The 55,945-nt window shown below is 63.4% G+C and carries 54 protein-coding genes and 1 tRNA gene; 13 read left to right on the top strand and 42 right to left on the bottom strand.

What is annotated here, in order from left to right; genetic code table 11:
* Positions 1 to 21: 21 nt before the first annotated feature.
* From proS to AC0L21_RS07955, 8 genes are all read right to left on the bottom strand, one after another.
* Positions 22 to 1,341, bottom strand: a complete 1,320-nt coding sequence (gene proS, locus AC0L21_RS07990) for a proline--tRNA ligase (RefSeq protein WP_007610920.1) — start codon at positions 1,339 to 1,341, stop codon at positions 22 to 24.
* A gap of 153 nt (positions 1,342 to 1,494) precedes the next feature.
* Entirely contained in the window at positions 1,495 to 3,057 is a 1,563-nt protein-coding gene (locus tag AC0L21_RS07985) for a copper resistance CopC/CopD family protein (RefSeq protein ID WP_473259929.1), read from the bottom strand.
* On the bottom strand, positions 3,057 to 3,572 hold the full coding sequence (locus AC0L21_RS07980; RefSeq protein WP_473260114.1) for a YcnI family copper-binding membrane protein: 516 nt from the start codon (positions 3,570 to 3,572) through the stop codon (positions 3,057 to 3,059). Before AC0L21_RS07980 ends, AC0L21_RS07985 begins: the two co-directional genes overlap by 1 nt.
* 26 nt (positions 3,573 to 3,598) lie before the next feature.
* Positions 3,599 to 4,120: a copper chaperone PCu(A)C gene (locus tag AC0L21_RS07975; protein ID WP_473259927.1), complete on the bottom strand. Its 522-nt coding sequence runs from the start codon at positions 4,118 to 4,120 to the stop codon at positions 3,599 to 3,601.
* Between the two features lie 28 nt (positions 4,121 to 4,148).
* On the bottom strand, positions 4,149 to 4,646 hold the full coding sequence (locus AC0L21_RS07970) for a TlpA disulfide reductase family protein (RefSeq protein WP_473259924.1): 498 nt from the start codon (positions 4,644 to 4,646) through the stop codon (positions 4,149 to 4,151).
* Positions 4,643 to 5,854: a sialidase family protein gene (locus AC0L21_RS07965; RefSeq protein ID WP_473259922.1), complete on the bottom strand. Its 1,212-nt coding sequence runs from the start codon at positions 5,852 to 5,854 to the stop codon at positions 4,643 to 4,645. Before AC0L21_RS07965 ends, AC0L21_RS07970 begins: the two co-directional genes overlap by 4 nt.
* A 26-nt stretch (positions 5,855 to 5,880) precedes the next feature.
* Positions 5,881 to 8,307, bottom strand: coding sequence for a TonB-dependent receptor family protein (locus tag AC0L21_RS07960; protein ID WP_473260112.1), 2,427 nt, complete (start codon positions 8,305 to 8,307; stop codon positions 5,881 to 5,883).
* Between the two features lie 84 nt (positions 8,308 to 8,391).
* Positions 8,392 to 8,766, bottom strand: coding sequence for a DUF2946 family protein (locus AC0L21_RS07955; protein WP_473259920.1), 375 nt, complete (start codon positions 8,764 to 8,766; stop codon positions 8,392 to 8,394).
* Between the two features lie 477 nt (positions 8,767 to 9,243).
* On the opposite strand from AC0L21_RS07955, the gene AC0L21_RS07950 reads away from it, so the two are divergent.
* The 4 genes from AC0L21_RS07950 to AC0L21_RS07935 all read left to right on the top strand — a co-directional run bounded on the left by AC0L21_RS07950 (position 9,244) and on the right by AC0L21_RS07935 (position 13,377).
* On the top strand, positions 9,244 to 9,648 hold the full coding sequence (locus AC0L21_RS07950) for a globin (RefSeq protein WP_473259918.1): 405 nt from the start codon (positions 9,244 to 9,246) through the stop codon (positions 9,646 to 9,648).
* Between the two features lie 142 nt (positions 9,649 to 9,790).
* On the top strand, positions 9,791 to 10,813 hold the full coding sequence (locus tag AC0L21_RS07945) for a sugar ABC transporter substrate-binding protein (protein WP_199198585.1): 1,023 nt from the start codon (positions 9,791 to 9,793) through the stop codon (positions 10,811 to 10,813).
* Positions 10,814 to 10,834: 21 nt separating this feature from the next.
* The gene (locus AC0L21_RS07940) at positions 10,835 to 12,337 is read left to right on the top strand and encodes a sugar ABC transporter ATP-binding protein (protein ID WP_473259915.1); all 1,503 of its coding nucleotides are present in this window, start codon (positions 10,835 to 10,837) and stop codon (positions 12,335 to 12,337) included.
* A gap of 11 nt (positions 12,338 to 12,348) precedes the next feature.
* Positions 12,349 to 13,377: an ABC transporter permease gene (locus tag AC0L21_RS07935; RefSeq protein WP_473259913.1), complete on the top strand. Its 1,029-nt coding sequence runs from the start codon at positions 12,349 to 12,351 to the stop codon at positions 13,375 to 13,377.
* A gap of 282 nt (positions 13,378 to 13,659) precedes the next feature.
* Here the strand turns inward: AC0L21_RS07935 and AC0L21_RS07930 are convergent, their stop codons facing one another.
* Together AC0L21_RS07930 and AC0L21_RS07925 are read right to left on the bottom strand one after the other, a co-directional pair.
* Positions 13,660 to 14,364, bottom strand: a complete 705-nt coding sequence (locus AC0L21_RS07930) for an L-2-amino-thiazoline-4-carboxylic acid hydrolase (protein ID WP_473259911.1) — start codon at positions 14,362 to 14,364, stop codon at positions 13,660 to 13,662.
* Between the two features lie 42 nt (positions 14,365 to 14,406).
* Positions 14,407 to 14,799 carry a RidA family protein gene (locus tag AC0L21_RS07925; RefSeq protein WP_473259909.1) on the bottom strand — a complete coding sequence of 131 codons (393 nt, stop codon included), beginning with the start codon at positions 14,797 to 14,799 and terminating at the stop codon, positions 14,407 to 14,409.
* A gap of 127 nt (positions 14,800 to 14,926) precedes the next feature.
* On the opposite strand from AC0L21_RS07925, the gene AC0L21_RS07920 reads away from it, so the two are divergent.
* From AC0L21_RS07920 to AC0L21_RS07910, 3 genes are all read left to right on the top strand, one after another.
* The gene (locus AC0L21_RS07920; protein WP_473259907.1) at positions 14,927 to 15,553 is read left to right on the top strand and encodes a LysR family transcriptional regulator; all 627 of its coding nucleotides are present in this window, start codon (positions 14,927 to 14,929) and stop codon (positions 15,551 to 15,553) included.
* Positions 15,554 to 15,622: 69 nt separating this feature from the next.
* Entirely contained in the window at positions 15,623 to 16,612 is a 990-nt protein-coding gene (locus tag AC0L21_RS07915) for an alpha/beta hydrolase family protein (protein ID WP_473259905.1), read from the top strand.
* 340 nt (positions 16,613 to 16,952) lie between these two features.
* Positions 16,953 to 18,212 (top strand): lipoprotein-releasing ABC transporter permease subunit, encoded by a 1,260-nt coding sequence (locus tag AC0L21_RS07910; RefSeq protein ID WP_473259903.1) that lies wholly within the window; start codon positions 16,953 to 16,955, stop codon positions 18,210 to 18,212.
* Positions 18,213 to 18,299: 87 nt separating this feature from the next.
* On the opposite strand, the gene AC0L21_RS07905 is transcribed toward AC0L21_RS07910, so the two are convergent.
* The 29 genes from AC0L21_RS07905 to AC0L21_RS07765 all read right to left on the bottom strand — a co-directional run bounded on the left by AC0L21_RS07905 (position 18,300) and on the right by AC0L21_RS07765 (position 47,957).
* Positions 18,300 to 19,352 (bottom strand): ABC transporter ATP-binding protein, encoded by a 1,053-nt coding sequence (locus AC0L21_RS07905; protein WP_473259901.1) that lies wholly within the window; start codon positions 19,350 to 19,352, stop codon positions 18,300 to 18,302.
* Positions 19,345 to 20,325 carry an ABC transporter ATP-binding protein gene (locus tag AC0L21_RS07900; RefSeq protein WP_473259899.1) on the bottom strand — a complete coding sequence of 327 codons (981 nt, stop codon included), beginning with the start codon at positions 20,323 to 20,325 and terminating at the stop codon, positions 19,345 to 19,347. The genes AC0L21_RS07905 and AC0L21_RS07900 overlap by 8 nt, the downstream gene beginning before the upstream one ends.
* Entirely contained in the window at positions 20,322 to 21,143 is an 822-nt protein-coding gene (locus tag AC0L21_RS07895) for an ABC transporter permease (RefSeq protein ID WP_027518234.1), read from the bottom strand. The genes AC0L21_RS07900 and AC0L21_RS07895 overlap by 4 nt, the downstream gene beginning before the upstream one ends.
* Positions 21,140 to 22,063 (bottom strand): ABC transporter permease, encoded by a 924-nt coding sequence (locus tag AC0L21_RS07890; protein WP_473260110.1) that lies wholly within the window; start codon positions 22,061 to 22,063, stop codon positions 21,140 to 21,142. Before AC0L21_RS07890 ends, AC0L21_RS07895 begins: the two co-directional genes overlap by 4 nt.
* 60 nt (positions 22,064 to 22,123) lie before the next feature.
* Entirely contained in the window at positions 22,124 to 23,713 is a 1,590-nt protein-coding gene (locus AC0L21_RS07885) for an ABC transporter substrate-binding protein (protein WP_473259896.1), read from the bottom strand.
* Between the two features lie 133 nt (positions 23,714 to 23,846).
* On the bottom strand, positions 23,847 to 25,130 hold the full coding sequence (gene mtnK, locus AC0L21_RS07880) for an S-methyl-5-thioribose kinase (protein WP_473259893.1): 1,284 nt from the start codon (positions 25,128 to 25,130) through the stop codon (positions 23,847 to 23,849).
* Between the two features lie 90 nt (positions 25,131 to 25,220).
* Positions 25,221 to 25,568: a hypothetical protein gene (locus tag AC0L21_RS07875; RefSeq protein WP_275171304.1), complete on the bottom strand. Its 348-nt coding sequence runs from the start codon at positions 25,566 to 25,568 to the stop codon at positions 25,221 to 25,223.
* A 29-nt stretch (positions 25,569 to 25,597) separates the two neighbouring features.
* Positions 25,598 to 25,873 (bottom strand): DUF1467 family protein, encoded by a 276-nt coding sequence (locus AC0L21_RS07870; RefSeq protein WP_473259891.1) that lies wholly within the window; start codon positions 25,871 to 25,873, stop codon positions 25,598 to 25,600.
* Between the two features lie 9 nt (positions 25,874 to 25,882).
* Positions 25,883 to 26,287, bottom strand: coding sequence for a methylmalonyl-CoA epimerase (gene mce, locus AC0L21_RS07865; protein ID WP_106944962.1), 405 nt, complete (start codon positions 26,285 to 26,287; stop codon positions 25,883 to 25,885).
* 13 nt (positions 26,288 to 26,300) lie between these two features.
* The gene (locus AC0L21_RS07860; RefSeq protein ID WP_473259886.1) at positions 26,301 to 27,971 is read right to left on the bottom strand and encodes a ribonuclease J; all 1,671 of its coding nucleotides are present in this window, start codon (positions 27,969 to 27,971) and stop codon (positions 26,301 to 26,303) included.
* Positions 27,971 to 28,777, bottom strand: coding sequence for a biotin--[acetyl-CoA-carboxylase] ligase (locus tag AC0L21_RS07855; protein ID WP_473259884.1), 807 nt, complete (start codon positions 28,775 to 28,777; stop codon positions 27,971 to 27,973). The genes AC0L21_RS07860 and AC0L21_RS07855 overlap by 1 nt, the downstream gene beginning before the upstream one ends.
* A gap of 1 nt (position 28,778) precedes the next feature.
* The gene (gene nuoN / locus AC0L21_RS07850) at positions 28,779 to 30,215 is read right to left on the bottom strand and encodes an NADH-quinone oxidoreductase subunit NuoN (RefSeq protein ID WP_007603562.1); all 1,437 of its coding nucleotides are present in this window, start codon (positions 30,213 to 30,215) and stop codon (positions 28,779 to 28,781) included.
* Between the two features lie 22 nt (positions 30,216 to 30,237).
* Positions 30,238 to 31,746: an NADH-quinone oxidoreductase subunit M gene (locus tag AC0L21_RS07845; RefSeq protein WP_473259882.1), complete on the bottom strand. Its 1,509-nt coding sequence runs from the start codon at positions 31,744 to 31,746 to the stop codon at positions 30,238 to 30,240.
* 1 nt (position 31,747) lies between these two features.
* Entirely contained in the window at positions 31,748 to 33,847 is a 2,100-nt protein-coding gene (gene nuoL, locus AC0L21_RS07840; protein ID WP_473259880.1) for an NADH-quinone oxidoreductase subunit L, read from the bottom strand.
* A 61-nt stretch (positions 33,848 to 33,908) separates the two neighbouring features.
* A complete protein-coding gene (nuoK, locus tag AC0L21_RS07835) occupies positions 33,909 to 34,217 on the bottom strand; it encodes an NADH-quinone oxidoreductase subunit NuoK (protein ID WP_015685769.1) in 309 nt (102 codons plus the stop codon).
* Positions 34,214 to 34,852: an NADH-quinone oxidoreductase subunit J gene (locus AC0L21_RS07830; RefSeq protein WP_473259877.1), complete on the bottom strand. Its 639-nt coding sequence runs from the start codon at positions 34,850 to 34,852 to the stop codon at positions 34,214 to 34,216. Before AC0L21_RS07830 ends, nuoK begins: the two co-directional genes overlap by 4 nt.
* A 9-nt stretch (positions 34,853 to 34,861) precedes the next feature.
* Positions 34,862 to 35,350, bottom strand: a complete 489-nt coding sequence (gene nuoI / locus AC0L21_RS07825; protein WP_026232873.1) for an NADH-quinone oxidoreductase subunit NuoI — start codon at positions 35,348 to 35,350, stop codon at positions 34,862 to 34,864.
* A gap of 14 nt (positions 35,351 to 35,364) precedes the next feature.
* Positions 35,365 to 36,432 (bottom strand): NADH-quinone oxidoreductase subunit NuoH, encoded by a 1,068-nt coding sequence (gene nuoH, locus AC0L21_RS07820; protein ID WP_007603555.1) that lies wholly within the window; start codon positions 36,430 to 36,432, stop codon positions 35,365 to 35,367.
* A 4-nt stretch (positions 36,433 to 36,436) separates the two neighbouring features.
* Positions 36,437 to 38,512, bottom strand: coding sequence for an NADH-quinone oxidoreductase subunit NuoG (gene nuoG, locus AC0L21_RS07815; RefSeq protein ID WP_473259875.1), 2,076 nt, complete (start codon positions 38,510 to 38,512; stop codon positions 36,437 to 36,439).
* Positions 38,513 to 38,517: 5 nt separating this feature from the next.
* Positions 38,518 to 39,843 carry an NADH-quinone oxidoreductase subunit NuoF gene (gene nuoF, locus AC0L21_RS07810; protein ID WP_027518249.1) on the bottom strand — a complete coding sequence of 442 codons (1,326 nt, stop codon included), beginning with the start codon at positions 39,841 to 39,843 and terminating at the stop codon, positions 38,518 to 38,520.
* A 15-nt stretch (positions 39,844 to 39,858) separates the two neighbouring features.
* A complete protein-coding gene (locus AC0L21_RS07805) occupies positions 39,859 to 40,062 on the bottom strand; it encodes a hypothetical protein (RefSeq protein WP_026232874.1) in 204 nt (67 codons plus the stop codon).
* Positions 40,062 to 40,673 (bottom strand): NADH-quinone oxidoreductase subunit NuoE, encoded by a 612-nt coding sequence (gene nuoE, locus AC0L21_RS07800; protein ID WP_007610983.1) that lies wholly within the window; start codon positions 40,671 to 40,673, stop codon positions 40,062 to 40,064. The genes AC0L21_RS07805 and nuoE overlap by 1 nt, the downstream gene beginning before the upstream one ends.
* A gap of 12 nt (positions 40,674 to 40,685) precedes the next feature.
* Positions 40,686 to 41,648, bottom strand: coding sequence for an FkbM family methyltransferase (locus AC0L21_RS07795; protein WP_473259868.1), 963 nt, complete (start codon positions 41,646 to 41,648; stop codon positions 40,686 to 40,688).
* The gene (locus tag AC0L21_RS07790; RefSeq protein WP_354058961.1) at positions 41,648 to 42,844 is read right to left on the bottom strand and encodes an NADH-quinone oxidoreductase subunit D; all 1,197 of its coding nucleotides are present in this window, start codon (positions 42,842 to 42,844) and stop codon (positions 41,648 to 41,650) included. The genes AC0L21_RS07795 and AC0L21_RS07790 overlap by 1 nt, the downstream gene beginning before the upstream one ends.
* A 2-nt stretch (positions 42,845 to 42,846) precedes the next feature.
* Positions 42,847 to 43,461 (bottom strand): NADH-quinone oxidoreductase subunit C, encoded by a 615-nt coding sequence (locus AC0L21_RS07785; protein ID WP_473259866.1) that lies wholly within the window; start codon positions 43,459 to 43,461, stop codon positions 42,847 to 42,849.
* 11 nt (positions 43,462 to 43,472) lie between these two features.
* On the bottom strand, positions 43,473 to 44,060 hold the full coding sequence (locus tag AC0L21_RS07780) for a NuoB/complex I 20 kDa subunit family protein (protein ID WP_007603537.1): 588 nt from the start codon (positions 44,058 to 44,060) through the stop codon (positions 43,473 to 43,475).
* Positions 44,051 to 44,416, bottom strand: a complete 366-nt coding sequence (locus AC0L21_RS07775) for an NADH-quinone oxidoreductase subunit A (protein WP_007603535.1) — start codon at positions 44,414 to 44,416, stop codon at positions 44,051 to 44,053. The genes AC0L21_RS07780 and AC0L21_RS07775 overlap by 10 nt, the downstream gene beginning before the upstream one ends.
* A 574-nt stretch (positions 44,417 to 44,990) precedes the next feature.
* Positions 44,991 to 47,240 (bottom strand): TonB-dependent siderophore receptor, encoded by a 2,250-nt coding sequence (locus tag AC0L21_RS07770; RefSeq protein WP_473259864.1) that lies wholly within the window; start codon positions 47,238 to 47,240, stop codon positions 44,991 to 44,993.
* A 201-nt stretch (positions 47,241 to 47,441) separates the two neighbouring features.
* Positions 47,442 to 47,957, bottom strand: a complete 516-nt coding sequence (locus AC0L21_RS07765) for a MarR family winged helix-turn-helix transcriptional regulator (protein ID WP_473259862.1) — start codon at positions 47,955 to 47,957, stop codon at positions 47,442 to 47,444.
* Positions 47,958 to 48,136: 179 nt separating this feature from the next.
* On the opposite strand from AC0L21_RS07765, the gene AC0L21_RS07760 reads away from it, so the two are divergent.
* From AC0L21_RS07760 to AC0L21_RS07750, 3 genes are all read left to right on the top strand, one after another.
* Positions 48,137 to 49,327, top strand: coding sequence for a Rieske 2Fe-2S domain-containing protein (locus tag AC0L21_RS07760; protein ID WP_473259860.1), 1,191 nt, complete (start codon positions 48,137 to 48,139; stop codon positions 49,325 to 49,327).
* A 62-nt stretch (positions 49,328 to 49,389) separates the two neighbouring features.
* On the top strand, positions 49,390 to 50,685 hold the full coding sequence (locus AC0L21_RS07755) for a spinster family MFS transporter (RefSeq protein WP_473259858.1): 1,296 nt from the start codon (positions 49,390 to 49,392) through the stop codon (positions 50,683 to 50,685).
* Between the two features lie 142 nt (positions 50,686 to 50,827).
* The gene (locus AC0L21_RS07750; RefSeq protein WP_026232877.1) at positions 50,828 to 51,031 is read left to right on the top strand and encodes a hypothetical protein; all 204 of its coding nucleotides are present in this window, start codon (positions 50,828 to 50,830) and stop codon (positions 51,029 to 51,031) included.
* Positions 51,032 to 51,122: 91 nt separating this feature from the next.
* Here AC0L21_RS07750 and AC0L21_RS07745 read toward each other — a convergent pair whose 3' ends face one another.
* Together AC0L21_RS07745 and AC0L21_RS07740 are read right to left on the bottom strand one after the other, a co-directional pair.
* A complete protein-coding gene (locus tag AC0L21_RS07745) occupies positions 51,123 to 51,956 on the bottom strand; it encodes an FkbM family methyltransferase (protein ID WP_473259856.1) in 834 nt (277 codons plus the stop codon).
* A 202-nt stretch (positions 51,957 to 52,158) separates the two neighbouring features.
* Positions 52,159 to 52,235: transfer RNA gene (locus tag AC0L21_RS07740), tRNA-Asp, on the bottom strand.
* Between the two features lie 235 nt (positions 52,236 to 52,470).
* Between AC0L21_RS07740 and AC0L21_RS07735 the strand changes: the two genes are divergently transcribed.
* Positions 52,471 to 52,800 (top strand): HU family DNA-binding protein, encoded by a 330-nt coding sequence (locus AC0L21_RS07735; protein WP_473259853.1) that lies wholly within the window; start codon positions 52,471 to 52,473, stop codon positions 52,798 to 52,800.
* Positions 52,801 to 52,902: 102 nt separating this feature from the next.
* A complete protein-coding gene (pepT, locus tag AC0L21_RS07730; protein ID WP_473259851.1) occupies positions 52,903 to 54,153 on the top strand; it encodes a peptidase T in 1,251 nt (416 codons plus the stop codon).
* Between the two features lie 48 nt (positions 54,154 to 54,201).
* Here the strand turns inward: pepT and AC0L21_RS07725 are convergent, their stop codons facing one another.
* Positions 54,202 to 55,095 (bottom strand): hypothetical protein, encoded by an 894-nt coding sequence (locus AC0L21_RS07725; protein ID WP_473259849.1) that lies wholly within the window; start codon positions 55,093 to 55,095, stop codon positions 54,202 to 54,204.
* Between the two features lie 353 nt (positions 55,096 to 55,448).
* On the opposite strand from AC0L21_RS07725, the gene AC0L21_RS07720 reads away from it, so the two are divergent.
* Positions 55,449 to 55,682, top strand: coding sequence for a hypothetical protein (locus tag AC0L21_RS07720; protein ID WP_473259847.1), 234 nt, complete (start codon positions 55,449 to 55,451; stop codon positions 55,680 to 55,682).
* The last annotated feature ends 263 nt before the right edge of the window (positions 55,683 to 55,945 follow it).

Raw genomic sequence — 55,945 nt, 5'->3', positions numbered from 1 at the left:
ATATTCAGCCGACCAGCCTTATCAGCCCACAAGTCTTGCGACCGCGTCCGCAGGCGACATGGTCTCGCGGGCGCCGTCACTTCGCCGCTTGAGCTCGACCTTGCCGTCGGCGAGCCCTTTCGGCCCGATCATGATCTGCCAGGGGATCCCGATCAGGTCGGCGGCGGCGAATTTGGCTCCGGCGCGCTGGTCGGTGTCGTCGTAGAGCACGTCGACGCCCTTGGCGGACAGCTCCGCATAGAGCTTCTCGCAGGCCGCATCGACCGCGGCATCGCCCTGCTTGAGGTTGAGAATCGACACGCGGAACGGGGCAACGGCCTCCGGCCATTTGATGCCGGCATCGTCATGGCAGGCCTCGATGATGGCGCCGAGCAGGCGCGAGACGCCGACGCCGTAGGAGCCGCCGTGGATCGGCACGTCGACACCGTCGGGTCCCGCGACCAGCGCCTTCATCGCGTCGGAATATTTCGTGCCGAAATAGAAGATCTGCCCGACCTCGATACCGCGGGTGTTCACCCGCTTGTCGGCGGGCACTTCCTGCTCGAAGCGCGCGGCGTCGTGAACGTCTTCCGTCGCCGCATAGACCGAAGTCCATTGCTTGATGATCGGCGTCAAGTCGCTCTCATAGTCGACGTCCTCGCCCGGCACCGGCAGGTCCAGCACGTCGCGATTGATGAAAACGCCGGATTCGCCGGTCTCGGCGAGCACGATGAACTCGTGGCTGAGATCGCCGCCGATCGGGCCGGTCTCGGCGCGCATCGGGATCGCCTTCAGCCCCATCCGCGCGAAGGTGCGCAAATACGCCACGAACATCTTGTTGTAGGCGACGCGTGCCGCGGCCTCGTTGAGGTCGAACGAATAGGCGTCCTTCATCAGGAACTCGCGGCCGCGCATCACGCCGAAGCGCGGGCGCTGCTCGTCGCGGAATTTCCATTGAATATGATAGAGATTCAGCGGCAGGCTCTTGTAGGACTTCACATAGGCGCGGAAGATCTCGGTGATCATTTCCTCGTTCGTCGGCCCGTACAGCAGCTCGCGCTTGTGCCGGTCGGCGATGCGCAGCATCTCGGGACCATAGGCATCGTAGCGGCCGCTCTCGCGCCAGAGGTCGGCAAGCTGCAGCGTCGGCATCAACAGTTCCAGCGCGCCGGAGCGGTCCTGCTCCTCGCGCACGATCTGCTCGATCTTCTTCAGGACGCGGAAGCCGAGCGGCAGCCAGGCATAGATGCCGGCGGCCTCCTGCCGGATCATGCCGGCACGCAGCATCAGCCGATGCGAGACGATCTCCGCCTCTTTCGGATTTTCCTTCAGGATGGGCAGAAAGAACCGCGACAACCGCATGGCAATACTCGAGGAATCAGTGATGGCCTGCAGTGAAACCGGATTGGGAGCCAAAACACAAGACCGGGAACGAGGAAAAGCCGCTAACACAGCGGAATTCCTGTCATTTTTCCGTCGACTTCAGGTTCGACGCGAGGTGCCGAAGAGCCGGGTTCAGGGCGCCGACACCTCGAGCTCGTCCTCCAGCGTGATCTTCTCGAAATCGCTCACCAGAGCGTCGATCCGCACATGCCAGCGGCCGGCAAAGGGCAGCTCGACCTTGCGCACGTGCCAATAGCTGTCCGGCCCCAGCAAGGCGTTCCGCTCCATCGGCTCAATGCCGCGTTCGGGCAGGCTCAGCGTCAGCGTCACCTCCTTGGCCTCGAGCACCGCCCCCTCGCCGGTCATGAGCTGCAGCACGAAATCGTCGATACCCACCTTACCCGGCGAGACCAGGACCTGGAACATTGCCCGGTCGGTGTGGATGTGGATCGCCAGCGGCGTCTCCGGAACGATGGTTCGCGGCGGCGGCGTGAAGCGCCAGCCGGCCATGACGCCGAAGATGCCGAGCGCGATGACGCATTCGAGCACAATCGAGCGCTTCAGGCTCTGCGCGGTCTTGTGATCCCCCGCCAGCGCCGGGGTCAGGCGAAAGCGGTTGAGCGCGGCAAGCGCCAGCAGCATGAGGACCAGCGCAAGCTTGATCGAGAGGATCAGTCCGTAGCGGGTCTCGACCAATGCGGACGGCTTTTCAAGCTGGACGAAGGCGAGCGCGAGGCCGGTCAATGCGAGAACGCCAACGATCGGCGCGGCGATGCGAGAAAAGCGGTTCACGACAGGCAATGCCGCGGCAGCCCGCTTCGACAACAGGGCGCCCAGCGGCGCGAGGGCACCAATCCAGAACGCGACACCGAGACCATGGAGAAAGATTGCCGGCCGGGTCAATAGTTCAGGCGATGCCGTAGCGGCGTGCCCGGTCATGGCCAGCGACAAGCCGACTCCGACGAAGGCAATGATCGCCAGAGCGCGCGCGCACCACGCGTTGCCTAGCGCCAGCAACGCGAACAGCATCGCGACGATGGCCACGAGCAAGGCTGGGCCCGCGCTCGTCCCGGATGCAACTTTCCAGGGAGCTATCGTCGCGAGACCCGATAGCGGTAGCCCGAGGAGATCCAGCCCCAACACACCAAGGGACACCACCGCGCTCGGGACGCCGATAGCGAGCGCCACGCACGGCACGGTTATGCCGGTCATCGACCACGCAACCCAGCGCGCAAAGAACACGCCGCCGACGCCGACGAAGAGGCCAAGGTAGAGACCGACCCGCGCCAGCCAGATCAGTACGTTCAATCCGGCATCGGTGGTTGCGAGAGGTTGCGTCCCCGTCGGCATGCCGATCGAGAAGATCACCGATCCCGCGACGGGATGGCCATCCTGCGAGATCACGCGATAGCTGACGACGGCCGTGCCCTGCGGCAGGTCCGCCGGCATCGCGACCGAGATGGTCTCGCCCGATGCGTCGACGCGCACATCATCCCGCGCCCTGCCCGCCCCGTCGATCAATTGGATGGCGCCCGGCGTGACCGCCTCGTTGAAGTGCAGCTCCACGGCCTTCGGCGCGCTCGCGAGCATGCTGCCGCTCGCCGGCTCGACCGCGACCAGCGCCGCGTGCCCCGAGGCGCCGGTCGCGAAACCGACAAAGAGGAGCAGCGTCGCGAACGCGGCGAGCAGGCGCATCAGGGCTTTGGCAGGAGTTGCAGGCCAGGCGCCGGAGAACTGCCCTCGTGCGAATGCTTCGCCCCCTCCGCGGGGATCTCGATCCAGCGGCTGACGCCCGTCTCGCATTCCTGGACGACAGGGAAATACAGCGTCGTGTTCGGCTTCAGGCTCGTGGTGAGGAAGCTGCTGACGACGAACTCATCGTAATTGTGGTCCGGCAGCTTGCCGCCGGACCAGGCCACCTCCTTGACGCCGGAGGAAAGCTTGTTGCCGTGATAGTCGTACTCGTTCGCGTATTTGCCCTCGAAGATATCGACGGTCCAGCCCGCCTTCGGCATCGGCTTCACAGCGATCACGCCTTCCGGAATCTGCACCCGGATCTTCACCGTGGGCGAGCCCTTGCAACCGTGCGGCACGGCGAAGACGGCCTTGTAGTAGGAGCCGACCGCCGCCTGTTTGGTCTCTAGCGTGATATGCGCCGCCGCGGGCGACGCTGCGAGCGCGGCGATCAGACTCGCAAGGATTCGATGCATTGTCATGGAAGGGTTGATCTGTTTCATCACATCTTCATTCCCGAATGATCAGGCATTTTCTTCATCATGTGCCCACTGTCGCCGGGCGCCTGCGCGCCGACGCCCTGGACATCGAGGGAGACGGCGACCTTGCCCGCCTTCTCGAACTGAAGCGTCACCGGCACCTTGTCGCCCTGCTTGAAGGGGCCCTTCAGCTCTTGCAGCATCAGGTGGTAGCCGCCGGGGGCGAACTTCACTGTCTTTCCGGGATCGATCACGAGACCCTTGTCGAGCAGGCGCATCTTCATCACGCCGTTCTCCATCGCCATCTCGTGAACCTCGGCCTTCCCCGCGATGTCGGCGGAAACGCCGACCAGCTTGTCGGCCACTGTGCCCTTGTTCTCGATGGTCAGATAGCCGCCGGCGACCTTGGCGCCGCCCGGTGTCGCCCGGCTCCACGCCTGCGAGATGACGAGATCGCCGGCCTTGACGTCGTCGGCCGCCGCTGGTGCCGTGCAGAGCGCGAGAGCGAACGCTGCGATCAACACATCTTTCAACATCGTCTTCATATCGGTCTTCCCGTTTGCAGATTGACTTTCAGTGGTTGGTGAGTTGTTGCGCAGACCATTTTTCGAAGTCGGCTAGCTCGGCCGAGCCTTCAATCGTCGTGATGACTCCATCGCGCGATATGAGCATTGTCCGGGGAATGTCGCCCTGCCAGCCGGGGTCGATCTCGAACCTCAAACGCTCGACAAAACCGTCGTTGAAGATGAAGTTTTCGGTCGTCGACAGCCCCGCTTTATCGAGCATCGATTGCGTCGCCGCCGGTAGGTTCGGCACGAGATCCGCGCTGATCGTGACGACGTCGATCCCGGGATGATCCTTCGCAAATTGCCCGAGCAGCGGCAGCTCGACCTTGCAGGGCCCGCAGGTTACGCCCCAAAAATGCACGAGCGTCGGGCGACCCGCATGCCCCCTCAGCACGCTTTGCCACGTGCCGCGCTCGAAGGGCTTAAGGGCTGGCGCCGCTCCTAGCGCTGACGCTGATGCGATTAAGATACCGAGGCCCAGAAGGCCCACAAACCGACGTTTCATGGTTGGTCCTCGATTGCCGTGAAACGATAGCCGTCCGCCTTCGTCATCCATGACAGGTAGGTCTGTCGGCCATTGGAAACGAGCAAGGGATGATCGGATGTATCGGTCGTGCTCGATATCGTCTTCGGCAGCGACCACGTCTCGCCATCGTCGCGGGAGATCGTCATCTGGACCGAGGTCTTCTCACCATCGAACTCTTTCCAGACCATCAGGGTTCCCGCCGGGCCTGCGAGCAAGAACGGGCGCGTCGGGTTGCGCCCCGGCTGCCCCAGCGCCATCGGCGTGGAAAAGGTGCGGCCTTCGTCGCGCGAGTGGGCGTAGAACAGTCCTTTCCGCACCTTTCCGTTCGTGTACCAGGCAACGTGATAGGTCCCGTTCGGCGCAACCGTGAGGCTCGGCCCGTGATGCGGACAGGCGTTGATCTGCCAGTCGTCGTTGCTGACGCGATGGATCTCGCCTGGTGTCGAGATGTCGGCAAAGGTCATGACTGCGTGATCGCGCACGCCGCCCTCGAAGATGTTTCTGAAGATCACGGCCGGCCGGCCTGCCGCTGCGAATGTCAGCCCCAATCGGCAACATTCGCAGGTGTTGTCACGCGCGAGACCAGCATCCCCGAAAGTGGTGCCCCCATCGCGCGACGAAGCAAAGAACAACCCTGCCCCCTCGTATTTTCGCCCCGCCTCCTTTGCAGGAACACGATTGCGCTTATCGAGCCAGGCCGCAAACACCGTTCCATCCTGATCGAGCGCGAGCGCCTCAAAACGCTGGCTCTCGTTGTTTGCGGTGATGGGCTTCAGCTCCGCAAAGTGCTTTCCGCCGTCGGACGAGCGGGTGTAGAGCACCTGGCCGTTGAAAGCTTCATCCCTGAAGATCGAGAACGCCAGCGCGATGCCCCCATTTCGATCGACCACGATCTTCGGCCGGGCATCCGGCCCCCAATCAAGGTTGAGCCGCTTTGTCGTGACTTGGGTGGGAGGCGAAAAACTCCGCCCTGCATCCTGCGAACTCGCAACTGAAACCTGCCCGCCCGCCATCCAGGCGAGCCACAGCGTTCCATCCGGACCGAATGCAGGCGTCGTCTTGGTCGCGCAACGCAGCGTCGGCTCGTCACAAGCGGCCTCCGACACATGCTGCGCGTGCATCTGTCCAAGTGCCGCGCCTTGCAAGAAGGCGAGAGCGAGTATCGCCAACAAGCCACTTCGGATCACAGCCGCACTTCCTTTGAGAGCCCGTATCATTTGAACGCCACCTTCATACCCGCAACGAACGTGCGCGGCGAGCCCGCGTAAATCGATCCCGTCGTGTTCGCCAGCACGCTGGCAAGATTTGGAAGTCCGGCTGTGGTCACCGTATTGGTGATGTTGTTTGCCGACGCAACATAAGTGCGATCAAATACGTTCCTGACTTCGAGAAACAGGTTGAGGGATCTGAAGGTGTCTGACACCAGGTCCGTCTTGTAGTGGACGTTCACGTTGATCAGCTCATAGCCCGGCGCTTTCAGCAGATTTGCATTGTCCATGTAAAAGGAGTCCTTCCACTGGACTTCGACAAAACCCCCGAGCCCCGCCAGCGACCCCGCGAATTCGTCGTAGCCGATCCTGGCCGTCAGCTCGTTCGGCGAGATTCCGGGGATCTTGTTGCCTGCCCGGTTGAAGCTGAACACTGCGACATTGGTGATGTTCTCCACATACTCGGTGTAGACCTCGTCGAGATAGGTATACGCCGCCATGAACCGCCAGCCCGGATGGAACTTCCAATCGGCAGCAAGTTCGACGCCCCGATGCTCGGATCGCGGTGCGTTGAACATGTAAGTCGCGTTGCTCGCGCTCGGGTTACTGACGGCCTGACTCACCAATTCATTTCGAAAAAACTCGTAAAAGGCCGTCGCGCTCAGTTTGACCGCACTGCTCGGCGTCCAGTCGAAGCCCAGATCGTATCCGACATTGGTTTGCGTCTGGAGCTGCGTGTTGTTGCCAAAATCACCGTTCGGAAGAACGAACAGATTCGAGACCTGCGGCGTTCCGTATCCGGTCGCCACACGTCCGCGAAACTGCCATTCTGGATCGAGCCTGTAGAGCAGCGCCAACTCAGGAGCCGTGTTCTCGATCTTGCGATCGGCGGCGGTAGGCACCGGTATCGTCGCTACCGGAACATTGAAGGTGTTGTATTTATAGAGGGTATTGACGCCTCTCAGAATTGTAGTTTCCCAACCGATTCCGGCTATCGCCGTCAAATCAGGAGTGAGCTTCAGTTCCTCCCTCGCCCGTATTCCGTAGTTGGATGTATCGCTGAAGGTGTTGGCCGAGATCAATCCCAGTGTGGCGTTTCCGCCTGGCATGACGTTACGCGTATCGCTCGACGCCACGAGTGTATTGTACCAGGCGCCGACCAATGTGGTGGACTCCATGCCGAAGATTTCGCCACGCTTCGTAATGTCGCTCATGTAGTTGTAGGACGGGAAATCGCCGATGGCGCTGGTCGCGCCAGTCGGCTGGCTGATGTTCCTGTCGTCGAAAACGAACTGGTTTCGCCAACTCGTCGTATTGTCAAAGTCGTGCTCCCACCGTGCTCCTACGATGGTTCGTCTATCGTTTCGCCCGAGACCTGCTTGCGTTGCCGTCTCGGTGTCCCTGTCTCCTGCGACGCCGGTTCTCGCGTTGAAGCCGTTCTTGAAAAGCGACACGGTCGGACATCCGGCGGCGGCCACGGCGCCCGTTGTACAACCCTGCTGGAAAGGGTTGGTGTCGTACTGGCTCAGCGACTGCCGGAGCGGCAACCGCGCACTCAGGTCATTGTTGATGATCTTGACCGTAAAGCGGTCGTCCGGCGTGGCCTTGAGCGTGCCGAGGAAGTTGACGGTCTGCGTGTTGAACCAGCTATTTCCGATATAGCCGTCGCCCCGCGTGTCGCTTGCGAACAGCGATCCCTCGAAATTACCGAACTTCTTTCCGGCCGCCAGGTAGTTGTTGAGATAGCCGTAGCTGCCGCCGTCGACGCCATACTCGACGCCGTCGATCGTGCCACCGGGCCGGGTTCGGAAATTGAGCGCGCCGCCGGTCGCGTAGTTTCCATAGAGAGCCGACGAGGGACCGCGGACCACGTCGATCGCCCCATAGGCATGCGGATCGATCAGATCGCTGCGCGACAGGCCATCCGGCTGCGTTACCGGAAAACCATCGTCGAAGATCACGAGATTGCGGATGCCAAAGCTATTCCGGGCGTTGGATCCACGGATCGAGATGCCGAAATCGCGGGGGCCGTTCCCCTGCTTGATCGAGATGCCCGGACTATCCCGCAGGACGTCGCTGACCGAAAACGACGGGCGGTTGTCGAACTGGCTGCGATCGATGGTCGTCGCGGTCTGACCGGCCGGCGCCTGATTGACGCCGTCGCGGGCAGCGCTGGCCGTCACGGCCCTGTTTTGGGTGGATACGCTGACGCTTGCGCTTGGCGTCACGGGCCTTGCCGCACGGCCCACCGATGCGGAGCGCGGTTTCGACGGTCGGCTTATTGGTTTGGGACGGGCAACCTGCGGGGCCACGACAGTCACCGCGGGAAGCTCGGTATTGCCGCTTTGGGCAAAGGCTCCGCTCGACGATGCAAGCAGCGTGGCCTGAATGGCGACGATGCTCACGCCACGGCGGGCATGACAACGTAACATGGGGCATTCCTGACGCCGGGCTTTCTCTCCGGCCATTCGACAGCATCAATCGCCTGCGGCGGACCGCGGCGATCACGAGAGTCGTCAGGAAAGTTGGGGCGGCGCGCGTGCCTGGGCGTTTGTGCCTTTATGGGCTGCGCCGCCGGAAGCCTCCGCCGCGTGCCACACCACGCGCTCGGAGTGGCGGAAGGGAACGGAGAGCGCGGCGTGCGGCGGCGAATCGAGTGACGCGCCCAATTGCGCAAGGCAACAGAGGGCGCATGCGCCGGCATGTGCAACCGGCGTACCCGCCGGATCGTTCAGGCCGCCCTGCTCGCTCGCGCTGTGACAGATGATGGAGGCAGAAAGCGGATCGGCCACAGCCTGGCCGGCCGCCAGACAGGCGGCAATCGGCGCCAGCACCTGCATCACCAAAGCGAGCAGGACCAGGGGTAGGAATTTTTGCAGCCGTGCGCGCATCCGCCGAACCATTCGTTCGCCTACTAACTAAACACCGCGCTAGGGCCGAGTCGAGCCCGGTTCCGCCACCTCCTTAATCCAGCGCAAATTTCCCGGAAACTGTGGTCCGGCCGTCCCAAGGGAGGGGACCTCCGGCATTTGAGGCAGTCGAGCCCCTGCCCCATCCACAGATTTCTTATATTTGTCATATGCTTACACGGCTGGCCACCCGATCATTTCGTCAAATGCTCGAATTTTGAACATTCGTTGCCGAAAATGATGACAAGTGAGAAAAGTTGATCTAGCATCCGCTTGCTCAGGCTGGCCGCGAGGTCGAAGTCTGGTGGTCCAAGTCTCGGGAGGAGCCCCTGACGCGCAAAATGCAGCGTCGCCCCGCCAATCAAGATCAAATCTTAGAATCGGGGATAATAGGGTCGACACAATTTTTGAGCGGGGCTAGGGCCCCGCTCTTTTTTTGTCTGCGGGGCTCATGCGCCGATGAATCCTTCTCCCAATCTGGTCGAACAGAGCTTTGAACTTGCAGCCTCGCGCTGCACCGATCTCACGCCACACGTCTATCAGCGGCTGTTCGAACAGTATCCCGAAACGCGGGCGATGTTCCGCACGCAAGGCAGCGAGCTCGTGATGGGATCGATGCTCGCACTCACGATCGAGGCGATTCTCGACTTCGCCGGTGATCGCCGTGGGCAATTCCGGCTGATCGCGTGCGAGGTCGTGTCGCACGATGGCTACGGCACGCCGCGCGAGCTGTTCACCGCCTTCTTCGCCGTCATCAGGGATACGTTGCGCGATCTGCTGCGCGATGAATGGTCGCCGGACATCGCGCAGGCGTGGGACCGACTGCTCATCGAGATCGAAGGGTTCGCCGCCGTTCAGGCCTGACGCTTTGCGCTGCACCAACACGGGCTCGCGGCAATCCCGCCGTTGATTGCGGATTGAGTGGCACCAACTCTTGTGAGACACTTTCGGACATCGGTCGCGCGATCAATGACGCGCCGAAGATAAAATTGCATGGGAGCGAGCGATGTCCGGGACGAAAGATTTCTCGACGACGAGGCGCGATCTTCTTCAGGCGGCAGCAACCGCCGGCGCCGCGACTGCCATCCTCGGCAGCATGGGCATTAACCCCGCCCTTGCAGCCGAAGTCGGACGCAGCGAGAAGCCGCTGAAGGCGGCGTTCTCCAACGCAGGCCTCCAGGCGACCTGGTGCGCGCAGGGCAAGCAGGCCGCGGAATTCTGGGGCAAGCTGTTCAACGTCGAGGTCACCTGGTTCGACGGCCAGCTCGATGCGGTGAAGCAGCGCGCGGCGATCGACAACATGGCTTCGCAAAAATGGGACTTCGTCGCGATCCAGGCTTTCGGCATCGGCACCCTCACCCAGCCGGTGCAGAAGATGATCGACGCCGGCACGCCCGTGATCGACATGGACACGCTGATTGCGCCGCTGGACCAGATCAACGTCCACTCCTTTCTCGCCCCCGACAACGAGTTCATGGGCGCCTCGGTGACGCAGGCGCTGTGCAATGCCATGGGCGGCAAGGGCAAGATCATCATGACGCAAGGAGCCCTCGGCCACACGGGCGCGCAGGGCCGCGCCAAGGGCTTCAACAATGTCGTGAAGCAATTCCCCGGGATCGAGGTGCTCGACACCCAGCCGGCCGACTGGGATGTGTCGAAGACCGCGCGTCTCTGGGAAACCTACCTGACGAAGTATCCGCAGATCGACGCGGCGTTCTTCCACAATGACGACATGGCGCTCGCCGCCGCCAACATCATGAAGGCGCGGGGCCGCACCAACATCCTGATCGGCGGTGTCGACGCGATGCCGCCGGCGATCCAGGCGGTCAGCGAAGGCCGCATGTTCGCGACCGTCCGCAATCCGTCCTGCCGCATCCACGGCGGCGCCGTCATCGCGGGCGTTTCCGCCGTGGTCGGGGGCGAAAAGAGCGGACAGGGCATCCCCAAGAACGTCGTCACCGACGGACCGGTCGTCACCAAGGCCAACGCCGCAGGCATGCAGTGGATGCAGGATCACTTCCTGATCTGAGCCTCCAAGATCTGAAATTCCATGCGAGAGGATCGTTCGCCCATCCTGGAACTGCAGGGTATCACGAAGAGCTTCGGCGGCGTCGAGGCGCTTCGTGGTGTCGACTTCGCGCTCCACGCGAGCGAGATCCACGGTCTCGTCGGCGAGAACGGCGCGGGAAAAAGCACGCTGATGAAGATTATCGCCGGCGTGCACACCGAATTCTCGGGCCGCTTCCTGATCGACGGACAGGAGACGCATTTCCGCTCGGCCCGCGACGCCCACAGCGCCGGGATCGCCATGGTGCACCAGGAGCTGTCCGTCGCGCCCGACCTCACGGTGGCGGAGAACGTGTTTCTGGGCAACCAGCCGACCAACCGGCTCGGCTTGGTGCAATGGCGGCGGATGGCGCGCGAGGCGGGCGAGCAGCTCGCCCGCTTCGGCATCGACGTCGATCCGATGAGCAGGCTGGGCGATCTCCCGATCGGACTCCAGCAGCTGATCGAGATCGCGCGCGTGCTGTTCTCCGGCGCGCGCATCGTCATCCTGGACGAGCCGACCTCCGCCCTCTCCCCACCCGAGGTCGAGCGACTGTTCGCAACGCTGCGGCGCCTGCGCGAGGAAGGCACGGCGATCGTTTTCATCTCGCATTTCATCGAGGACATCTTGCGCGTCTCCGACACGGTGACCGTGTTCCGCAACGGACGGAAGGTCGCGGAAACGGCAAGTGCTGCGACCAGCAAAGGCGCGCTGATCGAGGCCATGATCGGCCGCGCCGGCGAAGCGCTCGAGCACAGCTACAGCGACGATCTGATGCTGCCCCAACCGAGCGATAGCTCGGTGGTCCTCAAGGTCGACCAATTGTCGCTGGCCCGCAGCCTGAAGGACATCTCCTTCGAGGCGCGCGCCGGCGAAGTGCTGGGCATCTACGGGTTCATGGGCTGCGGCCAGCAGGAGCTGTCGCGCATCCTGTTCGGCAAGCTGAAGCCGGACGGCGGCACGCTCGCGGTCGAGGGCAAGCCCAAGACCTTCGCCAGCACGGCAGCGGCGCGGCGCGCCGGCGTGGCGCTGGTGCCGGAGAGCCGGCGCGCGATGCTGTTTCACCAGGAGCCGGTCTACAAGAACATCTCGATCAGCATTCTCGATCGCATCTCGGCGCTGCTGCTCAAGCCGGCGCAGGAGCGCGACATCGCAAAGCGGCAGGTCGAGCAGTTGCAGATCAGGCCGCCGGTGGTCGGCCTCGATCTCGGCATGCTCTCCGGCGGCAACCAGCAGAAAGTCGCGCTGGCGAAATGGCTGACCTATCCGCCCAAACTCCTGGTGCTGTGCGAGCCCACCCGCGGCATGGATGTCGGCGCCAAGAACGACGTCATCAACATCGTCCGCGATCTCCGCGCCAAAGGGCTCGCGATTATCGTGCTGTCGACCGAGCCGGAAACGGTGCTGTCGCTGGCCGATCGCATCCTCGTGCTCAAGCGCGGCGCATTGGTGCGTGAATTCACGAACGAGCCGGTCAGCAAGGACCGCCTGCTGGAAGCGGCGTGACGGAGAAGCACATGGCGAGCAGTGACACGGCTTTGGCGGCGGGGCAGCGGGCGCGCGGCTTAGCGCCGTTCCTGCGCTCGCAGATGCGCAACATCGCCCCGTTCCTGACGCTGATCTTCCTGTCCGGCTTCTTTGCGCTGGCCAGCCCCTCCTTCGCGACGCTGGACAATCTCGGCAACATCCTGACGCAGGTGTCGGTCACGGGCATCATCGCCGTCGGCCTCACCTTCGTGATCCTCTGCGCGGAGATCGACCTCTCGATCGCCAGCATCGCCAACGTCACGGGCATCGCGGTCGCCTACTTCACGCTCCAGGAATCCTACGTCAACATTCCCAACATTCCCCTGCCCGGCGCCGCGGCGATCCTGCTGGCCATTTTGCTCTGCGCGTTGCTCGGCCTCGTCAATGCGCTGGGGCTGACCGTGATCGGCATCCCCTCCTTCATCATGACCTTGGCGATGATGCAGATCGCTGCCGGCATCTCGGCGCTGCTGGTGCGCGGCCAGATCGCCTACAAGGTCCCCGGCGTGATCACCACGCTCGGCTCCGGATCGATCGGCGGCATCCCATGGATCGTCATCGTCGCCGCGATCATGCTGCTCGGCGGACACCTGGTGCTGACCTACACGCGCTTCGGCCGCTACGTCTACATGGTCGGCGGCAACCGCGAGGCGGCCGAATATTCCGGCCTTAACGTCAAGCTCATCCTCGGCGCGGTCATGGTGATCTCGGCGGTGTGCTCCGGTATCGGCGGCATGCTCGGCGTCGCTCATTTCGGCAGCGCGCAGCAGAACGAGTTCGACACCTATTTGCTCGACTCCATCGCCGCCGTCGTGGTCGGCGGCACCAGCCTGTTCGGCGGCCGCGGCGGCATCGGCAACACCATCGTCGGTCTCTTCGTTCTCGGTGTTCTCAATAACGGCCTCGACCACGTCAACATCGACAGCTTCCTGAAGATCCTGATCCGCGGCCTGATCCTGCTGGCGGCGCTGGTCATCAACGTCTATGCGCAGCGGCTGAGGGAGAAAGCGGCGGAATAGCCGCCCCTCAAAACCAAAAGCGCGAAAACAACCCCATGCACAGTAGAGACTGTGAGGGAATTCAACGACTTACAAAAACCCGAAATTGCGATGGTGCGACCGCAGCGGCGGTTTGATTCGTCGGGCAAAACAGGAGCATGATGTCATCATGGCGGTGTGCGCGGGTGGACTCCGGACAGCGCCCCAAATTCCGTCATTGCGAGCGCAGCGAAGCAATCCAGACTGCCGCCGCGGAAAGATTCTGCAATCCATCACCTCGATCGCGGAGGATGAGAACGCGGCCTAACTCGCCGCTTTCTCATCCGACCCAAGCCGCGAGAACCGGAAGTTACAATGGCTCGCACCGCCCGCGAGCGTCTGTGTCCTCTCCAGGCGGATGCCGCGCGCCGCGTAGGCGACGAAATCGAGCCCGCAAATATTCGGCAGGATGTCCTTGTCTCCATGGCGCGCCGCGCGTTTGCAGAAGCCGCAAGCCTTGTAGTTGATACCGAATTCAAAACTGTCACCCGTATCGGGCTCGACGAAATCATAGATGAAGTCTTCCGGAAATTCGGTCTGATGGCTTTCGGTCATGCTTCTCGCCGCCTGCTCGCGCAGTAAGGCCTGGTTCTGCGGCGACATGAACTGGCGACCCGCGGCGAGACGTTCCGATTCCGATGCGGTGAGCAATTGCGCCTTGTAGGCTTCCCGCTCGATCTCGCCGATCACAGGCACCGGCACTCCGCGGCGCCGCAGCACCCGACTGATGGCCATGAAACCCATGAGGCGCATGAAGAAATCGCTCATGCGGCTCGCCGCGCCACCGACATAGGGCATCTGGGTGAGCACGATTTCGAATTCGTCGATCACCTCCTGCCTGATCCCATCGATCTCGGAAAGCTGCGCGCGTTCACGCAGCATCGCTTCGGCCAAATCGAGCCGCTCGCGCATGGCGGCCTCCATCGCACCGCGATGCGCTTCGTAGAACGGATGGATGATCTCAGCCATGGGACACCTGATATGATCGGCTCATTGAAAAGTCGGCTTGTTTCATTCGGCGGCGATCGCCTCGATCTCCAGCAGCCATTGGCTGTCGACGATCTCGACGATCACGACCGTCAGCGCGGGCTGGTGTTCGCCCAGCATCGCGCGACGATTGGAGCGGTTGGTCACGAGCTGATTGCGGTCGGTCAGGAACGTGTTGACCTTGACCAGATGCGCGACGCCGAGGCCCGCGGCGGCGAGCACCTCGATCAAATTGCGCCAGGCCTGCTCGCATTGCGCCTCAAAACCTTCGGGCACGGTGCCGTCGGATCTCTGGGGCACCTGGCCGCTGATGAACAACAGGCGGCGATGCTGCGTCACTTCAAGTCCCATGCAGTAGCCGCCGGCGGGAGCATGGACCGTTGCGGGATTGTGGCTGACGATGTGAGCTGGCGGCATGGGGTTTCTCCGGATTACGGATCGACCGTATCCGGCGCCACCGCCGCTTCGCAAAGCATCATTGCTGCGGCTCAGCGCAAGAAAATCTATTGCAAGGCCATGGCCCATCAGTGTCAAAATGAGCGCGATGACCTACGCCCTTCCCCCACTCAACGCGCTCCGCGCGTTCGAAGCCGCCGCGCGGCATCTCAGCTTCAAGCTCGCCGCGCACGAGCTGCACGTGACGCCGGCCGCCGTGGGGCAGCAGGTGAAGGCACTGGAGGCGCGCCTCGGCGTGCAGCTGTTCGAGCGGTTGCACAAGCAGCTCATCCTCACCACGGCCGGTCAGGCCTATCTGCCCGGGGTCTCCGAAGGCTTTCGCCACATCGCGGAGGCGACCTCGCAATTGAGACCGGCCGGTGCGGTGCTGCTGCAATTGGGCGTCCATGGCAGCTTCGACCTCCGCCGCCTCGATCTAGCTGAGTTTCGCTGCACGCATGCAGAGATCGGCTTGCGGGTGCTGCATCCGGCCGGCCTGCACGAACTGGTCGAGGGCAAGGTCGACCTGCTGATCGCCCGCGGCCATAGCCACCATCCGGGCTATCGCTGCGACCGGATCGATGAGGGATCGGGTTTGGGCGATTGGCTCGTTGCGCCCGAAGGCACCGCGGATTGCCCCGAGATCGTCAGTTTTCGCGATTGGCTGCGCGCGCTGCAGGCTGAGACCGCGCTCGGAAATCGTCGCCCTCGACTGGTCGGTGGCGCCGGGAGCTGAAAATGACCCAAAGGCGACATAATCGCTTGATCCAAATTGTCTTTTTGTGAGGTGAAGCTACCGGGGCAAATGATAGGTCGCGCCAAGCTCGTTCTCGCTATTTGTTTCTTCTTCTTTGGGCTGACCGCGGCGAACGCTGCGGGGGTCAGAAATTTCGACATTCCCGCTGCCGCGGCCGGGCCGGCGATCAGGCTGCTGGTCTGGACACCATGCGCCGAGCCTCCAAAAGAGATGGACGCACGTGGTGCCATTTTCTTCGCCGTACCCGGATGCTCGGTGACTGGCGAAAAGCTTCCTCTTATCGTGATATCGCATGGCAGGAGAGGATGGTTCGGTGGTCACCACGACACGGCCGCGGCGCTGGCCGATGCTGGTTTTGTCGTCGCTGCGCTCAATCATCCCGGTGACACCTGGCGCGATGCCAGCCGTACCGACAGCCTTTCCGTGCTCGTCGAACGCCCCGCGGATATCAAGCGACTGATCGACTACATGCTCGAAAGCTGGCCCGATGCATCGCGCATCGACGCCCGGCATATTGGCCTCTACGGCTTCTCGTTTGGCGGCTATACGGGTCTCGCCGTTATCGGCGGCAATCCAGAATTACGAAATGGCTTGTCCAATTGCGCGACATCGAGCCTGTTGGCTTGCAAGCAGCTTGAAAGCGGCGAGGTGCCGGGCCAACCGATCACACCTGACCCCCGCGTCAAAGCCGCAGTAATTGCCGATCCTTATCCGGCTTTTGTTTTCTCCGAGGAGAACCTCAAGAAAATAGCGATACCGGTGCAACTATGGAGTTCCGATCCGGCGCAAAATGCTGACGGACTCTCCGGATGCTGTGCTTCAACGATCAAACAACGGCTCCCGGCGCCGGATTATCACTTCGTGGCCAACGCCAAACACTTCTCTTTTCTTGCCACTTGCATCCCGAAGGAGACGCAATCCAACCCTACCGCTTGCACCGATGCGCCGAATTTCGACCGGGTCGATTTTCATCGGAGTTTCCACACCGACGTCGTGGCGTTTTACCGCAAGCACTTCGCTGACGGTGCTGGCCAATAGCGATACCGCTCTAACTGTTCCGTTTATGGCCTGCACCGACAGCACTGAGCCTCGGGAAACGATGTCTCAAGGCGGGGAGCGCGCGGAATTACGCCGACGAGAGGCATTCGGCTAGTCCGCGACGCGGTGTTGGCTCGACTGAGGTGACGGCGCTCGAAATTTTGCGGTGCTGCCGCTTGATGGCGAAGCTAACTGCTACCGTGCGGTCCGGGAACTGGCTCGAAGTCGGGATCAGGCCGCCTGGATGACAGCCCAAACCAGACAACTTAAGCGTGCGCGGCTAGCCAAGCGCGTCGCCATGGGGCAGAATGACGGTCATTACCGGGCATAAGCTGAGATCATGACAGAGCCGCCGACCGCGCCGTTTGCGACCTTCGAATGGATGCTCTCAGCTCGCTATTTGCGGGCGCGCCGCAAGGACGGCTTTATCTCCGTCATCGCCGGATTTTCGTTTCTCGGCATTATGCTTGGCGTTGCCACGCTAATCATTGTCATGGCCGTCATGAACGGCTTTCGCAAAGAGCTCCTAGACAAGATCCTCGGTCTCAACGGTCACATTCTAGTCCAGCCGCTGGAAACACCTCTAACCGACTGGAAGGATATGGCCGAGCGTCTCAGCCTGGTGCCAGGTATCCGCTTGGCCGCGCCTGTTGTCGACGGCACCGCGCTAGCATCGTCTTCCGGTGCATCCGGAGTTCTGGTGCGTGGCATTCGCGCCGACGATCTTAACAAGATTACCTCTATCGCCAACAACATCAAGCAAGGATCGATCGCAGGGTTTGACGAGAACCAGGGGGTCGCCATCGGGCAGCGCCTTGCCGATCAGCTCTCGCTCCATGCCGGTGACGCCATCACGCTCGTTGCGCAGCACGGCGCGGTCACCCCGATGGGGGTTATGCCGCGGATCAAGAAGTATAAAGTCAGAGCCATATTCGAGATCGGTATGTCTGAATATGATGCGAGCATGGTCTTCATGCCAATCGCAGAAGCTCAGTCGTACTTCAACCGCGACAAGGACGTGACTGCGGTCGAGATCTTTACAGCCGATCCCGCTCGCATCGATCAGTTTCGCAAGGCTGTGACGGAAGCAGCCGGGCGGCCAGTCTTCCTGGTGGACTGGCGGCAGCGGAACTCGACCTTCTTCAATGCGCTTCAGGTCGAGCGCAACGTGATGTTTCTGATTCTGACCATGATTGTGCTGGTAGCTGCGTTGAATATCGTATCTGGGCTCATCATGTTGGTGAAGGATAAGGGCAGCGACATAGCGATCCTCAGGACCATGGGTGCTTCACGAGGCTCGATCATGCGGATATTCCTGATTACGGGTGCTTCGATCGGCGTCGTGGGAACGTTGGTCGGGTTCGTCGTTGGGATTCTCGTCTGTCTTAATATCGATTCGATCCGACAGTTTCTATCCTGGCTGACCAGCGCCGACTTGTTCCCGAGAGAACTCTATTTTCTCTCGAAGCTGCCAGCGGAGATTGATTTCGGGGAGACCAGCGCGGTTTTGATCATGGCGCTAACCCTGTCGCTTCTCGCAACGCTCTACCCATCGTGGCACGCCGCCCGGCTCGATCCCGTGGAAGCGCTTAGGCGGTGAGATCGACAATTGTTGTGGTCCCATGATGCCGAACCTAATTCCATCATGGCGTCGATCGCGCGTCTGGGAAGCGCGGATGGCTCCATCCTAAAGATATCCGCTTTTGCTCGATGCTAACGCCGCCTGCCCCGCAATCTCCTCGCTCCGCCAGCACCTCACCGCGTGCCCGTCCGCCCGCGTCTCCAGCGCCGGCCCCGGCTCGCTCCGACACACGGCCTCTGCATACCGGCATCGCGGGCTGAACGCGCATCCGTTCGGCGGATTGAGCGGATTGGGAAGATCGCCGCCTGTCGTCGCCAGCGGTGCATGACGCAAGGGATCGGGGATGGCGGCAATCAGGGCCTGGGTGTAGGGGTGCGCGGGCCGTTCAAAAATCTCTCGCCAATGGCCGTTCTCGACGATGCGGCCGAGATACATCACGGCGACCTTGTCGCTCATGTGTTCGACGACGCCGAGATCGTGGCTGATCATGATGTAGGAAAGACCGAGCGTTTCCTTCAATTCCAGCAGCAGATTGATGATCTGGGCGCGGATCGAGACGTCGAGCGCCGAGACAGGTTCGTCGCAAATGACGATCTTGGGGTTGAGGATCAGCGCACGCGCGATGCCGATGCGCTGGCGCTGGCCGCCCGAGAATTCATGCGGGTAGCGGTCGGCCTGCTCCGGCCGCAGGCCCACATGCCGCAGCATCTTCGCGACGCGGTCCTCGATCTCGCTCTTGGCCGTGACACCATGCACACGCAGGGGATCTTCCAGCGTGCGGCGAACGGTCTGGCGCGGATTGAGCGAGGCGTAGGGATCCTGAAACACGATCTGCACGATGCGGGCCAGCGCCTTTCGATCGCCGGATGGCCGGTTCGTCACGACCTGTCCGTCCAGCACGATGCGGCCGCGCGTCGGCGTCACGAGGCCAAGGATCGACAACGCGACAGTCGACTTGCCGGAGCCGGACTCGCCGACGAGGCCGAGGCATTCGCCGCGCTTCAGGGTGAGATCGACACCGTCGACGGCACGGAGCAGCCGCCGGTTGCGGCCGAGCAAGCCGCCTCCGAGCGGAAAATGGACCGCGAGATCCCTGACGCTGAGAATGACATCGTCGTCCGGCCGTGTCTCACCCAGCCTGTCTTGCGGCTCATGCATGGTGGTGACACCTGACCAGACCGCCGGCCTCCAACAAATCCGCTCCCGGCGCGGTGGTCCGGCAAATATCGGTCGCCTGCGCGCAACGCGGATTGAACCGGCAGCCGTTCGGGAAATTCGTGATGGCCGGGACCACACCCGCGATCTCCGTCAGCCGGCTGCGGCCAAGCGCTGCGCGACTGCCGAGCCGCGGCAGCGAGGCGACCAGGCCACGCGTATAGGGGTGCGAGGGTGCCCGGAAAATATCGGCCGAGCCGCGCTCCTCGACGATGCGGCCGGCATACATCACGGCCACGCGGCGACAGACATTGGCGACCAGCCCGAGATCGTGGCTGATCATCAGGATGGCGGTTCCTCGCTCGGCGCATAAATTCCGCATCAGCTCGATGATTTCGGCTTGCACGGTGACGTCGAGTGCCGTGGTCGGCTCATCGGCGATCAGGAGATCCGGACCGCAGGCGAGCGCGATGGCGATCATCACGCGCTGGCGCATGCCGCCGGACAGCTGGTGCGGGTAATCCTTCACGCGCCGCTCCGGCGCGGGAACGCGGACGCTCGCCAGCGCCTCGACCGCCAGTCTGTCGGCTTCGCGCCAGCTCTTGCCCTTGTGCAGCACGAACATCTCGGCAATCTGCCGGCCCACGGGCGAGACCGGGTTCAGCGCCGTCATCGGCTCCTGGAAGATCATGGCGATGCGATTGCCGCGCAGCTCCCGTTGCCTTGCGGCTGAAAGATGCTGGATCTCCCGGCCCTCAAACCGGATGGTGCCGCCGCCGATCGACAATGGCTGCCGCAACAGGCCGATCAGGGCGAGCGCCGTGATGCTCTTGCCGCAGCCGGATTCGCCGACGAGGCCGAACGTTTCGCCGCGATCGATGCGGAATGAAATACCCTCGGCTGCCGCAACGCGTCGCGATCCATCGTCGAGATCGATGCTGAGATTCTCAACCTCGATCAGCGGCGCGCCGGTCATGTCCGCCGGCTCCGCGATTGCGGATCGAGAATGTCGCGCAGGCCGTCGCCGAGCAGATTGAGGCCGAGCACTGTGAGAAAGATCGCGAGGCCGGGAAACACCGAGAGCCACGGCGCCGTGGTGATCTGATCGCGGGCATCCGACAACATGCTGCCCCAGCTCGGAAACGGCGGCCGGACGCCGAGGCCGAGGAACGACAACGCGGCTTCGGACAAGACCGCGCTGCCCATGCCGAGCGTGCCGATGACGACGATCGGCCCCAGCATGTTCGGCAGCAGCTGCGTGATCATGATGCGCAAATCGCCGTAGCCGAGCACGGTCGCGGCCTGCACATAGCCCTGGCTCCTCAGCGACAGCGCCGAGGCTCGCGCGATCCGGCACGTGAAGGACCAGTTGGTCAAGCCGAGTGCGATCAGCAGGCTGGTCAGGCCGGGGCCGAGCACCGCCATGATGGCCAACGCGAAGATCAGCGAGGGGATCGCGAGCATGAGATTGGTCAGACCGTTGACGACATCGTCCCACCAGCCGCCCCAATAGCCGGCGCTCAGGCCCAGCGCCACCCCGATGACGCTGTTGATGAGCTGCGAGACGATGCCGACCGTCAGCGAAACCCGCGCGCCGTAGACGACGCGGGAGTAGATGTCGCGGCCCTGGTCGTCGGTACCGAACCACCAGGTCCAGCTCGGAGGCTCTTCCGCGTTGAGCAGATTGGCGTCCAGGACGGGATCGGTATGCGCCAGCCAGGGCGCGAGCAGGCCGACCAGGATCGCAAGCGCGAACAGTGCGCCGCCGATGACGAGATTGGCGCGCAGCTTCATGCGTATCTGATCCTGGGATCGATCACGCCGTAGAGCACGTCGATCAGCAGATTGATCGCGAGAAAGGACAGCACCACGACGAGAATGGAGCCCTGGACGGCCGGAATGTCGCGCTGCAGGACACTGTCGACCAGCAGCGAGCCGATGCCCGGCCAGGAATACAGTTTCTCGACCACGACCGCCTGCCCCATCAGCGCGCCGAACTGCAGGCCGACGGTGGTGAGTATGATGACAAGCGCGTTGCGCATCACATGCCACTTCACGACCCTTGTCTCGCTCATGCCCTTGGAGCGCGCGGTGCGAACGAAATCCGCGGTCATGATCTCGAGGACGGCGGCGCGTGTGGTCCGGGCGAACAGCGCCATCGGCGAGACGCCGAGCGTCACGGCCGGAAGGATCAAATATTTCAGGCCGCCATCGCCATAGCCGAAACTCGGCAGCCAGCCGAGCTTCAACGCAAACAGATACATCAGCACCAGCCCGAGCCAGAATTTCGCGATCGAAAGGCCTGATACCGCGACGACCATGGCCAGCGTGTCGACGATGCCGCCCGGCTTCAGCGCGGCGATGAAACCCAGGGGAACGCCGATCACGACGGAAAACGCCATGGCGGCGAAGATGAGCTGGAGCGTCGGCCAGATCCGTTTGGCGATCATGAACGTCACAGGCTCGCGCGTCCGGAACGACGTCCCGAAATCGCCGGTTGCAAGCTTGGCGATGTAGATGCCGAAGCGGACATAGACGGGATCGTCGAGGCCAAGCTGCTTCTTCATGCGCAGCTCGACCTGCGGATCGGCATCGTCGCTCATGGACGAGACGATGCTGCCGGGAACGACGCTGAACAGCACGAACACCAGAGCCACCACGGCGAGCACGGTCGGAATGATCTGCAGGACGCGGCGGAACAGGAAGGAGAGCATCGGCACTTTTCCTCTCTCCCTCCGTCGTTCATGGCGACGGAGGGAGCGCGAGAGCGTGTGTCACTTCGCGGGCGAGGTCTCGTCGACCCAGAGGTCTTCGACGTTCTGATGGGTCAGTTCCGTCGCGTTCAGCTGAATCCCCTTGAGCCACGGCTGCACCGCCATGACCGCCTTGTTGTAGTTGAAGAACCAGACCGGCGCCTCTTCGTAGAGCAGCGCATTGGCCTTTTGCAGCAGCTGGGTGCGCTTCGCAGCGTCATCGGACTGCCCGGCCTCGTCGACCAGCTTGTCGAACTCGGCATTCTTGAAGTTCATGTAGTTGCAGGCGGGTTGCGGCGTCGCCGAGTGGAAGCATTTGAGGGCGGCCTGCGGATCCGGGCCGCTCGCCTGCGAGTAGATGAAGGCCTGGTAGTCGCCGCTGCGAACCACCTCCGCCAGCACCGCGGTCTCGACCTGCTTGACCTTCGCCTTGATGCCGACCCTGTCCAGCATCGGGATCACGGCCGAGACGATCGGCAAACCCCAGCTCTCGTTCTGGCTGGTGGTCCATTCGAATTCGAAGCCTGAGGGATAGCCGGCGTCGGCGAGCAGCTGCTTGGCCTTGGCGGGATCGAAGGCGTAGGGCTTCATGGCCTTGTCGTAGGCGGGAGAGGTCAGCGGCAGCCAGCTGGTCGCGCGATAGGCCTTGCCCTTGACCAGCTTGTTGATGATCAGGTCGGTGTCGATCGCGTAGTTGATCGCCTGCCGGACCCGCTTGTCGGCGAACGGCTTGAACGTTGGATTCATCCCCATGTAGCGGGTGAAGACCTCGGCGACTTCGACGACGGTGCCCTTGAGATCGGCGTCGTTCTGATAAGCGACATATTGCGCCGGTCCCAGCACCGAGGTGTCGATCTCCTTGTTGCGGAAGGCGACATCGCGGGCCGCGGCCTCGCCCATCACCGACACGATGATCTTGTCAGCGTAGGGCTTGCCGGGCTTGTAGAAGCGGTCCCAGCGTTCCAGGACGATGCGCGATCCCGGCACGTGCTCGACGAATTTGAAGGGGCCAAGACCGATCGGCTTCTGGAGAAAGCTCTCCTTGGCGGCTTCGTCGGCGGGATAGATCGATGTGATCGCGTTCCAGAAATAGAAGCCCGGATCGACTTTCTCGGTCAGCTTCATCTCGATCGTAAAGTCGTCGATTTTCTTGAGGCCGGAGATCTCCTTGGCCTGGCCCTTCTCGACCGCGGCAGCGCCCTCGATCACGCGGACATAGCGCGCGCCGGGATAGGCCTTGGTGCCGTCCATGATGCGGTTGTAGGTCCAGATGACGTCGTCGGCCGTCATCTTGCGGCCATTGTGGAAATAGGCGTCGTCGCGCAGCTTGAAGGTGTGAACGAGGCCGCCGCCCGAGACGACGTCCTCCTTGGCGAGCTCCAGAACCGGCTTGCCTTCCGCGGAATTCCAGATGTAGAGCGACCGGTGCAGGGCCTTGGCGTAGATCTCGTCCTGGGCGCGCTGCGTCGTAAGAATGTCCAGGCTGGTGAAACTCGAGCCATAGGGCGCGGTCATGCGGATGGTTCCGCCCTTGCGCGGGGTCTGGGCCTCTGCTGAGGCGGCGAGTGCCAGTGCCAAACCCGCGACGATCGCCACTATCCTGAACATCATGGTCCCTCCGACAACGCAAGCCGTGCTCTGGTCCGAGAGTTGACCATCCACGGCAGGTCGAGCGCAAGCGCCTTGACGGGGTTGACGTATGCGAGCGTCGCGCGCGGGGCCCGCCGATTTGTGAGGAAGCCCGCTAGAACTCCGGCGGCCAGTCGCGCAATTTTCGCGCTGCGGCGGTGACATCCGCGATGGCCGGAAACGCCCCCGTCTCCAGCATCATCGTCCTTGCCAGCCTCACGGCCCTTGCTTCGCTGATCGCGCGCCGGCGCGGACCCTCGATCAGCTCGAAATCGATATTGTGGGCGAGACCGAAGATACGGCGGATGGTTTTTGCCGCGGCGAAGCCGACCGTGTCCGCGAACAGCCGCTGCATGTAGGCCTGCCGCTCGGCCTCCAGCCGTGCCGCGCCTGTCTCGCCGGCGAAGAGCGAGGCGGGATAGGCATCGCCTGCGGCGCCGGCGCGCCAGAGCTCGAGGAACTTGCGCGCGAACGCGTTCCAGACCTGTTCGACCGTTTCCAGCACCCAATGCTCGAACGCCGTCCGTTCGCCCGGCGAGCGTTCGTGACCGGCGGAAGCAAAGTAAGCCATCAGCAGGTTGGCCAGCACGGCACCGACATCGAAACCCATCGGGCCATAGAATGCGAATTCGGGGTCGATCACTCGCGTCTGGCCGTCCGTGACCATGATCGAGCCGGTGTGCAGGTCGCCGTGAAGCAGCGCCTCGGGGCTTGCCATGAACTTCAGCTTCAGCCGGGAGATCGCGACATGCAGATCCATGTCCTCGCGCAGCTCTGCGGCGAGCGCATCGAGATATGGCGCGGTCCAGCGGTTCTGCTCGGCGATGCGGTAGGGATCGGTGAAGATCAGATCCTCGGTGATCTTGCACAGCGCATGGTTGCCGGCGAAGGCGGCGATGCCCTGCTTCTTCTCGGCCGCCGACAACGCGAGGTCGGAGGTGAAGAACAATGTCCGCGCCATGAAGGTGGTGATGTCATCGACAAAGCGCGGATATCGCGCCCCCGCAACCATCCCCTTGCGCATGATGATATGGGGCTCGAGCAGCTCCATCACCGTCAGCGCCAGGGCATCGTTATGATGCAGCAGCGCCGGCACGAGGCCGGGCGCGAGCTCGGCCTGCCGCGACAAAGCGAGATATTCGTAATGAGCCCGGGACAGCGGCAGCGGCCAGCTCTCGCCGACGAGGCGGACATAGGGCAGCGCCTGCTTGACGGCGACGCCGCCACGGCCGCCCTTGACGATGAAAACGAGATTGAGATTGCCGTCGCCGACTTCGGTGATCGACCAGGAGGCCGGCTCGCCACCGAGCGTCGCTGCGAGGTCCGCCACGCCTGCGAGATAGTCCCGCAACGCCGCCTCATGCAGAATCCGATAATCCCCTGCCCGGTCTCCGGTCATGACGATCCCATCCCATTGTTATTTGAGCATGATCTTGTCGGAAAACCGCTTCACACTTTTCCGGATCATGCTCCTGTATGGGCCGGATCGTTACTCCCGCTCCAGGAAGCTCGAGCCGATCTCGGCCTTTCTTTTGATCGGATCGTAATCACAATAGACGCTGTCCGCCACCAGCGTGTAGCTGGCGCTGACGGTGTATTTGTCTGTCTTGACCGAGTTCAGGCCGATCACCGAAGTGCTCTTGCCGCCGTTCCATTTGAACGGTGTCGAGCTCTTGGCCTGCTCGCAGGCGATGACGGCCTCGTTGAAGACGTAGCCCTCGACGAACGCCTTCAGGGTGCGCACCTGCACGGCCATCTTCCACTCGAAATAGCCGATGGCACCGAGGCCCGCGACGATCAGCACCAGAAGCGCGACGACGATCCGCTGAAAAGTCATTGGTCCCCCAACAAAGCCAACCAAAATTCTTAGAACGGCATGCCCATCAATTTCGACAGGCGTTCGATCGAGAGATAGCCGGCGTGATAGGCGACCATGGCGATGGCGTAGATGATCGCCGAGATGATCGTGGTCCAGATCAGCTTGCTCCTCATTCGCGTCAGGATCGGCGCGCCGGGGTCGCTGCCCGGCACTCCGACGCCGTCCTCGTGCTGGCTGCGCACGCCGAACGGCAGCGTCAGGAACAGCGCGACCCACCAGATGACGAAGTAGATCGCGATTGCGGTTGAGATCTGGATGGCCATGGCTTCGGCCTATGCCTGCTCGATTTCGACCAGCGCGCCGGAAAAATCCTTCGGGTGCAGGAACAGCACCGGCTTGCCGTGGGCGCCGATCTTCGGCACGCCGTCGCCGAGCACCCTTGCGCCCTCCTTCACCAGCGTGTCGCGCGAGGCGATGATGTCGACCACCTCGTAGCAGACGTGGTGGATGCCGCCGTCGGCGTTGCGGTCGAGGAACTTTGCGATCGGCGAGGCCTCGCCGAGCGGTTCGATGAACTCGATCTTGGTGTTGGGCAGCGTCGCGAACACGGTGGTGACGCCATGCTCGGGCAGCGCGACGGCCTCCGAGATCTGGGCCCCGAATGCGGCGCCATAGATCCTGGCGGCCTTGACGGCGTCCTTGGTCGCGATCGCGACATGGTTGAGCCGGCCCAGCATGTTTCTTCTCCCGTTACACTGTCAGGACGTGTACCAGACAGGCGGGCTTTTTACCCCAATGTTCGTTGATCACCGAACGGACAGCGCGTCGCACCGACTCGGCCAGCGCATCCGGGTCGCGACGGCGCGCCTTCGGCAGGCCTTCGACGGTGGAAACCACGGCGTCGAAGACGATGTCGTCGAAGGGCTCGCCCGCTTTGTTCTTCTCGGGGATACCGACGAGTTCGACTGCGGGATCGTCGGCAAGCTCGCCCTGCTCCGTCATGGCGATGGCGACAAAGGCGCAGCCGGAGAAGGCCATCCGGCGCCGCTCGACCACCGCGCGGGACTTGGAGTCCTCCAGAATCGTGCCGTCCTTGTAGAGACGGCCCGCAGGCACCTGCCCAATGATGCCGGGATCGCCCGGGCCGAGCTTGACGAGATCGCCGTTGCGGCAGACCAGCACGCGCGGCACGCCGGCGGCACGCGCGAGCTTGGCGTGCTCGTTGAGGTGCAGGGCCTCGCCATGGACGGGGATCAGGAGCTGCGGCCTGGTCCAGGCGATCATGTCGCGCAATTCGTCGCGTCGGGGGTGGCCGGAGACATGGACCAGCTGGTCGCGGTCGGTGATGACCTCCACGCCCTGCAGAACCAGACCGTTGATAATGGCGCCGACCGCCTTCTCGTTGCCGGGAATGGTGCGCGAAGAGAAGATCACGCTGTCGCCGCGGTTGAGCGTGATCTCGGGATGGTCGTCATTGGCGATGCGCGCCAGCGCGGCCCGCGGCTCGCCCTGGCTGCCGGTGCAGAGCGCCAGCACCTTGTCCTGCGGCAGATGACCATAGACCTCGGCGGAGCGGAAACTCTGCACGCCGTCGAGATAGCCGGTCTCGCGCGCGACCTGCACCACGCGTTCCATGGCACGGCCGACCACGACGACCTCACGGTCGGCGGCCTTCGCGGCGATCGCGACGGCCTTGAGGCGCGCGACATTGGAGGCAAAGGTCGTGACCGCGACACGGCCCTTGGCAGCCTTGACGAGCTCGGTGATGGATCTGGCAACCTCGGCTTCCGAGGGTGAGCGGCCGTCGCGCACGGCATTGGTGGAATCGCCGATCAAGGCGAGCAGGCCCGCATCGCCGAGCTCCCGCAGCCGCTTTTCGTCGGTCGGGCGGCCGATGATCGGGGTCGGATCGATCTTCCAGTCGCCGGTGTGCAGCACCGTGCCGATCTCGGTGTGTATCGCCAGCGCGTGCGACTCCGGAATCGAATGCGCGACCGGAATGAACTCGACGTTGAACGGGCCGATATCGACGCGCCCGCCCGACGGCACCACCGTCACCGGGATCTTGGGCGCATTGCGCTCGGCGGCGCATTTGGCCTCGAACAGCGCGGCGCTGAACTGGGTCGCGTAGATCGGACATTTCAGCTTCGGCCACAGGTCGATGATGGCGCCGAAATGGTCCTCATGGGCGTGGGTCAGCACCAGCCCCATCAGGTTCTTGCGTTCCTTCTCCAGGAAGCTGATGTCGGGCATGATCAGGTCGATGCCCGGCAGATGCTCCTCGTCGCCGAAGGAGACGCCGAGATCGATCGCCAGCCAGGCACGCTGCTGGCGGTTGCCGAGGCCGTAGATCGACAAATTCATGCCGATCTCGCCGACCCCGCCGAGCGGGGCAAATACCAGTTCTTCAGGCTTCGCCATCACGCAGCTCCCACGGAGGCGGCCGTGCCGAAGAACACCTCGCCGGCGGCCACCGGCACGCGCCGGCCCTCCGCGGTGCGGACGATCAGGCAGCCGGTGTCGTCGATCGTGTCAAAAATGCCTTCCAGCGTCATCACTCCCGTGTGGATCGCGACCCGCTCGCCGAGGCCGGCGGCGCGCTCCAGCCACAATTTGCGAATGTCGGCAAAGCCGCGGCCATTGTCCCAGATACCGCGGAATTCCACCCAGGCGTCCGAGAGCGCCGAGAACAACTCCTCCGCGCTGATCTGGACGCCGAGCGCGGCCAGTGACACCGCCGGCGTGGGCGTACCCTCGGGCGCGGCGACGACGTTGGTGCCGATGCCGACAACGATGGCAAGACGCTCGCCGATGGCTTCGGCCTCCAGGCCGATGCCGACCAGCTTCTTGCCGCCGGCCAGCACGTCGTTCGGCCATTTCAGGGTGTAGCGGGGACGGCCCTCGCCGAGGCGCAGTGCAGCCTCCAGGCTGACCTTCTCCAGGGCGGCCTCCTCGGCCAGCCCGGCCGCAAAGCCGATCGTCGCGGCGACGGAAGGGGCGACGTCGAGAACTTCGAGGACGCTGGCTGCAAGGTTACCCTTCGGTGCGATCCAGGCGCGTTGGCGGCGGCCACGGCCGGCGGTCTGCTCCGACGTCACGAACCACATCGGGCCGCGTTCGCCGCGCCTCGCGTGCTCAATCGCCTCGGTATTGGTCGAGCCGGTCCGTTCGAAAGCTGCGAGCTTGTAGCCCGCCGATGCCGCACGAGGACCGAGCGCGAATGCCATCCTAGAACAGCGACTTGGCGGCGGCGGAAGCGACGCTCACCACCGGGCCCGCGAACAGGGCGAAGAGAATGTTGAACAGGCCCGCGACCGCCAGCACCGTCTTGACTTCGACGCGTACCGGATCGACCTGCCCGGCCGGCTCGTCGAAATACATGGTCTTGACGATGCTGAGATAGTAGTAGGCGCCGACCACGCTGGTCAGCACGCCGATCACGGCGAGCGTGAACAAATTCGCCTTGATGGCGGCGACGAAGACGTACCATTTGGCGAAGAAGCCGGCGAGCGGCGGGATGCCGGCAAGCGAGAACAGCAGCATCGCGAACATGAAGGCGAGCAGCGGATTGGTGCGCGAGAGACCCGCGAAATCGCTGATCTGCTCGACCGGCTGGCCGTTGCGCTTCATCGCCAGGATGATGGCGAAGGAGCCCAGCGTCATCGCGACATAGATCACGATATACATCAAGACGCCCTGCGCGCCCTCGACCGTGCCCGCCGCGAGCCCGACCAGGGCAAAGCCCATATGGCCGATCGAGGAATAGGCCATCAGGCGCTTGATGTTGCTCTGGCCGATCGCAGCGAACGAACCAAGCGCCATCGAGGCGATCGACACGAACACCAGGATCTGCTGCCACTGCGAGACGATGCCCGGGAATGCGGTCAGCGTAACGCGGGTGAAGACCGCGAGCGCGGCCACTTTCGGCGCCGAAGCGAAGAAGGCTGTCACGGGCGTCGGTGCGCCCTCGTAGACGTCAGGCGTCCACATGTGGAACGGCACGGCCGAGACCTTGAAGCAGAGGCCGGCCAGCAGGAACACGAGACCGAACACCAGGCCGACATTCGAGATCGTCGCGGCCGCCGCGATGCCGGTGAAGGCGACCGTGCCGGTGAAGCCGTAGATCAGCGAGGAGCCGTAGAGCAGCATGCCCGAGGACAACGCGCCGAGCACGAAGTACTTCAGGCCGGCTTCGGTCGACTTGGCGTTGTCGCGGTTGGAGGCCGCCACGACGTAGAGCGCCAGCGACATCAATTCGAGGCCGAGATAGAGCGAGATCAGATCGCCGGCCGAGATCAGCACCATCATGCCGAGCGTCGAGAGCAGCACCAGGATCGCATATTCGAAGATGCGGCGCGATGGATCCGACAGGAACTCGGTCGACAGCACCAGCGTCACCGCCGAGCCGATCAGGGCCAGGATCTTCATGAAGCGGGCAAAATCATCGACGATGAAGCTGCCGCCGAAGGTCACGTGCTTGCCCGCGGGCAACATGTATTCGAGCACGCCGACCACGATCAGGAGCAGCACCGCGAGCGTCGTGACCGTCTTGGTGGTCTCCTGCCCGCGATAGGCGCCGAGCATCAGGAGTGCCATGGCTCCGACCGCGAGCACGAGCTCGGGCAGCACCGGCGCCAGTTGATAACCTGCAGTCTCAAAGCTCATGGCGATATCCTGACCTGCCCGCTCACTGGAGCAGTGCGGCGGCCTTCACGGCCGTCACAGCGGTGTTGTAATTGTTGACGAGTTGCTGGACCGAGGCCGCCGACATGTCGAGCACCGGCTTCGGGTAGATGCCGAACAGGATCGTCAGCGCGATCAGCGGGAACAGCGTCAGGCCCTCCCGGAAGGTGAGATCCTTCATGCTCATCAGCGAGGGCTTGACCAGCGCCCCGAACACGACCTTGCGGTAGAGCCACAGCGCGTAGCAGGCCGACAGGATCACGCCGAAGGTGGCGAAGAACGCGGTCGGGATCGAGACCTTGAAAGTGCCGAGCAGCGTCATGAACTCGCCGACGAAGCCGGAGGTGCCGGGCAGACCGACATTGGCCATGGTGAAGACCATGAAGGTCAGCGCGTAGAGCGGCATCCGGTTGACGAGGCCGCCATAGGCCGCGATGTCGCGGGTGTGCATGCGGTCGTAGACGATGCCGACACAGAGGAACAGCGCGCCGGAGACGATGCCGTGCGAGATCATCTGAAACACGCCGCCGGCGACGCCCTGCATGGTGCCGGCAAAGATGCCCATGGTGACGAAGCCCATATGCGCCACCGAGGAGTACGCAATCAGCTTCTTCATGTCCTCCTGCATCAGCGCCACCAGCGAGGTGTAGATAATGGCGATGGCCGAGAGCGTGAACATCAATGGCGCGAAGTCATGCGAGGCCAGCGGGAACATCGGCAGCGAGAACCGCAGGAAACCGTAGCCGCCCATCTTCAGCATGATCGCAGCCAGCACCACCGAGCCGGCGGTCGGCGCCTCGACGTGGGCATCGGGGAGCCAGGTGTGTACCGGCCACATCGGCATCTTCACCGCGAACGAGGCGAAGAAGGCAAGCCATGCCCAGGTTTGCAGCGAGCGCGGCACGGCGGTGTGCATCAGGGTCGGGATGTCGGTGGTGCCGCCGTTCCAGTACAGCGCCATGATAGCAAGCAGCATCAGAACCGAGCCGAGCAGCGTGTAGAGGAAGAACTTGAAAGATGCATAGACCCGGCGCGGACCGCCCCAGACGCCGATGATCAGGAACATCGGGATCAGGCCGCCTTCGAAGAACAGGTAGAACAGCACGAGATCGAGCGCCGAAAAGGTGCCGATCATCAGCGTTTCCAGGATCAGGAACGCCATCATGTATTCGCGGACGCGGTTGGTGATCGCCTTCCAGCTCGCGATGATGCAGAACGGCATGATGGCGGTGGTCAGGATCACGAGCGGCAGCGAAATGCCGTCCACGCCCATGTGGTAGGTGATGCCGGTAGCGAGCCAGTTCGCCTTCTCGACGAACTGGAAGTCGGCGCTCGACGCATCGAACCGCATGACCAGGATCACCGACACCGCGAAGGTGATCAGCGTGGTCCACAGCGCGATCCAGCGCGAATTGCGCCTGCTAGCCTCGTCATCGCCGCGGCTGAGATAGACGATCAGCGCGCCGACCAGCGGCAGGAACGTCGTGACGGATAGAATTGGCCAGGTCGTCATTTTACTGGCCCCCAAAGCCGAACATGAACCAGGTGATCAGGCCGGCGGCACCGATCAGCATGGCGAACGCGTAGTGGTAGAGATAGCCGGTCTGGATCTTCACGACGTTGCGGGTGACGTCCAGCACCCGGGCCGAGACGCCGTCGGGGCCAAGGCCGTCGATAATGAAGCCGTCGCCCTTCTTCCAGAGCTGGTAGCCGATCCACTTCGCCGGACGGACGAAGATGATGTCGTAGAGCTCGTCGAAGTACCATTTGTTGAGCAGGAACTTGTACAGCATCGGCTGCGTGTTCGCGAGCTCGACTGGCAGATAGGGCCGCCGGATGTAGAACAGGTACGACACCAGGAAGCCCAGCACCATCATCACCGTCGGCAGGAAGGCGATGGTCTCGGGGATGTGGTGCATCTCCTCGATGATGTGCGGGTTCATCTTCACGGATTCGCGGAAGAACTCCTCGATGCCGTGACCGGCGAACAGCTCCTTGAACGGGAAGCCGGCCAGGATGGAGCCGACCGCGAGCACACCGATCGGGATCAGCATCCAGATCGGCGCTTCATGCGCAGCCTCGTAGTGATGTTCGTCATGCGGCTCGCGGTGGAAGGTCTTGAAGATCAGGCGCCACGAGTAGAACGAGGTCAGGCCGGCCGCGACGACCGTCATCAGGAAGCCGTACATCGCGAACGGATTGTGCGAGGCGTAGGCGGACTCGATGATCGCGTCCTTGGAGAAATAGCCGGCGGTCAGCGGGAAGCCGGTGAGCGCGAGCGTGCCAACCACCATCACCGCGTAGGTGTAGGGGATCTTGCGCCACAGGCCGCCCATGTTGCGGATGTCCTGCTCGTGATGCATCGCGTAGATCACCGAGCCGGAGCCCAAGAACAACAGCGCCTTGAAGAAGGCGTGCGTGAACAGATGGAACATGCCGACCGAATAGGCCCCTGCCCCCATCGCCACGAACATGTAGCCGAGCTGCGAACAGGTCGAGTAGGCGACGATGCGCTTGATGTCGTTCTGGACGAGGCCAATGGTCGCCGCGAAGAACGCCGTGGTGGCGCCGAAGAACATCACGACGGCCTGCGCGTTCGGCGCAAGCTCGAACAGCGGCGACAGGCGCGCCACCATGAAGACGCCGGCGGTGACCATGGTCGCGGCGTGGATCAGCGCCGACACCGGGGTCGGGCCTTCCATCGCGTCCGGCAACCAGGTGTGCAGCAGGAACTGCGCCGATTTGCCCATCGCGCCCATGAACAGCAACAGGCAGGTCAGGGTCAGCGCGTCGGCGTGCCAACCGAGGAAGTTGATGGTCTTGCCGGTGAGACCTGGCGCAGCGTGGAAGATGGTCTCGAAATCGGTCGAGCCGGCCAGCAGGAAGATCGCGAAGATGCCGAGCGCGAAGCCGAAATCGCCGACGCGGTTGACCACGAAGGCCTTGATGGCGGCGGCGTTCGCCGAGGGCTTCTGGTACCAGAAACCGATCAGGAGGTAGCTCGCCAGACCCACGCCTTCCCAGCCGAAGAACAGCTGCACGAGGTTGTCGGCGGTCACCAGCATCAGCATGGCGAAGGTGAACAGCGACAGATAGCCGAAAAAGCGCGGCCGGTTCGGGTCCTCGTCCATGTAGCCGATGGAATAGAGGTGCACGAGCGAGGACACGGTGGTCACGACCACCAGCATCACGGCGGTGAGCGTGTCGATCCGCAGCGTCCAGTAGACCTGAAGATCGCCGGAGAGGATCCACGGCAGCAGCGGAATGCGCATGTCGTGGTGCATGAAGCCGACATCGACCAGCGTCATCCAGGACAGCGCCGCCGACACGAACAGCAACGCCGTGGTGATCAGCTCGGCGCCGCGCGAGCCCGCCGCGGGCGGCTCGGAGACGTGGTGGTCATCGTGGCCGTCGCCGGGCTCGTGATGGGTCTCGTGAATGACCGACGCATCGTCGGTGATCGTGTCGGACGCATGGGCGTGCGCGCCATGACCGTGATCATCGTGATGCTCGACCGTGTCGCCCGAGGGGTTGCGGGCATGCGCGCCGAACAGCGCGATCAGGCCGGCCAGAATAGCGCCCAGCAGAGGCAGAAAGACGATTGCCTGGACCATGATTTAATCTTTCCGCACGATCTGGTCGGAAAACCGGTATCCACTTTTCCGGATCATGCGATCAGCCCTTCATCAGATTGACGTCCTCAACCGCGATCGAGCCGCGGTTGCGGAAATAGACCACCAGGATAGCGAGACCGATCGCGGCTTCAGCGGCCGCGACGGTGAGCACCAGGAGCGCGAAGACCTGCCCGACGATATCGCCGAGGAAGGTCGAGAACGCCACGAGATTGATGTTGACCGCGAGCAGGATCAGCTCGATCGACATCAGGATGACGATGATGTTCTTGCGATTCAGGAAGATGCCGAGGATCCCGAGCGTGAACAGGATCGCGCCGACCGCAAGATAGTGTCCGAGCCCGATCGTCATTTCACCCACTCCGCCGCGTCAGAGTCCTGGAGCCCCTGCCCCGGCGCCACCTTGCATATCGCCATCGCGATTTCGGGCGTGCGCGCGTTCTGAACGTTGATGTCCTGCCGCTTGACGCTCGCCTTGTGCCGCAGCGTCAGCACGATGGCGCCGATCATTGCGACCAGCAGCACCATGCCCGAGAGCTGGAAGTAGTGGATGTATTTGGTATAGAGCACCAGGCCCAGCGCCTCGGTATTGGAGACGTTGGTCGGGATCGCCGCGGTGATCGTCTTGGCGACGCCGGGGTTGATGACCCAGAAGCCGACGGTGAGGAGCAGCTCGAACAGGAAGATGCCGCCGATCACGAGGCCGATCGGGAGGTACTCGATGAAGCCCTCGCGCAGCTCGAGGAAGTCGACGTCGAGCATCATGATCACGAACAGGAACAGCACCGCGACCGCGCCGACATAGACGACGATCAGGATCATCGCCAGGAATTCGGCGCCCATCAGCACGAACAGGCCGGAGGCGTTGACGAAGGCCAGGATCAGGTACAGCACGGAGTGCACGGGATTGCGCGAGACAATCACCATCACCGCCGAGGCGACGCAGACGCCGGCGAACAGATAGAAGAACAGCGCGGGAAGGATCATGCTCTCATCTCACCGGTACGGCGCGTCGAGTTCGATCGCTTTCGCGATCTCGCGTTCCCAGCGGTCGCCATTGGCGAGCAGCTTGGCCTTGTCATAGAACAGTTCCTCGCGGGTCTCGGTCGCGAACTCGAAGTTCGGACCTTCGACGATGGCATCGACCGGACAGGCTTCCTGGCAGAGGCCGCAATAGATGCACTTCACCATGTCGATGTCGTAGCGCACGGTGCGGCGGGTGCCGTCGTTGCGGCGCGGGCCGGCCTCGATGGTGATGGCCTGCGCCGGGCAGACCGCCTCGCACAGCTTGCAGGCGATGCAGCGCTCTTCGCCGTTCGGATAGCGGCGCAGCGCATGCTCGCCGCGGAAGCGCGGCGAGATCGGGCCCTTCTCGAACGGATAGTTCAGCGTCGGCTTCGGCTGGAAGAAATAGCGCATGGCGAGGAAGAACGCCGAGACGAATTCCGACAGCAGGAGCGAGCGTGCAGTGGCGTTGATGTTGATACCCATGACGGCCCTCACTTCGGCGCGATGCCGGCAAAGTGCAGCACACCGGCCACCACGATCACCATCGCCAGCGACAACGGCAGGAACACTTTCCAGCCGAGGCGCATCAGTTGATCGTAGCGGTAGCGCGGCACGATCGCCTTGGCCATCGCGAACAGGAAGAACATGAAGAACAGTTTCAGCGAGAACCAGATGATCCCCGGCACCCAGTTGAAGGGCGGCAGGTCCACCGGCGGCAGCCAGCCTCCGAGGAACAGGATCGTCGCCATCGCGCACATCGTGGCAATCGCGACATACTCGCCGAGCATGAACAGAAGATACGGCGTCGAGCCGTACTCGACCATGAAGCCGGCGACGAGCTCGGATTCCGCTTCGACCAGGTCGAACGGCGGGCGGTTGGTTTCCGCCAGCGCCGAGACGTAGAAGATCACGAACATCGGAAACAGCGGCCAGACGTACCAGTTCAGGATCGTGAGCTGCGGCAACCCGATCAGGCTGGCGAGGCCCCGGACATGCTGCGCCTCGACCACGGCGGAGAGGTTCAACGTGCCGGCGCAGAGCAGCACCGTGATGATGACGAAGCCGATCGAGACTTCGTAAGACACCATCTGCGCCGCCGAGCGCAGCGCCGCCAGGAACGGATATTTCGAGTTCGACGACCAGCCGGCCATGATGATGCCGTAGATCGACAGCGACGAGATCGCGAAGATGAAGAGAACGCCGACATTGATGTCGGAGATCACCCAGCCGAGATTGGTCGGGATCACCGCCCAGGCCGCGAGCGCGAGCACGCATGAGACCAGGGGAGCCAGGAGAAACACGCCCTTATTGGCGCCGGACGGGATGATCGGCTCCTTCAGCACGAACTTCAGGAGGTCGGCGAAGGATTGCAGCAGACCCCAGGGCCCGACCACGTTCGGGCCACGGCGGATCTGCACCGCTGCCCAGATCTTGCGGTCGGCGAGCAGGATGTAGGCGATCGCCACGAGCAGGACGACCAGCACAAGGACGCTCTCCGCGATCATGATGATCAGCGGCCAAAGGAACCCGGTCCAGAATGCGCTTTCGAAGAATTCCATCAGCTCACTCCGCTGCGGTCAGCATCTGCCCGGAGGCAAGCCGCGAACACTCCGCCATCACGGCGGACGCACGCGCGATTGGGTTGGTCAAATAGAAGTCCTCGACGACCGGCTTGAACGGAGCCTTCTCCGTCGTGCCGCCCTTCCCCGCGAGTTTCTTGATCTGGTCGGCCGAGCCGGCCTCGATCTGGTCGAGACGGATCAGATGTGGCACCGCCTTGAAGATCGCCTGGCGCAGGGCCGACAACGAGTCATAGCCGAGCTTCTTGCCGAGCGCCTCCGACAGCGCGCGGACAATCGCCCAGTCCTCGCGAGCCTCGCCCGGCGGGAATGCGGCCCGTCCGGTCATCTGCACGCGACCTTCGGTGTTGACGTAGATCGCCGACTTCTCGGTATAGGCGGCGGCCGGCAGGATCACGTCGGCGCGATGGGCGCCGCGGTCGCCGTGGGTGCCGATATAGGCGACGAAGGTGCCGTCCGACGGCTTGATCTCGTCCGCGCCGAGCAGAAACAGCAGATCGAGCGTCCCGAACGTCGTCATCTGCGCCGCGTTCAGCCCGCCCTGACCGGCGACAAAGCCGATGTCGAGCGCGCCGACGCGCGAGGCGCTCTCGTGCAACACGCCGAAGCCGTTCCAGCCGTCCTTGAGCGCGCCGACGTCGAGCGCGAGCTTGGCGGCGGCTGCGAGAATGGCGGCGCCGTCGTGGCGCGAGGCAGCGCCAGCGCCGACCATGATGATCGGATTCTTGGCGTTCTTCAGCACGTCCATGAAGGAGTGCTTGCCGGCCGCGAGCTCGCCGAGGGTCTCGGTGCCTGCGCCGAGATGGTCATAATCGTAGGTCAGATCGGGCTTGGCGCCGATCACGCCGACCTTGAAGCCGCCGGCGCGCCAGCGCTTGCGGATGCGGGCGTTGAACACGGCCGCCTCTTTCCGCGGATTGGCGCCGATGATGAGCAGCGCATCGGCCTGCTCCACGCCGGCCAGCGTCGGATTGAAGATGTAGGAGCCGCGGCCGAGCGCGGGCTCGAAGGCGTCGCCGCCCTGCACCGCGAGATTGCCCGAGCCATACTTGGCCAGCAGATCCTTCAGCGCGAACATCTCTTCGACGCCGGCGAGGTCGCCCGCGATGGCGCCGATCCGCTTGCCGTCGGTGCGCGCCGCCTTGGAGGCGATCGCGGCAAAGGCCTCGGGCCAGCTTGCCGCGCGCAGCTTACCGGCTTCGCGGATATAGGGCCGGTCGAGGCGCTGGGTGCGCAGGCCGTCGACGACGTGGCGGGTCTTGTCGGAGATCCACTCCTCGTTCACGGCCTCGTTGATGCGCGGCAGGATACGCATCACTTCGCGGCCGCGGGTGTCGACGCGGATCGCAGAGCCCAGGCCGTCCATCACGTCGATCGACTGGGTCTTGCCGAGCTCCCACGGGCGCGCGGCGAAGGCGTAGGGCTTCGAGGTCAGCGCGCCGACCGGGCAGATGTCGACGAGATTGCCCTGGAGCTCAGACGTCAGCGCGTGCTCGAGATAGGTCGTGATCTCCATGTCCTCGCCGCGGCCGGTCGCGCCCATTTCGGGGGCGCCGGCCACTTCCGCCGAGAAGCGGACGCAGCGGGTGCACTGGATGCAGCGGTTCATCGAGGTCTTGACCAGCGCGCCGAGATATTTGTCCTCGACCGCGCGCTTGTTCTCGGCGAAGCGGCTGGTGTCGACACCGTAGCCCATCGCCTGGTCCTGGAGGTCGCACTCGCCGCCCTGATCGCAGATCGGGCAATCCAGCGGATGGTTGATGAGAAGGAATTCCATCACGCCTTCGCGCGCCTTTTTCACCATCGGCGAACGGGTGGAGATTTCCGGCGGCTCGCCCTTGGGACCCGGACGGCAATCGCGCACGCCCCAGGCGCAGCTCGCGACCGGCTTCGGGCCGCCCTTCACCTCGACGAGGCACATCCGGCAATTGCCGGCGATCGACAGCCGCTCGTGATAGCAGAAGCGCGGAATCTCGGCCCCGGCCGCCTCGCACGCCTGGAGCAGCGTGTATTCGGCGGGGACATCGATCTCTTTGCCGTCGATGATGAGCTTGGTCATTGTCTCTACTCCGCCGCGACCATGTTCACGGGATCGCGGACGCCGGCATCGTCGATGTCGGCCTTGTGCGAATATTGGTCGATGCGCGCTTCGATCTCATGACGGAAATGCGCGATCAGGCCCTGGATCGGCCACGCCGCGGCGTCGCCCAGCGCGCAGATGGTGTGGCCTTCGACCTGCTTGGTGACTTCCAGCAGCATGTCGATCTCGCGCTTGTGGGCGCGGCCGTCGGCCATGCGGGTCAAGACGCGCCACATCCAGCCGGTGCCCTCGCGGCACGGCGTGCACTGGCCGCAGCTCTCGTGCTTGTAGAAATAGGAGATGCGGGCAATCGCCCGGATCAAGTCGGTCGACTTGTCCATCACGATCACGGCCGCGGTGCCGAGGCCGGAGCGCAGCTTGCTCAGGCTGTCGAAATCCATCGGCGTGTCGATGATCTGCTCGGCCGGCACCATGCGCACCGAGGAGCCGCCGGGGATCACGGCCTTGAGATTGTCCCAGCCGCCCCGGATGCCGCCGCAATGCTTCTCGATCAGCTCACGGAACGGGATGCCCATGGCCTCTTCGACGTTGCAGGGCCGCTCGACATGGCCGGAGATGCAGAACAGCTTGGTGCCGACATTGTTGGGACGGCCGATGCCGGCGAACCACGCCGCGCCCCGGCGCAGAATGTCCGGCGCGACCGCGATCGACTCGACATTGTTGACGGTGGTCGGGCAGCCATACAGGCCGACATTCGCCGGGAACGGCGGCTTCAGCCGCGGCTGGCCCTTCTTGCCTTCGAGGCTTTCGAGCAGCGCGGTCTCCTCGCCGCAGATATAGGCGCCGGCGCCGTGGGCGACGTAGATGTCGAACGGCCAGCCGTTGACATTGTCCTTCCCGACCAGCTTGGCCTCATAGGCCTGGTCGATCGCTGCCTGGAGATGCTCGCGCTCGCGAATGAACTCACCGCGGACATAGATGTAGCAGGCATGCGCGTTCATCGCGCAGCTCGCGATCAGGCAGCCCTCGATCAGCAGATGCGGATCGTGCCGCATGATCTCGCGATCCTTGCAGGTCCCGGGCTCGGATTCGTCGGCGTTGACGACCAGATAGCTCGGCCGTCCGTCGGTCGATTCCTTCGGCATGAACGACCATTTCAGGCCGGTCGGGAAGCCGGCGCCACCGCGTCCGCGCAGCCCCGACGCCTTCATCTCGTTGATGATCCAGTCACGGCCCTTGTCGATGATGTTCTTCGTACCATCCCAGGCGCCGCGGCGCCGCGCGCCCTCGAGCCCCCAATCGTGGAGGCCGTAGAGGTTCTTGAAGATGCGGTCCTTGTCCTCGAGCATGTCAGTGCTTTCCGATCAACGGTTGGCTTGCTTGTAGGCAAGCCCGGCGGCGCAGACGGCGAAGGTCAGCGCCCAGAGCAGACTGGATTCCAGCGACGCGTTCAGGGCGAAGCGCTGAAGCAGGAAAATGAATGTGGCCGCCACGGCGGAATGCATTGCGACGAAGCCCCACTTCTTCACAACACTGCTCCCTTCAACTGGCGGCGAGAGATCACGCATCAGGTGATCTCCTTCAGCGTGGTCGGCCCACCGGTCGGCGCCGAGAACTGGCGGCCGTTCTGCGGACCGGGCTTGGGCGGATTGCCAGACGCAAAGCCGTCGAGCACCTTGCCGAAGCTTTCCTTGGTCAGATCCTCATAGGTGTCCTTGCCGATCAGCACCATCGGCGCATTCACGCAGGCACCGAGGCACTCCACCTCTTCCCAGCTGAAATTGCCGTCCTTGGAGAGATGGAAAGGCTCGTGATGGATGCGGTGCTCGCAGACGTGGATCAGATCCTCGGCGCCGCGCAGGCGGCACGGCGTGGTGCCGCAGACCTGGACGTGGGCCTTCTTGCCGACCGGGGCCAGCTGGAACATCGTGTAGAAGGTCGCGACCTCGAGCACGCGAATATAGGGCATGTCGAGCATGTCGGCGACAGCGCGGATCGCGGCCTCGGACACCCAGCCGTCGTGCTGTTCCTGAACGCGCCAGAGGATGGCGATGACGGCCGAAGCCTGGCGCCCGGCCGGATATTTCGCGATCTGCTGCTTGGCGAACGCGAGGTTCTCCTCCGTGAACGCAAAGCTCGCGGGCTGGACTTCCTTCGGTGCTAATCGGCGAACGGACATCTCTTCAATCTCTCACTGCACGCGGCGCGCGGTTTTCGCATTCAGGGCATTGATCCTGTCCTGCCAGAATGCGCTTGCGGTGCCGAAAACATTGTAGCCGACGTGAGTCGAGACCTTGATGCGGTCGAGGATCGACAGCTCGGTCACCGTCTCCATACGCCTTGTGCTGGGATCGTAGACGATCAGCTTCAGCGGGGTGTGTTCGAGGATGTAGCGCGAGACCGCGTGCGAGCGGTCGCTGCCGTGCTCCTCGCACATGACGACGCTGTCGGCCTGGAGCAGCCGGGCGCCGCCCTTGATCGCCTCGATCTCGACGCCCTCGACGTCGAGCTTGATCAGGTACTTGCCGCTCGCGACGATCTTGCCGTCGTCGATCAGATTGTCGAGCGCGATGACCGGCACGTCCTCGCCGCCTGCCGACGCGTCGCCGGCGATGCTGAAGGCCTCGTGCTTGGTGCCTGACAGACGCGCGGTGCCACGGGCCGCGCCGATCGCGCATTTCATGGTCTCGAAGCGGCTGCCGTTGATGCGGGCGTTATTGGCGAGCTTCGGATGGTTCTGCCCCGACGGCTCGATCGCGATCGCCTTGTGCGAACCGAACGGCTTGCTCGACACCAGCACCGACCAATAGCCGTAATTCGCGCCGCAATCGAGCAGCGTATAGTCGACGTCGATGGAGTCGGCGAACAACAGCTCCAGCTCGTCCTCGTAATTGTAGGAGCGGTTGAGCAGCTTGCTCCAATAGCCGTCGCCGTAGGGAAATTCGAACACGGCGTCGGGGTTGAGCTTGATCGCGATGTTGCGCTCGGGCAGCGTCTTGCGCAGCAGATTGGCGCAGGCGATGTAGCCCATATGCGAGAAATGCGAGGAGATCTTCGATCCCGTCACCAGCGCCAAGGCAGCCGTCCGCTCCCACAGGTTAGCCCCTTCAAGGGCCCCCGAGGCGCGGTCAAACTGGATCGGCGCCTGCGCCATCACCGATCGACCTCTCCGAACACGATGTCGAGCGAGCCGAGGATCGCGGAAACGTCGGCGAGCAGATGACCGCGGCAGATGTGGTCCATGGCCTGCAGATGCGCAAAGCCCGGCGCGCGGATCTTGCACTTGTACGGCTTGTTGGTGCCGTCCGAGATCAGAAAGACGCCGAACTCGCCCTTGGGCGCCTCGACCGCGGCGTAGACTTCGCCCGCGGGCACGTGGACGCCTTCGGTGTAGAGCTTGAAGTGATGGATCAGCGCTTCCATCGAGCGCTTCATCTCGCCACGGCGCGGCGGCGCGACCTTGTTGTCTTCGACGACGACGGGGCCCTTGCCGTCCGGCGCATTCAGCTTCTGGATACACTGCTTCATGATGCGCACGGACTGGCGCATCTCTTCCATGCGGATCAGATAGCGGTCGTAGCAGTCGCCGTTCTTGCCGATCGGGATGTCGAAATCCATCTCGGCGTAGCATTCATAGGGCTGCGACTTGCGCAGATCCCACGCCGCGCCCGAACCGCGCACCATCACGCCGGAGAAGCCCCACTCCCAGGCTTCCTTCAGCGACACCACGCCGATGTCGACGTTACGCTGCTTGAAGATGCGGTTGGCGGTCAGCAGCCGGTCGAGATCCTCGACCACTTTGAGGAACGGATCGCACCAGGCGTCGATGTCGTCGACCAGCTTCTGCGGCAGGTCCTGATGCACGCCGCCGACGCGGAAGTAGGCTGCGTGCATGCGGCTGCCGGAGGCGCGCTCGTAGAACACCATCAGCTTTTCGCGCTCTTCAAAACCCCACAGCGGCGGGGTCAGCGCGCCGACGTCCATCGCCTGCGTGGTGACGTTGAGCAAATGCGACAGGATGCGGCCGATCTCGCAATAGAGCACGCGGATCAGCTGCGCGCGGCGCGGCACCTCGATGCCGAGCAGCTTCTCTGCAGCCATGCAGAAGGCGTGCTCCTGGTTCATCGGCGCGACGTAGTCGAGGCGGTCGAAATAAGGGATCGCCTGCAGATAGGTCTTCTGCTCGATCAGCTTTTCGGTGCCGCGGTGAAGCAGGCCGATATGCGGGTCGACGCGGGCAACGACTTCGCCGTCAAGCTCCAGCACCAGGCGCAGCACGCCGTGCGCGGCCGGATGCTGCGGACCGAAGTTGATGGTGAAATTGCGGAGTTCTTGCGGTTGCTCGTTCATGTTCAGACCTTCGGCCCCGCTTTTTCATCGCCCGGAAGCACCGGATAGTCGGCGCCCTCCCACGGGGACAAAAAGTCGAACTTGCGGAATTCCTGGTTGAGCCTGACCGGCTCGTACACGACCCGCTTCTCCTGGTCGTCATAGCGGACCTCGAGGAAGCCGGTGGTCGGGAAATCCTTGCGCAGCGGATGACCCTCGAAGCCGTAATCTGTCAGGAGGCGGCGCATGTCGGGATGACCGACGAAGATCACGCCGTAGAGGTCGTAGGCCTCGCGCTCGAACCAGTCGGCGCCGGGAAACACCTCGATCAGCGACGGCACCTGCGTGGTCTCGTCGGCCTGGGCCTTGAGCCGGACCCGCGCGTTCAGGGTCGGTGACAGCAAGTGATAGATCACGTCGAAGCGCTTCTCGCGCGAGGGATAGTCCGCCGCTGTGATGTCGGTGAAATTGATGAAGCGGCAGTTCGGGTCGTCGCGGAGGTACTTGACCACCTCGACGATCTTGCTGGCCTCGACATCCACCGTGAGCTGGTTGAAGGCCACCGAATGACCGATGGCGGCGCCCGGAAGCGCGCTAACGATCGTCTGCCCCAGGGCGTCGAGCTTGGCGTCGTCCATGACGTAAAACCTTAGCGTTCGATGGTGCCGGTGCGGCGGATCTTCTTCTGCAGCAGCAGCACGCCGTAGAGCAGCGCTTCCGCCGTGGGCGGGCAGCCCGGCACGTAGATGTCGATCGGCACGATGCGGTCGCAACCGCGCACGACCGAGTAGGAATAGTGATAATAGCCGCCGCCATTGGCGCAGGAGCCCATCGAGATGACGTAACGCGGCTCGGGCATCTGGTCGTAGACCTTGCGCAGCGCAGGCGCCATCTTGTTGGTCAGGGTCCCCGCGACGATCATCACGTCCGACTGACGCGGCGAAGCGCGCGGCGCGAAGCCGAAGCGCTCGACGTCGTAGCGCGGCATCGAGACCTGCATCATCTCGACCGCGCAGCAGGCGAGACCGAAGGTCATCCACATCAGCGAGCCGGTACGCGCCCAGGTAATGAGGTCGTCGGTCGCGGCCACGAAGAAGCCCTTGTCGGACAGTTCCGAATTGACCTCGAGGAAGAACGGATCATTGGCCCCGACCGGCTTGCCGGTCGACGGGTCCAGGATGCCCTTGGGGGCCGGCGCGAGCACCGGACCGGCGGACGACACAGGGTTCAATCCCATTCCAGTGCGCCTTTCTTCCATTCATAGGCGAACCCGACCGTCAGCACGCCAAGGAACACCACCATGGACCAGAAGCCGGTCGCGCCGAGCTTGCCGAACGCCACCGCCCAGGGAAACAGGAACGCCACCTCGAGGTCGAAGATGATGAAGAGGATGGCGACGAGATAGAAGCGGACGTCGAACTTCATGCGGGCGTCGTCGAAGGCGTTGAAACCGCACTCATACGCCGACAGCTTTTCCGGGTCAGGCTGTTGGAACGCCACGATGAACGGCGCGATCAGCAGCACCAGGCCAATGAGGCCCGCTACCCCTATGAAGACGACGAGTGGAAGATAGTTCTGCAGAATGCCGCTCATTGACGAGCCCTTTTTCCCGCAGCCTCGGGACAGCCACGGATTCGTCCAGTTTGGAATTGTTCTGAGCCTTAGCGCAGTGCACCAATGGGCGCAAGACACGCTCTTTTTAGGCCCTTTGTCGCCCTCAGAACGGTGGAAATCCCGGAATCACCCCGCGGCTGGTATGGAGCAGATCGACGGCCCCAGCAAGGGCGCCCCGATCAGTCCACACGCGCTGGGTCGTGACGTCCGTTGTTGGGAAGGCTCACTTTATCTAGGCCGCGACGCAGCAAAGTCCAGATTACAACGAGGACAGGCGCACCCATTCTCGGGCGAGCGATCCGGGAGCCATGCATCACGATCGGACCCGGGCCCGTCTGGCGAATGCGTCGGGCGGGCGGCGCCCGCTTCTGCCGCCCAGGAAAATCAGCGGCGAGCGCGGCGGCAACGTTGGCTAGCTCGTCGCGCGCCGCGCTCGCATGAGCTTCGGGCCGGGGGGCATGGCCCGCGAGCTCATCGATCTCGTGGCGAAAGCCGGTGACGGGCCGGTCAGGCTCTCACGACGGCCTTCCCTCGCCCGTTCTCGTCATCTGCCTCACCACTTGTAGGAGACGCTGGCGGTCACGCGCCGGCGGTCGCCGTAGAAGCAAGAGGACGCCGCCGCGCAGCTCGCGACGTAGATCTTGTCGGTCAAATTGACCACGTTCAGCGCGGTGCGCCAGTTCTGCCACTCATAGTGGAGCGCGAGATCGCCGAGCACGACTGCGGGAACCTCGAGGGTATTGGCGGTATCCGCCCACGACGAACCGACATAGCGGACACCGCCGCCGAAGCCGAACCCCGCGAGCGGCCCGTCCTTGAAGGTGTAGTCCGCCCAGCCCGACACCAGGAGCTCAGGCGTGTTGGTCGGGGTCTTGCCGACCAAAGATGGGTCCAGATCCCTGCTGTTGAACAAATGGTAGGCCGTGAACGAGCCGATCAGCTTCAGCTCACGCGTGGCGTTCGCCACCGCTTCGAGCTCGATGCCGCGCGAGGTCACCTCGCCGGTCTGGTTCTGCAAGGTCGGGACGACAGGATCAGTGGTTGCCACGTTCTGGCGCTTCAGGTCGAACACCGAGGCGGTGAAATAGCCGTTAAATTCCCTCGGCGCGACCTTCACGCCGATTTCGGCCTGCTGGCCGGTCTCCGGCAGGAACAGCTGGTTTTGCGCGTTGAGGCCGATGATCGGATTGTAGCTCGTGGCGTAGGACACATAGGGCGCGATGCCATTGTCGAAATTGTAGATCAGCCCGGCGCGTCCGCTGAATCGGCTGTCGTCGCGGCTGGCGAGCGTGGCGCCGGTATCGCGGGCAGCCTGCGTCGTCTCGACCCAATCATTGCGGCCGCTCAGCACCAGCGTGAAATTGCCGAGCTTCATCTGGTCCTGAAGATAGGTGCCGGCCTGCTTCTGCGTGATCTGGAAGTTGCGGAACGGTGCGCCCGTCAATGGGATGTCAGACCCGTAGCCGGGATTGAAGACGTTGATTGAAGGGACAGTGCCGAAGTTGAAAGCCTGATAGTCGTCGATCTGATACCCCTTCAAATCGACCCCGAACAGCATCGTGTGCCGCACCGCGCCGGTGTTGAAGCGGTACTCCAGCTGGTTGTCGAGATTGGCCTGGTTGGCGGTGTTCTTCGCATACCAATTATAGCGACCGAGATTAGCTGTGTTGATGTCAGCCCAATTATTGCCGACATAGCCGCGATAGCTCACGTCGACATGGGCAAACCGCGCATTCTGCCGGAACGTCAAATCGTCGGTGAGATTGCGCTCGAACTGATAGCCCAGCATCTCCTGCTCGCGCGTGAACTTGTCGACGCTGGGATCGCCGGCGAAAAAGCTGGTCGGAATCTTGCCGAACGGTGCGTTGGTCACCGTGCCCTCATAGGGCAGGAAGTTGATGCCACGGGTTTCCTGCCGGGACGCTGAAGCCAGTACCGTGAACGTCGTGTCGGCGTCTGGCCTCCAGGTCACCGACGGCGCGATGAAGTAGTTGTCATCAGGCGTGAAATTGACCTGCGTAGGGCCGTTCTGGACCTGGCCGACGACGCGGTAGAACAGCTTCCCGTTCTCAGGGCTCGTCGCGACCGGACCGCCGACATCAAAGCCGACAAAGGCGTTGCCGAAATTGTTGACGCCGGTCTCGATGAAACGGACGGGCTCCGCCGGCGGCATCTTGCTGATGACGTTGACGATGCCGCTCGGGCTCGATCCGCCATAGAGCACGGCCGACGGACCGCGCAGCACCTCGACGCGCTCCATGTTGGGCGTCTGAAGCTTCCAGCTCGCATAGGACGTGGAGAACAGCTGCATGCCGTCGAGGAACAGTCCGACATCGTCGGACTTGAAGCCGCGGATCAGCCACCAGTCGTTGCGCGTGTCCGCGCCGAAGGTCCCGGCGCGGACACCGGCAGTATAGCGCAGGACCTCGTCGAGCTTGTTCGGCTTCTGGTCGCGGATCTGCTCCGCGCCAATCACCGACACCGCCTGCGGCGTCTCCATGATCGGTGTGTTGGTCTTGGTGCCGGACGAGCTGCGGCCAGCGACGTAGCCGTGCACCGGGCCGAGCGGGGTTTCGACGAAACCGATATTGCGCGGCGGCTGCGGCCTGCTTCGGTTGGCTGTCTGCTGGGATGATCGCGGCGGGCGGCGCTGGGCGGAGGTGGCGCGGCGGCGCGCTTCCGGCGCGGTGACGGTCACCGACGGAATGTTCTGCGCGCCACTCTGCGCAGGCGATTGTGCAAGCGATGCCTGCGGCAGCAAAACCCAAGCGGATGCGGTCGCCAGTACGGCCGACCGCAACATTCCAAGACTGTTCAACGCGCAACCCCAAAACTGCGTGTTTTGATTTGCGCATGCCGTTAGTCCCATGACGGCATGCGCTTGCGGTGACGCTTAGGGGAGCGCGCGCGAATTCCCTAATTGAAAGCCTCTTAGAAAGAGTCCTAGAAAGAGTCTTAGAAAGAGTCTTGGAAGCGATCCACCATGTCCCGGGTTGCCGAAACGTCAGCGCGAAATCTTCTCGCTCTCGAGCAACTCGGCGGCGATCTTCGTCAATTGATCGACCTGCTGCAGCAGCGTCTCGAACTCGGCTTCGCTCAGATGTTCGCGCAAACGCCGATTGCGCTCCTGCGCACCGGCGACGATCGCATCATGCGCCGCAAGGCCCGTCGCGGTCAGCGAGACCAGCACCTCGCGGCTGTCTTTCGGGTTCGCTGATTTCGCGATCAGCTTGCGCGATACGAGTTCCGCAAGCGCGCGGCTGATTTGCCCCTTGTCCTGGCCGACGGCTTCCGCAAGCCGCGCCACGCTCATCGGCGGCCGCCGGCCGAGCGAGGCGACCAGGCCAAACTCGACCGAGGACAATCCGGCAAGACGCTTGTAGCGCAGGATGGCGCCACGCTTGAGCAGATTGGCCAGCACCATCAGCCGAGACGACAGCATGACGGTGATCGGCGCCGGCGACCGACTTTCGTCCGCATCGGACGATGTGCGCCCGGCCCTGCTTGATGTCTGGCTCATGATCCACCTCTGCCAAGAAAGCCGCGGCGTGCCAAGTCTTGGTAGCGCAACCTCCCCAGCCCGATCCGAATGCGACTAAGAGGCATTTGGAAATTCGTTGACATTGTCATCAATCGGCCCTTCACTGGTGTTCAGGCGTCACAAGCCGAGCCAGCAAGGCCGACAGCGGGAGGATCTGCATGACCATCACCCAGCGGGATCGCGATCTCGGCACGGCCTATGCGATGAAGCCCGCGCACACCCGCACCGAGCTTACCTCGGTCGTGCGTGGCACGCCGATGGGCGAACTGCTGCGACGTTACTGGCACCCGGTCGGGCTCATCAGCGACGCCACCGACACCCCGAAGAAGGTTCGCGCGCTCGGCGAGGACCTGGTGCTGTTCCGCGACAAGCACGGCCGCGCCGGCCTGCTGCACGCCCGCTGCTGCCACCGCGGCACCACGCTCTATTACGGCAAGGTCGAGGAGGACGGCATCCGCTGCTGCTATCACGGTTGGAAGTTCGACGCCGAAGGTCACTGTCTGGAGCAGCCCTGCGAGCCCGAGGGCGGCCAGTTCAAGGACAAGGTGCGGCAGCCCTGGTATCCGGTCGAGGAACGCTACGGGCTGATCTTCGCCTATATGGGCCCGGCCGAAAAACGCCCGGTGCTGCCGGCCTATCAATGCCTGGAGACCATGGACGACGGCGAGTTCGTCGAGGCCGACGATTCCTCGATCGGCGGCGGTGGTCCCGCGATGATCCCCTGCAACTGGCTCCAGCATTTCGAGAACGTGGTCGATCCCTACCACGTGCCGGTGCTGCACGGCTCGTTCTCGGGTCCGCAATTCACCAACATGATGGCATCGATGCCGGAGGTGACGTTCGACAAGACCCCGCGTGGCATCGCCGTGCGCTCGATCCGCAAGCAGGATGACGGCCGTGTGTTTTACCGCGTCACCGAGGCGGCGCTCCCCACCTTGCGCGTCGTGCCGAACCCGCGCGTGGCGCAGTTCGCCCGCGTCGAGTCGATCGGCTGGACGTTGCCGATCGACGACACCTCGTTCCGCATCTACGTCGCCGGCCGCGTCAAGAACCCCGGCGACATCGGCCGCATGCGCTCGAAATTCAACGGCAAGTTCTGGTGGGACATGACCGAGGAAGAGCACCAGCAATTTCCGGGCGACTATGAAGCCCAAGTCGGCCAGGGACCGCAGACGATCCATTCCGAGGAGCATTTCGGCCAGAGCGACCGCGGCATCCTCATGATCCGGCGCATGCTGACCGAGCAGCTCGAGGCGATGGAAGCAGGCCGCGATCCGATCGGACTCTCGTTCGATTTGAGCGCGCCTCCGGTCGAATTCGAAGCGGGGAACTACATCCGCGACGCGTGAAGCGGCCAACGCCAATCAAAGCTGGACCGACAACGATAACAAAGACTAATTTGGGGGAAGCGATGGTCGATGTGACGTCACAAATGTCGGTGCAAACGGCCGCCGCGACAAAACCCTCGGCACGGCGCTATTACGTGCTCGGCCTGCTCACGATCATCTACGCGCTGAACTTCCTCGACCGCACGATCTTCAACGTCCTGATCGAGCCGATCAAGAAGGAGTTCCAGCTCAGCGACACCATGATGGGCTTGCTCGCGGGCTTCGGCTTCGCGCTGTTCTACTCCCTGCTCGGCATTCCCATCGCGCGCGTCGCCGACCGGCTCAACCGGCGCAATATCGTCGCTGCCGCCTTCGCCTTCTGGAGCGCGATGACGGCGTTATGCGGCGCCGCTTCGAGCGTCACTTCGCTGGCGCTGGCGAGGATCGGCGTCGGCATCGGCGAATCCGCAGGGTCGCCCGCCTCGCAATCGATCGTCGCCGACCTCTTCGCCAAGAACGAGCGTCCGCGCGCGCTCGGGATCTACGCCGTCGGCACCTATCTCGGCGTCTTCCTCGGCTATTTCGTCGGCGGCTACGTCAACCAGCACTATGGCTGGCGGATGGCGTTCTACGTCGCGGGCCTGCCCGGCATCCTGCTCGCTATCGTCGTGTGGTTGACGATCTCCGAACCGAAGCGCGGCGCCATGCAGGAAAAGTTCGTGCCTGAGCCGCTCGGCCCGACGCTGCGCTTCCTGGCCTCGCAACAGAGCTTCATCATCGTGTTGATCGGCTTCTGTCTCACCACTTACACCAACTACGCGACCGCGGCCTGGATCCCGCCGTTCCTGGCGCGCGTGCACCATCTGTCGAGCGCCGAGATCGGCACCTATGCCGGCACTTTCAAGGGGCTCGCCGGCATGGCGGGCACGCTGCTCGGCGGCTTCGTGGTGGCGCAAGTCAGCCGCCGCGACGATCGCTGGAAGCTGTGGGCGCCCGCCGTCACCTCGGGCCTTGCCGGCCCGGTGTTCGCGCTGTGCATGCTGACGCAGGACTTTGCGATGATGGTGGCCACGCTGGCGCTGACCTCGTTCCTGGTCGGCTTCCATCTCGGACCGATCTTCGCGATCGCGCAGACGGTGGCAAAGCCGAGCATGCGGGCGCTGGCCTCCGCCCTGATCGCGCTCACCGCGACCTGCTTCGGCCAAGGCGTCGGGCCGCTCGCGGTAGGCGTGGTCAATGATGCCCTGAAGGGCGCTTACGGCGCCGATGCCGTGCGCTATTCCTTGCTCTCGGCGGCGGCCACGACCACGCTGGGGGCGCTCCTGTTCGTCTGGGCGGCGCGCTCAATCCGGGACGATATCGGCCGGGCGGCCGCCTGAGGCCCGATCCGGGACGCCCCAGCCGGCGAAACCGGCCGGCGGGGAGATGAAACCATTTTGCGGAACCCGCGAAACCATCCGGAAACAGATGGTCCTTACAAGAAGAGCCATAGACGGCGGCAAAGCCCGTCGGGAGGCTCAGATGAACCACTCCATTCACTCTGCTGATCGTGCGACCCACCTGAAGATCGTGGTGGTGGCGCTGGTGGCCGGCATCACGGTGGCCGGCTTCGGGATCGCAGCCCGCACCAATGCCGATTACAGCCAGACCGCCCAATCCGCCCACGTGATCAAGGCCGGCAAGCCGGTCGTGGTGACCAGCGCGGGGACGTCAGAGATCCGCTGAGGACGAAAAAGGTCCGGTTTGATACCAAACGGCCGCCTTCGGGCGGCCTTTTTGATTCAGGCGACGGGCGAGGACGCCAACATGAAGCGGGTCAATAGCTGCCGCAGCAGTGCTTGAATTTCTCGCCTGAACCGCACGGACAGGGATCATTGCGGCCCACACCGCTCCGCCCATAACGCAGCCGGTTGAGGGCCTTCCTGTTCTGCTCCAGGATCATCTTGCGGCGCGTCTCCTGCACGCCGATCACAGCAGCATTGTCGCCGGCGTCCCAGAACGCCTGCGGCTTCAGATGGGCGAGCTTGCCGCCGACATAGACCGGATAGAACCAGCCGAGCGTTCCGTCGCGCAGGCGCTGCAGCGTCGTCAAATCGTAGAGGAAGAAACCTGCGTCCAGCAGCATCGTGTTGATGTCCTGGAAGTCGTCAACGTCGGTCTCGCAGACGACCACGCTGCAATTCTCGAGCACGCCGCGCGCGCCCTTCAGTGCGGCCTGTTCCGCGCCCTGCACATCGAGCTTGAGCAGGAACGGCGGCTTGAGCGACAGCTGCTCGACCAGCGCATCCAGCGTCGTCGCCGGCACTTTTACCTTGCTGGTGGAGAGGTCGTTGACCCGCGACCAGTAGACGTCGCCCGCGGGGCGCAGCGATGACCAGTAGGGATGCACGGACTCCGTGATCTCGATCTCGCCCTCATGGTCGGTGATGGCGCAAATGCGATAGTGCCCGCCAAGCACCTCCTTGATCGCCTTGAGGGAGTCCTCATAGATCCGATTGGCGTCGACATTCAGCGGCACCGCACCGCCGAGGCACGGCTGATGGTTGAGCACGAAGTGCCCATCGGCGCAGCCCAGATCGATGACGGTCCCGTAGCGCACGCCCTTCGCGAACAAATTCTGCAACGTCGCGCTGAAATCGGCTGCCTGCATCAAATCGATCCGAACAATCCCGGATTGAGCGGTACCATGTGATCAACGGCGCAATCAACTCGATCGCCTGGCGGCCGTCGCGCGGACGAGGAATTTTGCGCAGGTCGAAGACCAAAAAGCACGCAGAAGCCCGCTCGCGCATGACCCGGGATCGAAGCGAGATCAGGATTTGAAGGTAAGGGTATGAAAGGATTGCCAAAAATGGCGCGAGAGACGGGGCTCGAACCCGCGACCTCCGGCGTGACAGGCCGGCGCTCTAACCAACTGAGCTACTCCCGCGTGACACGCAAATGTCTGCGGAACGAGGGGGACTTAAAGGCCGGACCTGTTGAAGTCAAGGATGTTGCATCCACTGCCGGAATGACCGGATTTCCGCCGAGGGCGCGCACGAACGTGACCCTCGGCCGCGCGGGCTGACGTAGTCAGTCCAGCCCCGAATCGTCTACCCCTCCGGGAACTTGCGGGGTTTGGGGGCCCTCATCCCGACCACCGGCAGGAATCGAGGAGGCCAGACATGGCTAGGAAAGACTCGGCCAAGAAGGATTCGGCGAAGAAGGCTGCCGCTCCCGCCACCATCACGCTCAAGCACCTCGCCTCCGACATCGCGGAGAGCCAGGATCTCTCGAAGAAGCGCGCTGAGGCCGTTCTGACCGACATGGTCGAGCTCATCACCAAGCACCTGAAGAAGGGCGACCGTGTCCGGATCGTCGGACTTGGAATCCTCCAGGTCCGCAAGCGCGCCGCCCGCACCGGCCGCAATCCCGCCACCGGCGAGCCTATCCACATCAAGGCCAGCAAGAAGGTCGCCTTCCGCCCGGTCAAGGAGCTGAAAGAGGCGATCTGACCCCTCACGTTTCGTTAAGCCTGATCCGCGTCCTCCGGCCGCAACGCGGCTCGGTTTTCTGGTATACCGCCTGTCTCCCCTCACTCGGCGGTTTGACCAGAAATGTCCTCCCTCACCTTTTCGCATACCGTGACCGAGCGCTTCCTGCGCTACGTCACCATCGACACCCAGTCCGACCCGGAATCTCCGGCCTCGCCGTCGACCGAGAAGCAGAAAGATCTCGGCCGTGTGCTCGCCGCCGAGCTCAGGGAAATGGGGGTCGAGGACGCTCATCTCGACGATTACGGCTACGTCTATGCAACGATCCCGGCGAACACGGCCAAGAAGGTGCCGGTGATCTGCTTCTGCTCGCACGTGGACACCTCGCCCGACGTCACCGGCAAGGACGTCAAGCCGCAGATCGTGAAGAACTATCGCGGCGGCGATATCACCCTCCCAGGCGACACCAGTCAGGTGATCCGCTTCGCCGAGCATCCGGCGCTGAAGAACCAGATCGGCAACGACATCATCACCACCGACGGCACCACGCTGCTCGGCGCCGACAACAAGGCCGGCGTCGCCGAGATCATGGATGCCGCACATTTCTTCATCAACAATCCGGACGTGAAGCACGGCACCATCAAGATCCTGTTCACGCCCGACGAGGAGATCGGCCGCGGCGTCGACAATGTCGACATCAAGAAGCTCGGCGCCGATTTCGGCTACACCATGGACGGCGAGAGCGCGGGCTGCGTCGAGGACGAGACCTTCTCGGCGGACGGCGCCACCATCACCATCAACGGCGTCAGTGCCCATCCCGGCTATGCCAAGGGCAAGATGGAGCACGCGATCAAGATCGCCGCCGCAATCGTCGAGCGCCTGCCCCGGGAAGGCTGCTCGCCCGAGACGACATCAGGCAAGCAGGGCTTTCTGCATCCGATCGGGATCGAGGGGGCGCTGGAGCAGGCGACGCTCTCCTTCATCGTGCGCGACTTCACCGAGGAAGGGCTGAAGGAGAAGGAGATCCTGCTCGAGAACATCGTCAAGGACGTGATGAAGGAATATCCGCGCTCGACCTACACATTCGAGGTGCGGGAGCAGTACCGCAACATGAAGCAGGTGATCGATCGCCACCCGCACATTCTCGAATACGCCATTGAAGCGATCCGCCGCGCCGGCCTGCGCCCGATGCGCACCGCGATCCGCGGCGGCACCGATGGCTCCCGCCTCTCCTTCATGGGGCTGCCCTGCCCCAACATCTTCGCCGGCGAGCACGCGTTTCACTCCCGGCTCGAATGGGTCAGCCGGCAGGACATGGAGAAGGCGGTGCAAACGATCGTCCACCTCGCCATGATCTGGGAGGAGAAGGCCTAGCTCGCCACAGCGATGTGGCCGGGATCGCTCCCGGCCATCGCTGCATTCTTACGGCACCGGCATCGCGCGCGGATTGCGATGGAAGCGGTTCGAGCTTGCCATCCAGTTCGGCAGCGGCTCTCCGTCGCGGTGCCGCCCGCCGGCCACCGCCGCAGCCCAGGCCACGGCAGCGCCGATCAGGGTTGCTGCGGCAACGGAGAAGGCGACGATGATGGAATTACGCCGCGCCCGATTGATGGCCGTCCTCGAATCCGCAATCGCCGCGTCGACCCGTCGTTCCGAGTCGGGTGCCGCGAGTCCCGTCAGCGCGGCCACCTGCTGCATGAGGTAGGCCCGGTCATCGGTGCTGACGCCGCTGTGGCTCGATGACGTCATCAAGATGCGTCCTGCTTCGGCTCGGGCTTCCCTCAGGTCCGTGTTAGGGGGCCGCCGCGGCGCGCGAAACAGCTTGTCCAGCTCGTAGCTCAACAGAGGCTCGGCGACGGAGGTATTGCTCGCCGAACTGCGCATCGGCGAACGATCAATCGCAGCTGCGCCGAGTATCGCAAGCAGAGCGGCACCAAGCAGCACGGCAAGCGCCCAGGACATCAGGCCATGCAGCCCGTCCCGCCGTTCGCCGTCGTCTTCCATCGTTGTGATCGCCGGGGCTGGTCGCGTTGTCCGGCCGGCGACATAGCCGCCGAAGCCGAAGCTGATAATCGCCTGGATGATCAGATACAGCCCCGACAGCAAAGCCAGCGCCGCCGATGCATCGCGCCATGTCGGCGAGGCTGAACTGACGCCCAGGCCGACGGCGACTCCAAAGCCGACCAGGATGAACGACATTGCGCCGGCAGCCAAAGCGCCTGCGATGACCGAGCTCCACTGGGTGGTGCGCCGGTCGTCGGCAGCGACGCCGCCGCCTTCCATGATCTCTTCCCGTATGAGAGTTTCCATCGTCATCGCCGCTCTCTCAGCGCAGGCCGAAGAACGACAGGATCGCCATGACCACCACGATCAAGCCGATGAGATAAATCAATCCGTCCATGGTCCGTCCTCCTCGATTTCTCCTCGTCGCTAATCACAACAAAGAAAGAACGTTCCAAACTGGACCGAGCCTGCGGGAACGAACCGGCGCGATGCGGATTATCTGTCCAAGTCCCAAAGGATGAAGTTTGTGAGCACGAAAGCCCCAGCCGGTCAGTCCCGGCTGGGGCTTTCTTTTTGGGCGGCGGTTCCTGTCCTATGTTAACGACGCCGGCTCTCCGATCATCAAGGATGCGATCGGGGCGGAACCTCCGGATCGGGAGAGCCGCGTGGATCGCAGAACCGCGTGCCTTCATCAGGCAGATGCATTCCGGGAAAAGGCAATCGCCGATCCCGAGCACCACGACCAGTGGATCGATGAAGCCATCAAATGGCTGGAACGGGCCATGGAAGCGGGCTGTCGCGCCGTCGTCACGCTCGAAGCCGGCGATGCTGGCGACATAGCGGACGCAGCACGCGGTGCGGCAGCCGATGCTCGACTGAGCTTGATCACGCGCCAATGAGAAGCACCGGCGTCTTCGCGGCCGCTGCGGCAATTGTTCCAGGGACGTAACAATGTTGCGGGTCGACACTGTTCTCGCCCCCATGCTAGGCCGGGCGCAGACCGCAACCAGAGTGAAATCGTGCTCGCGAACCGCCAGCCCTCAGGATCATGCCGGGCGCGCCACAGGCGCGGCCGGCGGTCTGTGCGGGTCGCGGGTGTCTACCAGCTCGCGGGCGCGGAGCCTGGCCGGCCCGCCATCGCCGTGACCCCCCCCGGGGGCGG

Source organism: Bradyrhizobium sp. WSM4873 (genome assembly GCF_055811355.1).
This window is presented reverse-complemented; position numbering and strand designations above follow the sequence as displayed.

Bases quoted from the DNA above. Each gene is read 5' to 3' on its own strand.
- nuoK (WP_015685769.1), bottom strand. From the start codon at position 34,217: ATGACGATCGGGCTCGGACACTATCTTGCGGTCGGCGCGATCCTGTTC.
- AC0L21_RS07985 (WP_473259929.1), bottom strand. From the start codon at position 3,057: ATGCGCCTGCTCGCCGCGTTCGCGACGCTGCTCCTCTTTGTCGGTTTC.
- AC0L21_RS07795 (WP_473259868.1), bottom strand. From the start codon at position 41,648: ATGGCGCAGGCGCCGATCCAGTTTGACCGCGCCTCGGGGGCCCTTGAA.
- AC0L21_RS07975 (WP_473259927.1), bottom strand. From the start codon at position 4,120: ATGAAGACGATGTTGAAAGATGTGTTGATCGCAGCGTTCGCTCTCGCG.
- AC0L21_RS07955 (WP_473259920.1), bottom strand. From the start codon at position 8,766: ATGCGCGCACGGCTGCAAAAATTCCTACCCCTGGTCCTGCTCGCTTTG.
- AC0L21_RS07885 (WP_473259896.1), bottom strand. From the start codon at position 23,713: ATGATGTTCAGGATAGTGGCGATCGTCGCGGGTTTGGCACTGGCACTC.
- AC0L21_RS07895 (WP_027518234.1), bottom strand. From the start codon at position 21,143: ATGAAGCTGCGCGCCAATCTCGTCATCGGCGGCGCACTGTTCGCGCTT.
- mtnK (WP_473259893.1), bottom strand. From the start codon at position 25,130: ATGACCGGAGACCGGGCAGGGGATTATCGGATTCTGCATGAGGCGGCG.
- AC0L21_RS07735 (WP_473259853.1), top strand. From the start codon at position 52,471: ATGGCTAGGAAAGACTCGGCCAAGAAGGATTCGGCGAAGAAGGCTGCC.
- AC0L21_RS07725 (WP_473259849.1), bottom strand. From the start codon at position 55,095: ATGACGATGGAAACTCTCATACGGGAAGAGATCATGGAAGGCGGCGGC.
- nuoN (WP_007603562.1), bottom strand. From the start codon at position 30,215: ATGAGCTTTGAGACTGCAGGTTATCAACTGGCGCCGGTGCTGCCCGAG.
- AC0L21_RS07970 (WP_473259924.1), bottom strand. From the start codon at position 4,646: ATGAAACGTCGGTTTGTGGGCCTTCTGGGCCTCGGTATCTTAATCGCA.
- AC0L21_RS07785 (WP_473259866.1), bottom strand. From the start codon at position 43,461: ATGGACGACGCCAAGCTCGACGCCCTGGGGCAGACGATCGTTAGCGCG.
- AC0L21_RS07750 (WP_026232877.1), top strand. From the start codon at position 50,828: ATGAACCACTCCATTCACTCTGCTGATCGTGCGACCCACCTGAAGATC.
- nuoL (WP_473259880.1), bottom strand. From the start codon at position 33,847: ATGGTCCAGGCAATCGTCTTTCTGCCTCTGCTGGGCGCTATTCTGGCC.
- AC0L21_RS07875 (WP_275171304.1), bottom strand. From the start codon at position 25,568: ATGACTTTTCAGCGGATCGTCGTCGCGCTTCTGGTGCTGATCGTCGCG.
- proS (WP_007610920.1), bottom strand. From the start codon at position 1,341: ATGCGGTTGTCGCGGTTCTTTCTGCCCATCCTGAAGGAAAATCCGAAA.
- AC0L21_RS07915 (WP_473259905.1), top strand. From the start codon at position 15,623: ATGATAGGTCGCGCCAAGCTCGTTCTCGCTATTTGTTTCTTCTTCTTT.
- AC0L21_RS07940 (WP_473259915.1), top strand. From the start codon at position 10,835: ATGCGAGAGGATCGTTCGCCCATCCTGGAACTGCAGGGTATCACGAAG.
- AC0L21_RS07980 (WP_473260114.1), bottom strand. From the start codon at position 3,572: ATGCATCGAATCCTTGCGAGTCTGATCGCCGCGCTCGCAGCGTCGCCC.
- AC0L21_RS07790 (WP_354058961.1), bottom strand. From the start codon at position 42,844: ATGAACGAGCAACCGCAAGAACTCCGCAATTTCACCATCAACTTCGGT.
- AC0L21_RS07760 (WP_473259860.1), top strand. From the start codon at position 48,137: ATGACCATCACCCAGCGGGATCGCGATCTCGGCACGGCCTATGCGATG.
- AC0L21_RS07890 (WP_473260110.1), bottom strand. From the start codon at position 22,063: ATGCTCTCCTTCCTGTTCCGCCGCGTCCTGCAGATCATTCCGACCGTG.
- AC0L21_RS07870 (WP_473259891.1), bottom strand. From the start codon at position 25,873: ATGGCCATCCAGATCTCAACCGCAATCGCGATCTACTTCGTCATCTGG.
- AC0L21_RS07765 (WP_473259862.1), bottom strand. From the start codon at position 47,957: ATGAGCCAGACATCAAGCAGGGCCGGGCGCACATCGTCCGATGCGGAC.
- AC0L21_RS07860 (WP_473259886.1), bottom strand. From the start codon at position 27,971: ATGGCGAAGCCTGAAGAACTGGTATTTGCCCCGCTCGGCGGGGTCGGC.
- AC0L21_RS07910 (WP_473259903.1), top strand. From the start codon at position 16,953: ATGACAGAGCCGCCGACCGCGCCGTTTGCGACCTTCGAATGGATGCTC.
- AC0L21_RS07950 (WP_473259918.1), top strand. From the start codon at position 9,244: ATGAATCCTTCTCCCAATCTGGTCGAACAGAGCTTTGAACTTGCAGCC.
- AC0L21_RS07945 (WP_199198585.1), top strand. From the start codon at position 9,791: ATGTCCGGGACGAAAGATTTCTCGACGACGAGGCGCGATCTTCTTCAG.
- AC0L21_RS07755 (WP_473259858.1), top strand. From the start codon at position 49,390: ATGGTCGATGTGACGTCACAAATGTCGGTGCAAACGGCCGCCGCGACA.
- AC0L21_RS07805 (WP_026232874.1), bottom strand. From the start codon at position 40,062: ATGCGTGATCTCTCGCCGCCAGTTGAAGGGAGCAGTGTTGTGAAGAAG.
- nuoE (WP_007610983.1), bottom strand. From the start codon at position 40,673: ATGTCCGTTCGCCGATTAGCACCGAAGGAAGTCCAGCCCGCGAGCTTT.
- AC0L21_RS07745 (WP_473259856.1), bottom strand. From the start codon at position 51,956: ATGCAGGCAGCCGATTTCAGCGCGACGTTGCAGAATTTGTTCGCGAAG.
- pepT (WP_473259851.1), top strand. From the start codon at position 52,903: ATGTCCTCCCTCACCTTTTCGCATACCGTGACCGAGCGCTTCCTGCGC.
- AC0L21_RS07900 (WP_473259899.1), bottom strand. From the start codon at position 20,325: ATGACCGGCGCGCCGCTGATCGAGGTTGAGAATCTCAGCATCGATCTC.
- AC0L21_RS07930 (WP_473259911.1), bottom strand. From the start codon at position 14,364: ATGGCTGAGATCATCCATCCGTTCTACGAAGCGCATCGCGGTGCGATG.
- AC0L21_RS07855 (WP_473259884.1), bottom strand. From the start codon at position 28,777: ATGGCATTCGCGCTCGGTCCTCGTGCGGCATCGGCGGGCTACAAGCTC.
- nuoG (WP_473259875.1), bottom strand. From the start codon at position 38,512: ATGACCAAGCTCATCATCGACGGCAAAGAGATCGATGTCCCCGCCGAA.
- AC0L21_RS07775 (WP_007603535.1), bottom strand. From the start codon at position 44,416: ATGAGCGGCATTCTGCAGAACTATCTTCCACTCGTCGTCTTCATAGGG.
- AC0L21_RS07920 (WP_473259907.1), top strand. From the start codon at position 14,927: ATGACCTACGCCCTTCCCCCACTCAACGCGCTCCGCGCGTTCGAAGCC.
- AC0L21_RS07830 (WP_473259877.1), bottom strand. From the start codon at position 34,852: ATGATCCTTCCCGCGCTGTTCTTCTATCTGTTCGCCGGCGTCTGCGTC.
- AC0L21_RS07960 (WP_473260112.1), bottom strand. From the start codon at position 8,307: ATGTTACGTTGTCATGCCCGCCGTGGCGTGAGCATCGTCGCCATTCAG.
- nuoH (WP_007603555.1), bottom strand. From the start codon at position 36,432: ATGGAATTCTTCGAAAGCGCATTCTGGACCGGGTTCCTTTGGCCGCTG.
- AC0L21_RS07925 (WP_473259909.1), bottom strand. From the start codon at position 14,799: ATGCCGCCAGCTCACATCGTCAGCCACAATCCCGCAACGGTCCATGCT.
- mce (WP_106944962.1), bottom strand. From the start codon at position 26,287: ATGCTGGGCCGGCTCAACCATGTCGCGATCGCGACCAAGGACGCCGTC.
- nuoF (WP_027518249.1), bottom strand. From the start codon at position 39,843: ATGCTCGAGGACAAGGACCGCATCTTCAAGAACCTCTACGGCCTCCAC.
- AC0L21_RS07905 (WP_473259901.1), bottom strand. From the start codon at position 19,352: ATGCATGAGCCGCAAGACAGGCTGGGTGAGACACGGCCGGACGACGAT.
- AC0L21_RS07780 (WP_007603537.1), bottom strand. From the start codon at position 44,060: ATGGGATTGAACCCTGTGTCGTCCGCCGGTCCGGTGCTCGCGCCGGCC.
- AC0L21_RS07935 (WP_473259913.1), top strand. From the start codon at position 12,349: ATGGCGAGCAGTGACACGGCTTTGGCGGCGGGGCAGCGGGCGCGCGGC.
- AC0L21_RS07770 (WP_473259864.1), bottom strand. From the start codon at position 47,240: ATGTTGCGGTCGGCCGTACTGGCGACCGCATCCGCTTGGGTTTTGCTG.
- AC0L21_RS07845 (WP_473259882.1), bottom strand. From the start codon at position 31,746: ATGACGACCTGGCCAATTCTATCCGTCACGACGTTCCTGCCGCTGGTC.